The 55,493-nt window shown below is 61.6% G+C and carries 56 protein-coding genes and 1 pseudogene (1 of these 57 running past the window's edge); 28 read left to right on the forward strand and 29 right to left on the reverse strand.

Annotated features, from left to right (window positions below; all coding sequences use genetic code 11):
- Positions 1-334: 334 nt before the first annotated feature.
- The 3 genes from CAF74_RS25965 to CAF74_RS25975 form a co-directional block, all read right to left on the reverse strand.
- Positions 335-1,714: a VOC family protein gene (locus CAF74_RS25965; RefSeq protein WP_085748225.1), complete on the reverse strand. Its 1,380-nt coding sequence runs from the start codon at positions 1,712-1,714 to the stop codon at positions 335-337.
- A 111-nt stretch (positions 1,715-1,825) separates the two neighbouring features.
- Positions 1,826-2,764, reverse strand: coding sequence for an alpha/beta fold hydrolase (locus tag CAF74_RS25970; protein ID WP_085748226.1), 939 nt, complete (start codon positions 2,762-2,764; stop codon positions 1,826-1,828).
- Positions 2,765-2,780: 16 nt separating this feature from the next.
- A complete protein-coding gene (locus CAF74_RS25975) occupies positions 2,781-4,235 on the reverse strand; it encodes an NAD(P)/FAD-dependent oxidoreductase (RefSeq protein WP_085748227.1) in 1,455 nt (484 codons plus the stop codon).
- 190 nt (positions 4,236-4,425) lie between these two features.
- On the opposite strand from CAF74_RS25975, the gene CAF74_RS25980 reads away from it, so the two are divergent.
- The 3 genes from CAF74_RS25980 to CAF74_RS25990 all read left to right on the forward strand — a co-directional run bounded on the left by CAF74_RS25980 (position 4,426) and on the right by CAF74_RS25990 (position 7,692).
- Positions 4,426-5,499 carry a diguanylate cyclase gene (locus tag CAF74_RS25980; RefSeq protein ID WP_085748228.1) on the forward strand — a complete coding sequence of 358 codons (1,074 nt, stop codon included), beginning with the start codon at positions 4,426-4,428 and terminating at the stop codon, positions 5,497-5,499.
- An 84-nt stretch (positions 5,500-5,583) separates the two neighbouring features.
- Positions 5,584-6,822, forward strand: coding sequence for a M20/M25/M40 family metallo-hydrolase (locus tag CAF74_RS25985; RefSeq protein WP_085748229.1), 1,239 nt, complete (start codon positions 5,584-5,586; stop codon positions 6,820-6,822).
- Between the two features lie 567 nt (positions 6,823-7,389).
- Positions 7,390-7,692 (forward strand): hypothetical protein, encoded by a 303-nt coding sequence (locus tag CAF74_RS25990; protein WP_085748230.1) that lies wholly within the window; start codon positions 7,390-7,392, stop codon positions 7,690-7,692.
- Positions 7,693-7,770: 78 nt separating this feature from the next.
- Here CAF74_RS25990 and CAF74_RS25995 read toward each other — a convergent pair whose 3' ends face one another.
- The 8 genes from CAF74_RS25995 to CAF74_RS26030 form a co-directional block, all read right to left on the reverse strand.
- Positions 7,771-8,640 carry an oxaloacetate decarboxylase gene (locus tag CAF74_RS25995; RefSeq protein WP_007956238.1) on the reverse strand — a complete coding sequence of 290 codons (870 nt, stop codon included), beginning with the start codon at positions 8,638-8,640 and terminating at the stop codon, positions 7,771-7,773.
- Positions 8,641-8,800: 160 nt separating this feature from the next.
- On the reverse strand, positions 8,801-9,835 hold the full coding sequence (gene astA / locus CAF74_RS26000; RefSeq protein WP_007956239.1) for an arginine N-succinyltransferase: 1,035 nt from the start codon (positions 9,833-9,835) through the stop codon (positions 8,801-8,803).
- 55 nt (positions 9,836-9,890) lie between these two features.
- Positions 9,891-10,907, reverse strand: a complete 1,017-nt coding sequence (locus CAF74_RS26005; protein ID WP_085748231.1) for an arginine N-succinyltransferase — start codon at positions 10,905-10,907, stop codon at positions 9,891-9,893.
- A 118-nt stretch (positions 10,908-11,025) separates the two neighbouring features.
- Entirely contained in the window at positions 11,026-12,375 is a 1,350-nt protein-coding gene (locus CAF74_RS26010) for an APC family permease (protein WP_011333496.1), read from the reverse strand.
- 87 nt (positions 12,376-12,462) lie between these two features.
- Positions 12,463-13,215 carry an N-formylglutamate amidohydrolase gene (locus CAF74_RS26015; protein ID WP_085748232.1) on the reverse strand — a complete coding sequence of 251 codons (753 nt, stop codon included), beginning with the start codon at positions 13,213-13,215 and terminating at the stop codon, positions 12,463-12,465.
- Complete coding sequence (locus tag CAF74_RS26020; RefSeq protein WP_085748233.1) at positions 13,199-14,530, reverse strand: glutamine synthetase family protein; 1,332 nt, start codon at positions 14,528-14,530, stop codon at positions 13,199-13,201. Before CAF74_RS26020 ends, CAF74_RS26015 begins: the two co-directional genes overlap by 17 nt.
- On the reverse strand, positions 14,527-15,171 hold the full coding sequence (locus CAF74_RS26025) for an isochorismatase family cysteine hydrolase (protein WP_085748234.1): 645 nt from the start codon (positions 15,169-15,171) through the stop codon (positions 14,527-14,529). The genes CAF74_RS26020 and CAF74_RS26025 overlap by 4 nt, the downstream gene beginning before the upstream one ends.
- A 2-nt stretch (positions 15,172-15,173) precedes the next feature.
- On the reverse strand, positions 15,174-16,028 hold the full coding sequence (locus CAF74_RS26030; RefSeq protein ID WP_011333500.1) for a MurR/RpiR family transcriptional regulator: 855 nt from the start codon (positions 16,026-16,028) through the stop codon (positions 15,174-15,176).
- A 320-nt stretch (positions 16,029-16,348) separates the two neighbouring features.
- Between CAF74_RS26030 and CAF74_RS26035 the strand changes: the two genes are divergently transcribed.
- Both CAF74_RS26035 and cobF read left to right on the forward strand, forming a co-directional pair.
- Positions 16,349-16,921, forward strand: a complete 573-nt coding sequence (locus tag CAF74_RS26035; RefSeq protein WP_085748235.1) for a histidine phosphatase family protein — start codon at positions 16,349-16,351, stop codon at positions 16,919-16,921.
- Entirely contained in the window at positions 16,918-17,673 is a 756-nt protein-coding gene (gene cobF / locus CAF74_RS26040) for a precorrin-6A synthase (deacetylating) (protein WP_085748236.1), read from the forward strand. The genes CAF74_RS26035 and cobF overlap by 4 nt, the downstream gene beginning before the upstream one ends.
- On the opposite strand, the gene ftrA is transcribed toward cobF, so the two are convergent.
- The gene (gene ftrA, locus CAF74_RS26045) at positions 17,642-18,631 is read right to left on the reverse strand and encodes a transcriptional regulator FtrA (protein WP_085748237.1); all 990 of its coding nucleotides are present in this window, start codon (positions 18,629-18,631) and stop codon (positions 17,642-17,644) included. The genes cobF and ftrA overlap by 32 nt on opposite strands.
- Before the next feature lie 100 nt (positions 18,632-18,731).
- On the opposite strand from ftrA, the gene CAF74_RS26050 reads away from it, so the two are divergent.
- From CAF74_RS26050 to CAF74_RS26065, 4 genes are all read left to right on the forward strand, one after another.
- Entirely contained in the window at positions 18,732-19,166 is a 435-nt protein-coding gene (locus CAF74_RS26050; protein ID WP_085748238.1) for a rhodanese-like domain-containing protein, read from the forward strand.
- Positions 19,167-19,420: 254 nt separating this feature from the next.
- The gene (locus CAF74_RS26055; protein ID WP_007956251.1) at positions 19,421-20,200 is read left to right on the forward strand and encodes an ABC transporter substrate-binding protein; all 780 of its coding nucleotides are present in this window, start codon (positions 19,421-19,423) and stop codon (positions 20,198-20,200) included.
- A 128-nt stretch (positions 20,201-20,328) separates the two neighbouring features.
- On the forward strand, positions 20,329-21,441 hold the full coding sequence (locus CAF74_RS26060; protein WP_085748239.1) for a succinylglutamate desuccinylase/aspartoacylase family protein: 1,113 nt from the start codon (positions 20,329-20,331) through the stop codon (positions 21,439-21,441).
- A gap of 66 nt (positions 21,442-21,507) precedes the next feature.
- Positions 21,508-22,224 (forward strand): alpha/beta hydrolase, encoded by a 717-nt coding sequence (locus CAF74_RS26065; protein ID WP_085748240.1) that lies wholly within the window; start codon positions 21,508-21,510, stop codon positions 22,222-22,224.
- A gap of 3 nt (positions 22,225-22,227) precedes the next feature.
- On the opposite strand, the gene CAF74_RS26070 is transcribed toward CAF74_RS26065, so the two are convergent.
- Together CAF74_RS26070 and CAF74_RS26075 are read right to left on the reverse strand one after the other, a co-directional pair.
- Complete coding sequence (locus CAF74_RS26070) at positions 22,228-22,794, reverse strand: hypothetical protein (RefSeq protein ID WP_085748241.1); 567 nt, start codon at positions 22,792-22,794, stop codon at positions 22,228-22,230.
- Positions 22,795-22,880: 86 nt separating this feature from the next.
- Positions 22,881-23,654, reverse strand: coding sequence for a hypothetical protein (locus CAF74_RS26075; RefSeq protein ID WP_085748242.1), 774 nt, complete (start codon positions 23,652-23,654; stop codon positions 22,881-22,883).
- Positions 23,655-23,801: 147 nt separating this feature from the next.
- Here CAF74_RS26075 and CAF74_RS26080 point away from each other — a divergent pair, with 147 nt between their 5' ends.
- On the forward strand, positions 23,802-24,341 hold the full coding sequence (locus CAF74_RS26080; RefSeq protein ID WP_085748243.1) for a chalcone isomerase family protein: 540 nt from the start codon (positions 23,802-23,804) through the stop codon (positions 24,339-24,341).
- Between the two features lie 76 nt (positions 24,342-24,417).
- The gene (locus CAF74_RS26085) at positions 24,418-25,737 is read left to right on the forward strand and encodes an Nramp family divalent metal transporter (RefSeq protein ID WP_085748244.1); all 1,320 of its coding nucleotides are present in this window, start codon (positions 24,418-24,420) and stop codon (positions 25,735-25,737) included.
- Here CAF74_RS26085 and CAF74_RS26090 read toward each other — a convergent pair.
- Positions 25,734-26,627: a LysR family transcriptional regulator gene (locus CAF74_RS26090; RefSeq protein WP_085748314.1), complete on the reverse strand. Its 894-nt coding sequence runs from the start codon at positions 26,625-26,627 to the stop codon at positions 25,734-25,736. The two genes, CAF74_RS26085 and CAF74_RS26090, sit on opposite strands and share 4 nt — an antisense overlap.
- Positions 26,628-26,742: 115 nt before the next feature.
- On the opposite strand from CAF74_RS26090, the gene CAF74_RS26095 reads away from it, so the two are divergent.
- Positions 26,743-27,345: an NADPH-dependent F420 reductase gene (locus tag CAF74_RS26095; RefSeq protein WP_085613537.1), complete on the forward strand. Its 603-nt coding sequence runs from the start codon at positions 26,743-26,745 to the stop codon at positions 27,343-27,345.
- Between the two features lie 106 nt (positions 27,346-27,451).
- On the opposite strand, the gene CAF74_RS26100 is transcribed toward CAF74_RS26095, so the two are convergent.
- Genes CAF74_RS26100 through CAF74_RS26110 form a run of 3 tightly spaced genes read right to left on the reverse strand, consistent with a single transcriptional unit; the run spans position 27,452 to position 30,033 of the window.
- The gene (locus CAF74_RS26100; protein ID WP_085748245.1) at positions 27,452-28,633 is read right to left on the reverse strand and encodes an acetyl-CoA C-acetyltransferase; all 1,182 of its coding nucleotides are present in this window, start codon (positions 28,631-28,633) and stop codon (positions 27,452-27,454) included.
- Between the two features lie 11 nt (positions 28,634-28,644).
- Complete coding sequence (locus tag CAF74_RS26105; RefSeq protein ID WP_007956272.1) at positions 28,645-29,310, reverse strand: CoA transferase subunit B; 666 nt, start codon at positions 29,308-29,310, stop codon at positions 28,645-28,647.
- 24 nt (positions 29,311-29,334) lie between these two features.
- Complete coding sequence (locus CAF74_RS26110; protein ID WP_007956274.1) at positions 29,335-30,033, reverse strand: CoA transferase subunit A; 699 nt, start codon at positions 30,031-30,033, stop codon at positions 29,335-29,337.
- 284 nt (positions 30,034-30,317) lie between these two features.
- Between CAF74_RS26110 and CAF74_RS26115 the strand changes: the two genes are divergently transcribed.
- Positions 30,318-31,196 carry a LysR family transcriptional regulator gene (locus CAF74_RS26115; RefSeq protein ID WP_085748246.1) on the forward strand — a complete coding sequence of 293 codons (879 nt, stop codon included), beginning with the start codon at positions 30,318-30,320 and terminating at the stop codon, positions 31,194-31,196.
- Positions 31,197-31,206: 10 nt separating this feature from the next.
- On the opposite strand, the gene CAF74_RS26120 is transcribed toward CAF74_RS26115, so the two are convergent.
- Both CAF74_RS26120 and CAF74_RS26125 read right to left on the reverse strand, forming a co-directional pair.
- Positions 31,207-32,049: an NAD-dependent protein deacetylase gene (locus CAF74_RS26120; RefSeq protein WP_085748247.1), complete on the reverse strand. Its 843-nt coding sequence runs from the start codon at positions 32,047-32,049 to the stop codon at positions 31,207-31,209.
- 81 nt (positions 32,050-32,130) lie between these two features.
- Positions 32,131-33,177: a class I SAM-dependent methyltransferase gene (locus tag CAF74_RS26125; protein ID WP_085748248.1), complete on the reverse strand. Its 1,047-nt coding sequence runs from the start codon at positions 33,175-33,177 to the stop codon at positions 32,131-32,133.
- A gap of 343 nt (positions 33,178-33,520) precedes the next feature.
- On the opposite strand from CAF74_RS26125, the gene CAF74_RS26130 reads away from it, so the two are divergent.
- A complete protein-coding gene (locus CAF74_RS26130) occupies positions 33,521-34,360 on the forward strand; it encodes a DUF692 domain-containing protein (protein ID WP_085748249.1) in 840 nt (279 codons plus the stop codon).
- A complete protein-coding gene (locus CAF74_RS26135; protein WP_085748250.1) occupies positions 34,353-35,102 on the forward strand; it encodes a DUF2063 domain-containing protein in 750 nt (249 codons plus the stop codon). Before CAF74_RS26130 ends, CAF74_RS26135 begins: the two co-directional genes overlap by 8 nt.
- Positions 35,103-35,161: 59 nt before the next feature.
- Here the strand turns inward: CAF74_RS26135 and CAF74_RS26140 are convergent, their stop codons facing one another.
- Together CAF74_RS26140 and CAF74_RS26145 are read right to left on the reverse strand one after the other, a co-directional pair.
- Positions 35,162-36,469: an ATP-binding protein gene (locus CAF74_RS26140; protein WP_085748251.1), complete on the reverse strand. Its 1,308-nt coding sequence runs from the start codon at positions 36,467-36,469 to the stop codon at positions 35,162-35,164.
- Positions 36,466-37,206 (reverse strand): response regulator, encoded by a 741-nt coding sequence (locus CAF74_RS26145; protein ID WP_011333526.1) that lies wholly within the window; start codon positions 37,204-37,206, stop codon positions 36,466-36,468. The genes CAF74_RS26140 and CAF74_RS26145 overlap by 4 nt, the downstream gene beginning before the upstream one ends.
- Positions 37,207-37,511: 305 nt before the next feature.
- Here CAF74_RS26145 and CAF74_RS26150 point away from each other — a divergent pair, with 305 nt between their 5' ends.
- From CAF74_RS26150 to CAF74_RS26160, 3 genes are all read left to right on the forward strand, one after another.
- Entirely contained in the window at positions 37,512-37,781 is a 270-nt protein-coding gene (locus CAF74_RS26150; RefSeq protein WP_085748252.1) for a DUF2790 domain-containing protein, read from the forward strand.
- A gap of 29 nt (positions 37,782-37,810) precedes the next feature.
- On the forward strand, positions 37,811-38,107 hold the full coding sequence (locus tag CAF74_RS26155) for a hypothetical protein (protein ID WP_085748253.1): 297 nt from the start codon (positions 37,811-37,813) through the stop codon (positions 38,105-38,107).
- Between the two features lie 77 nt (positions 38,108-38,184).
- On the forward strand, positions 38,185-39,399 hold the full coding sequence (locus CAF74_RS26160; protein WP_085748254.1) for a cytochrome c biogenesis protein DipZ: 1,215 nt from the start codon (positions 38,185-38,187) through the stop codon (positions 39,397-39,399).
- Between the two features lie 18 nt (positions 39,400-39,417).
- Here the strand turns inward: CAF74_RS26160 and CAF74_RS26165 are convergent, their stop codons facing one another.
- Entirely contained in the window at positions 39,418-39,879 is a 462-nt protein-coding gene (locus CAF74_RS26165; protein WP_085748255.1) for a GNAT family N-acetyltransferase, read from the reverse strand.
- Positions 39,880-40,108: 229 nt separating this feature from the next.
- On the opposite strand from CAF74_RS26165, the gene CAF74_RS26170 reads away from it, so the two are divergent.
- Both CAF74_RS26170 and CAF74_RS26175 read left to right on the forward strand, forming a co-directional pair.
- Positions 40,109-40,381 carry a DUF4242 domain-containing protein gene (locus tag CAF74_RS26170; RefSeq protein ID WP_007957179.1) on the forward strand — a complete coding sequence of 91 codons (273 nt, stop codon included), beginning with the start codon at positions 40,109-40,111 and terminating at the stop codon, positions 40,379-40,381.
- Between the two features lie 25 nt (positions 40,382-40,406).
- Entirely contained in the window at positions 40,407-41,219 is an 813-nt protein-coding gene (locus tag CAF74_RS26175; RefSeq protein WP_085748256.1) for a class I SAM-dependent methyltransferase, read from the forward strand.
- A gap of 41 nt (positions 41,220-41,260) precedes the next feature.
- Here the strand turns inward: CAF74_RS26175 and pcsA are convergent, their stop codons facing one another.
- From pcsA to CAF74_RS26190, 3 genes are all read right to left on the reverse strand, one after another.
- Positions 41,261-41,983 (reverse strand): phosphatidylcholine synthase, encoded by a 723-nt coding sequence (gene pcsA / locus CAF74_RS26180; protein WP_039767868.1) that lies wholly within the window; start codon positions 41,981-41,983, stop codon positions 41,261-41,263.
- 190 nt (positions 41,984-42,173) lie between these two features.
- Positions 42,174-43,475, reverse strand: a complete 1,302-nt coding sequence (locus CAF74_RS26185) for a cation:dicarboxylate symporter family transporter (protein WP_085748257.1) — start codon at positions 43,473-43,475, stop codon at positions 42,174-42,176.
- Between the two features lie 70 nt (positions 43,476-43,545).
- Positions 43,546-44,901 carry an adenylosuccinate lyase family protein gene (locus CAF74_RS26190; RefSeq protein ID WP_085748258.1) on the reverse strand — a complete coding sequence of 452 codons (1,356 nt, stop codon included), beginning with the start codon at positions 44,899-44,901 and terminating at the stop codon, positions 43,546-43,548.
- A 117-nt stretch (positions 44,902-45,018) separates the two neighbouring features.
- Between CAF74_RS26190 and CAF74_RS26195 the strand changes: the two genes are divergently transcribed.
- From CAF74_RS26195 to ligD, 5 genes are all read left to right on the forward strand, one after another.
- On the forward strand, positions 45,019-45,753 hold the full coding sequence (locus tag CAF74_RS26195; RefSeq protein WP_007957169.1) for a GntR family transcriptional regulator: 735 nt from the start codon (positions 45,019-45,021) through the stop codon (positions 45,751-45,753).
- Positions 45,754-45,845: 92 nt separating this feature from the next.
- Positions 45,846-46,571 (forward strand): tellurite resistance TerB family protein, encoded by a 726-nt coding sequence (locus tag CAF74_RS26200; RefSeq protein WP_085748259.1) that lies wholly within the window; start codon positions 45,846-45,848, stop codon positions 46,569-46,571.
- A 168-nt stretch (positions 46,572-46,739) separates the two neighbouring features.
- The gene (locus tag CAF74_RS26205; protein WP_085748260.1) at positions 46,740-48,116 is read left to right on the forward strand and encodes an iron-containing redox enzyme family protein; all 1,377 of its coding nucleotides are present in this window, start codon (positions 46,740-46,742) and stop codon (positions 48,114-48,116) included.
- Between the two features lie 11 nt (positions 48,117-48,127).
- Positions 48,128-49,081: a methyltransferase gene (locus CAF74_RS26210; RefSeq protein WP_085748261.1), complete on the forward strand. Its 954-nt coding sequence runs from the start codon at positions 48,128-48,130 to the stop codon at positions 49,079-49,081.
- 17 nt (positions 49,082-49,098) lie between these two features.
- The gene (ligD, locus tag CAF74_RS26215; protein ID WP_085748262.1) at positions 49,099-51,645 is read left to right on the forward strand and encodes a DNA ligase D; all 2,547 of its coding nucleotides are present in this window, start codon (positions 49,099-49,101) and stop codon (positions 51,643-51,645) included.
- Here the strand turns inward: ligD and CAF74_RS26220 are convergent, their stop codons facing one another.
- Both CAF74_RS26220 and CAF74_RS26225 read right to left on the reverse strand, forming a co-directional pair.
- On the reverse strand, positions 51,646-52,050 hold the full coding sequence (locus tag CAF74_RS26220) for a hypothetical protein (RefSeq protein ID WP_176240513.1): 405 nt from the start codon (positions 52,048-52,050) through the stop codon (positions 51,646-51,648).
- A 117-nt stretch (positions 52,051-52,167) separates the two neighbouring features.
- Positions 52,168-52,482: a DUF2388 domain-containing protein gene (locus CAF74_RS26225; protein ID WP_039770957.1), complete on the reverse strand. Its 315-nt coding sequence runs from the start codon at positions 52,480-52,482 to the stop codon at positions 52,168-52,170.
- Positions 52,483-52,729: 247 nt separating this feature from the next.
- Between CAF74_RS26225 and CAF74_RS29695 the strand changes: the two are divergent.
- A pseudogene (locus CAF74_RS29695) lies at positions 52,730-53,488 on the forward strand (MCP four helix bundle domain-containing protein); the annotation flags it as partial.
- 129 nt (positions 53,489-53,617) lie between these two features.
- Entirely contained in the window at positions 53,618-54,343 is a 726-nt protein-coding gene (locus tag CAF74_RS29700; RefSeq protein ID WP_371857362.1) for a methyl-accepting chemotaxis protein, read from the forward strand.
- 40 nt (positions 54,344-54,383) lie between these two features.
- Here the strand turns inward: CAF74_RS29700 and CAF74_RS26235 are convergent, their stop codons facing one another.
- The gene (locus CAF74_RS26235) at positions 54,384-54,809 is read right to left on the reverse strand and encodes a nuclear transport factor 2 family protein (protein WP_085748265.1); all 426 of its coding nucleotides are present in this window, start codon (positions 54,807-54,809) and stop codon (positions 54,384-54,386) included.
- A gap of 433 nt (positions 54,810-55,242) precedes the next feature.
- Between CAF74_RS26235 and mqo the strand changes: the two genes are divergently transcribed.
- A protein-coding gene (gene mqo, locus CAF74_RS26240) for a malate dehydrogenase (quinone) (RefSeq protein WP_064595368.1) crosses the window boundary here: on the forward strand, positions 55,243-55,493 show its 5' portion. The gene runs 1,399 nt beyond the window's last position; 251 of the gene's 1,650 nt are visible here — the first part of the coding sequence; its start codon is at positions 55,243-55,245; the stop codon falls past the right edge of the window.

Here is a 55,493-nt window from a genome sequence, read left to right on the forward strand (position 1 = left end):
CGACATGTACGCTGGTGTTGCCATGGGAGGTGCTCCTTGCGGATAAAGTTAGGGTGCCCGGGAGGCGAAATCGCCCGGTGGGTGGCTGACTGTTATCAAAGAGCGTGCCAAGATTTTCGAAGCCTTATAAACCAATGAGTTGGCGCTGAGCGACCTTGGTTTTAGCGAAAAGGGGCGGGGATCCAGGCAAAAAGTGCGCAAGAAGTTGCGCAGTACTGCGCAACTTCTTGCGCACTTGGCTGAAGGGCACGTGGCACAAGGGTTTCAAAGGTTTTATAGGGGTTTTATTACGGGGAACTGCGCAACTTCTTGCGCAGTATGGCTAATCGCCGCGTTATCGATTCAACACCGCCAGGCAGTCTTCAATCGAGCGTTGTTGCGTCTCGGCATACAACCCCAATTCATCAATGGTCGAACGCCCGAGGGCGAGTTCGAAAGCCTGTCGGTTGGAATGCTCGCCATAGTGCGCCTGCGCCGCGTCCCCCAAGTTCGACTGAAAAATCCCCGCTGCACTCACCGGCAGGAAATCTTCGTACACCAGCGGTTCGGCTTTCACATAGCCGTCGTGCAACAATGCTTGCAGCGAAACGTCAGCGGGATGACCCGCCGCCAGTCCTTTGTCTGTCAGGAAATAACGGAAATACGCCAGTTCCTGCTCGCGCATGCCCTCGAGGCTGTCAGGGAATTCGCTGAAATGCTGGGTCATAAGGGCGTTGTAGCGTGAGGCATTGGCTTCGTTGGGGAAATCGCCGAGTTCATCGCGCGCCGCGTTCAGCAGTCGGTCGTACAACGCACGGCCCTTGGGGGTCAGCGCGGCGCCACGTTGTTCGATTTCGCCGAAGCGGGCGCTGTGGCTGCCGCGGGTTTGCGTCTGGTCGGTGAAGGCGATCGGCTCGTCCAGCGCCTTGAAACTGGTCTGACGCAACAGGATCGGATGCTGCCGACGCGGCGGGCCTTCGATCACCGCTTTGGGCGTGATGCCGTGCAGCGGCATCTGCGCCTGGACGATGTCGATGTCCAGCGTGCGCGGGGTCAGGTGGTTGATGTGCGGGCCCTTGAACGCGACGACATCGGCGATCAGGCGATGCTGGGCGCTGAGCGTCTGGTATTGCGCGGCGGTGACGGTGGCGCTGTGGTGCCAGCGAAAAGTCTCCAGCGCTTGCAGGACAAATTCCCCGGCCTCGGACTCATTCAGGCCGCCAGCAGATTCAGCCTGTTCGATCAGCCTTAGCGCCGATGGCGTAAAGATCGAACGCTTATCCAGCACCGATTGCGCAAAGGCCCGCTGCTCGGGGTCTTCAATCAATTCCAGTCGCAGCAACGAAGTGAACACCCGGAACGGACTGACCTGCAGCGCATCTTCATGCACCGCGCGAAACGCCGTGGAATGCACCGGCACCCCGGCAGGGGTCAGATCGTAATAGCCCACCGGTTGCATGCCCATCACTGCGAACAAGCGGGCGAGGGTGGCCAGTTCAGCGGCGGTGCCGACGCGGATTGCGCCGTGGCGCTCCATGTCCAGCCGTTCGATTTCGCCAGTGCTGTGCAGTTGACTGGCGATTTGCGGCTCGCGTGCCAGCACGTCGCGGTTGGTCTGTTCCACCAGTTCCATCAACGCGCCGTACAGCGGCACTTCTTCGCGGTACATGTCGGACATCGCTTTTGAGAAGCGTTGGCGGATCAGGTCGGGGCTGACGAAAGGCTGCACGGTCATGAAAAAAAATCCTGGCACGGTCACGTAAAAGGTGTTGGAAAAGATCGCAGCCTTCGCTGACGCGGGCAAACGAAGAATCCTACGGACTTCATTCTGCCAACGACTGACCGTTTACTTGTCCTGACGCGAATGCTCCCCCAGAAACTCGCGATACAGACGTGCCGTGTTCGACGGTTGCTCGACCATCGGCATATGGCCGACGCCGTCCCAGACATCGACCCGCAAATTGCTGATGCCTTTGCTCCACACCGGCACACTGCTGACGTCGATCAACCGGTCCTTGCGGCCCCAGAGCAACAGCGCCGGGCATTTGATGTCCGGCAGTTTCGGCTCCATCGGCGGGCTGGCGCGAAAGTCCCGGAAAATCTCTTCCAGTTCGTCGCGGCATTGTTCGTAGCGCTGGGCGATCGCATCCAGTACCAGACCGGGCACCCACGGTGGCGAGGCCATGGTCATCGCATAGAAACGTCGGAATTCTTCCCGGGAATTGATCAGGAACGGATTGTGCCCACGGGCCAGGTGGCGCTCCATGTCGCTGGCCTCGGGCGCAGTGACGCCGGCCGGGTCGATCAGCGCCACCGATGCGATGCGGTCGGGGTAGGTCGCCGCCAGCCACGCGGCGATGTAGCCGCCCATGGAGTTGCCGATCACATGGACTTTCTCGACGCCGCAGACGTCGAGCAACTGGATCATGCGCTTGGCCTGCACCGGAATGTCGTAGCCACCGCCGGCCTTGAAGCCGGTTTCGCCGTGGCCGGCCAGATCCGGGATGATCACCCGATACTGCCCGACAAAATGCCGGGCAAAGCGCAGCCACAGGTTCTTTTCGGCGCTGTAGCCGTGCAGCATCAAGATGCTGCTCGACGCTTCATAAGGCCCGCCTTGCCAGGTCGACACGGTCATTTCGGCAATCGGCACTTCGATCTTGTGCAGCCGGTACAGCTTGGCCTCCAGGGCCGCGCTCAGATCGTAGAGCCAGTGGCCGACCGCCGGGTAACTCAACCAGCTCCAGGCCACGAAAACCGCGAGGGCGACAAACAGCAAAAGCATCGTGGGTCTTCCTTGTTCAAGACAGAATGTGGTCGGCCGGTTTCAGCGCCCGGGTCAACCGGTGGTAGCTGAAACTGAAGCCGGGGAACATCGCGATCACGTGACCGCTCCTGCTTTGATACCAACTGTGGCAGCCGCCGGTTTTCCAGACCGTGCGTTCCATTTCCCGGTGAATCATCTGAGTGTAGGTACGTTCTGCTTCGGGGCGAACTTCGATGCTGCGCAGACCTTTGGCCTGCAAGGTGCGGATGCAGTCGAGGATGTAGTTCATCTGCGATTCGATGATGAACAGCGCCGAGGTGTGGCCGATGCCGGTGTTCGGCCCGGTGACGATAAACAGATTGGGAAAGTCTGGCAGGCTGGTGCCGAGGTAGGCGCGCGGGTATTGCGCCCACACATCGCGCAGTTGCACGGCGTTTTTTCCGCTGACCGGGTAGGAAATCACGCCGTCGGTGGCGTCGTAACCGGTCGACCAGACGATCAGATCGACGTTGATGTGCTGACCGTCCGTGGTGACGATGCCGGTTTCATCGAGGCTGGCGATGCCCTGTTCGCGGCTGTGCAACGTGACGTTGGGCCGGGTCAGCGCCGGGTAATAGGTGCTGGAGAGCAGCACCCGTTTGCAGCCGATGGTGAAGTCCGGTGTCAGTTTTTTCCGCAACTCGGGGTCAGTCACCTGGCGTTTGAGAAACTTCAGGGCTTGGCGCTGCACCATGTGAATCGCCGGTTTCGAGTATTTGAAGGCGATGACCCGGGTTTCGAATTGCCAGTAGATCATCCAGCGCAGCAGTTTGTAGGCGGGTTTCAGACCCAGCAGCCAGCGCTGGAACCGACCGAACGTACGGTCGGCCCGGGGCAGCACCCAGTGCGCGGTGCGCTGAAACACGTGCAATCGGGCGACCTTCGGCGCAATCGCCGGAATCACCTGAGCCGCACTGGCGCCGCTGCCGACAATCGCTACTCGTTTACCGTGATAGTCGTAGCTGTGATCCCAATTATTTGTATGAAAGGTCTTGCCCTGAAAGCGATCCTGACCGGGGAAGTGTGGGATAACCGGTTGGCTCAACGGCCCGGTGGCATTGATCAGGAACTGCGCATAAAAAATGCCTTTGGTGCCGGTGTGTACGGCCCAGCGCTTTTCGGTGTCGTCCCATTCGACGCGCTCGACGTTGGCCTGCAGTTCCACCCGGTCACGCAGGCCGAAGCGTTCGATTACATGGTCGGTGTAGCGATGCAGTTCAGCCTGTTCGGCGAACATCTGGGTCCAGCGGTAAGGCGCAAACGACAGCGAATACAGCGGCGACGGCACATCCACCGCTGCGCCGGGGTAGGTGTTCTGGCACCAGGTGCCGCCGAAAAAGTCCCGGCGTTCCAGCAAGCGAAAGTCGTCGATACCGGCCTTGAGCAGATTGACCGCCGCGCACTGGCCGCCAAAACCGCTGCCGATGATCAACACTTGATAGGTCTGCATGGGCCTCCTTCTTAGAGTCTTTTTTCCATTTTCTTCCTTTCATGTATAGCCAATCATTTGCCCGCCGTGTGGTGCTGATGACGAGGTATTCGGCCCGCTGGCCGGTGATGGCTATTTAACGTTGCCCTGATAGACTCCCAGCACATCGGGTCTGCGGTCTGCGCAGTACCGTCGAGTGGTCGAGGCCCTTATGGGAAGAACGGGAGGAAAGGGACTTTCACTGGCCAGGAGGCTCTACACATCGCGAACCCTCGGGCTGGTCCTGGGGCTTTTGTGCGTGAGCGTCGCGATGTACCCGCTCGACCCGCCGGCCTGGGTCTGGGCGCTGATGCTGTTCAACGGCCTGGTCTGGCCGCACCTTGCTTATCAATGGGCCCGCCGGGCGAAGGTTCCGTACCACGCCGAACACCGCAACCTGTTGATCGACGCCTTCCTCGGTGGCTTCTGGGTCGCCGCCATGCACTTCAATCCCTTGCCCAGTGCCACGACCATTTCGATGATGGCGATGAACAACGTCGCCATCGGCGGTGTGCGTTTTCTGCTGGCCGGGGCGGCGGCGCAGTTGCTTGGTGTCGGTGTCGGGCTGGTGGTATTTGCCCCGGCGTTCGTCCCGATAACCACACCGGCACAGCTTTATGCCTGTCTGCCGTTGTTGACGCTGTATCCGCTGGCGCTGGGCTGGATCTGCTTTCGCCAGGCCTACACCCTTGGCTTGCATAAACGTGAACTTCTGGCCCTGAGCCGCACCGACAGCCTCACCGGTCTGCTCAATCACGGCGCCTGGAAGGATCAACTGGAAATCGAATTCGAACGCTGCAAACGCCAGCAGACAGGCGCTGCGATTGCGCTGATCGACATCGATCACTTCAAGGCAATCAACGACACCTACGGGCATGTGGCGGGCGATATCGTCCTGCGTCAGCTGAGCAAGATGCTCAAGCAGAACCTGCGTATGGCCGATGTGGCGGGGCGCTACGGCGGCGACGAGTTTTGCGTGATCCTGCCGGACTTGCCGCTGTTCAATGCGGCGCAGGCGATGGAAGCGTTGCGTGAGCGTTTTTCCTTTCTGGTGTACGAACAGAACCCGGCGCTGAAAGTCAGCCTGAGCATTGGTCTGGCGGCGCTTGACCCGGCTCACGGCGACGCGACGCGTTGGCTGGATGACGCCGATCAGGCGCTGTACGAAGCCAAGGCCGGCGGGCGTAACCGGGTGATTTGCTGCAGCGATAACAAACCTCGACGCGAGGTATTCGATTCGGTTTGAACGGATCGAGTGTCGCATCCGGGATAGAGCCTTGGCGCGATGTCAGGTACGGTTCAGTACCCGACACGAAACAAGGATTGATTCATGACGTTCAAATTCCCTCGTTCCCTGCTGGCCGCCGGTCTCGGCCTGACCCTGTCTTTCGCCACCGCTGGCGCCTTCGCCGAACCGCACAAACAAGTGCTGGCCGATGCCGAGCAATACAAGCCCGAAGCCCTGAAATTGCTCGAACGGCTGGTCAATATCGATTCCGGTTCCGGCTATGAACCGGGGCTCAAGCAAGTCAGCGAAATCGCCATCGAAGAGCTGAAAAAGCTCGGCGCGACCATAGAACTGGTACCCAACACACCGGAAAAAACCAACCACGTGCTCGCCACGCTCAAAGGCACCGGCAAGGCGAAAATCCTGCTGATGGCGCACATGGACACGGTGTTCAAGGAAGGCTCCGCCGCCGAGCGACCGTTCCACATCAAGGACGGCCGCGCCTACGGGCCGGGGGTGATGGACGACAAGGGCGGGATTGTCGCCGGCATCTACGCGCTGAAGATCCTGAAGAACCTCGACTTCAAGGACTACGCGCAAATCACCTTCCTGCTCGATGCCAGCGAAGAAACCGGCTCGGACGTCGCCACCGACCTGATCAAGAAAACCGCCAAGCTTCACGACGTGACCCTCAATCTTGAACCGGGCCGTCCGGCGGATGGACTGGTGGTGTGGCGCAAGGGCAGCGCCACCGCACTGGTCGAGGTCAAGGGCAAGGCCGCCCACGCCGGCGTCGCGCCGGAATTGGGGCGCAACGCGGCGATGGAAGCGGCGCACCAGATCCTGCAACTGGGCAAGCTCGGCGACGAAGCCAAGAAAACCACCATCAACTTCACCGTGCTCAAGGCCGGCGACCGCACCAACGTGATCCCGGATCAGGCCACAGCCAAGGCTGATGTGCGGGCGGCGGTGCCGGAAGAATTCGACCGGATCGAGAAGGATCTGGCGCGGGTGTCGCAGGACAAATTGATTCCCGATACCGAAGTAAAGACTTCATTGCAGCGCGGCTTGCCACCGATGCCGCAGACGGCGGAGTCGGATCGATTGATGGCGATGGCCCAGGGGATTTACGGTGAGATTGGCCGCAAGTTGACCGAAGAAGGCAGCGGCGGGGCGGCGGATGCCAGTTTGTCGGCCGGGGTTGGGACGCCGACGCTGGACGGGTTCGGGATTGTCGGCGGCAACATTCATACGCCGGAGGAATACGCGGAGGTGGAGAGCGTGGCGCCGCGGATTTATCTGTTGTCGCGGATGATTATGGAGTTGGCGAAGGGGCGGTGAGCCGGTCGGTGGAGTAGCGGAGTTGGCGGGGTGTCAGGCAGATTTCTCCCTCACCCCAGCCCTCCCGAAACGTCGGACCGCCCGGAGGGAGAGGGAGCTGACCGAGGTGTCTTGCGCTATACATCGACCTGAAACACCGAGTCGATTATGGATTCGGTGAAGTGCATCCAGGTCGATGAATATCCTGAGCATCCCCCAATCGGTTCCCTCTCCCTCCGGGAGAGGGCTAGGGTGAGGGGGCTTTTGTGGGAAATGAGGAAAGTGTGAGCGGCGCACAACTTTCCAAGACCTTTCCTACAACGTACCCTGTTGCCGCGTTTCAGTATCGACCCCTATAGTTCGGGCTCGCGGAAAACTCCGCGAACGACCTTGGCCGGTCGATACAGGAACGTACAGTTGTCCAACATATTCAGCGATTTTTGCCTGAAGTTGTTGTGTTTTGGCGGCTGTGCGTGGGACACCTTCGGGTGTGCCGGTTCCTGTATCCGGTCGGCCAACCCGCGTACGGCTGCCACCCTCTTCGTTTGGCCGCGAATGGTGATAGCCCTAATTACAGGAGTTACACCAATGTCGGATCAAGTAATCCCCCGCTACCTCCCCATCGACACCTACGACGCCGAATCCCCGGTGCTCTTCATCAATACCCAAAAAGAACTCAGCGACATGGCCGCGTGTGCGATGCACCGTTTTGTGGTCGTGCGCGATCTGGCGGACACGTTTTCCAGTCTCGACCTGAAGGGCATTTCCGATTGTGATCTGACGCGGATTACCAGCGCGGTGCATCTGCTGATGCGAGAGGGCTGCGCCATTCTGAACGTGATTCAGACGCGGGCATTACAGCGGGAGGAGGGCTTCAAAACGGCGGTCTAGCGGTTTCGCGGCGGGCGCCATGCGAGTGGACTCGTGATGGCGTCGGGCCGCTCTGCCTCTTTGTAGCGTGGTGCGGGGTTACTCTTTGACGCTCATGTATTCCTTGGCCCAGAGGATGTATTCCTCAGGCTGGGTGTAGGTGTGGGTCAGTTCGGTGGCGCTCAGGTCGGAGGCCTGGGTGAAGATCTGGCGTTGTTCGCGCAGGCTGTCGTAGGTCGCCTTGATCGCCGCGAAGTAGGCACCGTGGCCGTCGATGGTTACGCGTACACCCAGTTCGGCCAGGCGTTTGTCGTCGCGCAGTGCCGGGTTGCCGTAGGTGACCAGCATCAGCGGGACGGTCAGGTGTTCGGCGATCTGCTCGAGCTGATCGAAGTCCTGGATCCCGACCATGCAGATACCGTCAGCGCCAGCAGCTTGATACTGCTTGGTGCGGCTGATGATTTCCTGGTTCGGCAGGATGCCGGCGTTGGTCCGGGCGATGATTGCCATCTCCGAATCGACCCGGGCTTCCAGTGCCGCGCGGATCTTGCCGACGCCTTCGGCGACGGTGATCAGGTCGGTGGATTTGCGGCCGAATTGTGCCGGCAGCAGGGTGTCTTCGATGGTCAGCGCGGCGACGCCGGCGCGTTCCAGTTCGACGATGGTGCGCATCACGTTGAGCGCGTTGCCGTAGCCGTGGTCGGCGTCGGCGATCACCGGCAATTGGGCGACTCGGCCGATACGGGTGGCCTGCTCAGCGAATTCGCTGAGGGTGATCAGGGCAAAGTCCGGGGCACCCAGCACCTGCAACGAGGCGACCGAGCCGCCGAGAATCCCTACTTCAAAACCCAGGTCAGCGGCGATGCGGGCGGACATCGGATCGAACACCGAGGCGGTGTGATAGCAGGTGTCGGAAGCCAGCAGCTGACGGAAGTTACGGCGCAAATCTTGATGAGAAAGCCTGGTCATACGAGTTCCACCAATACAAAGGAATGGAAAGGCTTGAGCAAAGGTGTCAACGCCGAAGGTGAAAAGGCTATCACGCCAATGGGTCAAGGATCATGACGAATTAACGAGGAAGTTAACCAGGAAAATCCTGTTCAGGCTCTTTCGCAGCAGGTATGGGCGCTCAGGCCGCCACCGCCTGCTGCTGTTGATTGGGCAGCGGCACCGCCCGCACTGAGTTGCCCGGCTGCAATTGCAGGCGTTTTGCGGTGAGGCGGTCGATCACCAGACTGCTGCCAACCCGGCGTCCCGGCGCGACGGTGATGCGGCAGTTTTCCAGGCGGCGGTTGTGGATCAACCACAGCGGCGCCTGATCGTCCGGCGTGCCGATGCTCAGGGTCAGTTCCAGGCTGTCGCGCACGGTGCGGATGCTACGGATCGGCGCCTCGATCACCGGGCCGCCGTCGAAGATGTCGATGTAGCCTTTGTGGGCGAAGCCCTCGGACTGAAGGATTTTCAATGCCGGTTCGGTGTTGGGGTGGGCCTGGCCGATAACGGCCTGAGCCTGTTCGGTGAGTAGGCAGGTATACAGTGGCTGACGCGGCATCAGTTCGGCGATGAAGGCTTTATTGCCGAGACCGGACAGGTGGTCGGCGTGGCTGAAGTCCATCTGGAAGAAGTGCCGGCCCAGACTGTCCCAGAACGGCGAGCAGCCTTGCTCGTCGGCACTGCCTCGCAGTTCGGCGATCATCTTTTCGCCGAACAGGTGCGGGAATTCGGCAACAAACAGCAAACGCCCCAGCGACAGCAAGCGTCCATTGCTGCCATGGCGCTGGTCGTGGCGCAGGAACAGCGAGCACAGCTCCGATTGGCCGGTCAGTTCGTTGTTGAGGAACAGCGTCGGGATCTGCCGCTGAATGCCCAGGTCCGGCGCCGAGCTGACGGTCAGCCCGACCCGATAGTTGTACCAAGGCTCACGCAGGCCGACGGCCCCGGCCAGAGCGCTGACGCCGACCACGCGCTGCTCGTCGTCTTCAAGCACGAACAGGTAATCGGCATCGGCCCGCTCGACCTGTTCGGCGAACGCCCGTTGCGCCCAGCGTACCCGGTGGGCCAGGCGATCTTCGTTGGCGGGCAGGGTGGTGAACCCCGGCCCGGCCTGTTGCACCAGCGTCATCAACGCTGGCAGGTCGCTGACTTGGACCGGACGGACAATCATGCTGCAACTCCTTTTGCGCGCCAGCTCGGGCACTGTCGTTGGGTAGGGGCGCGGTTCACAGGGCGATCAACCGGATCGTGCCGCCAGCGCGGACGTTGAGCGCCGCGCACAGGGCCGGATCGAGCGCCAGGGGCTGACCGGGCTGGAAATCCAGCTCGGCGACCACCGCCCGAAAGCCATGCAGAGCATCGTTGCTCACCAGATAGCGACCGCGAGCATCGATCAGGGGTTCCTCCTGAACCGTGACTGTCTGGCTCTGCGCGATCGAACGGATGTTGGCGGTGCGTGCATACAAGGTCGGGCCGGCATCGAACAGATCGATGTAGCTGTTGGTTTCAAAACCCTCGCGCTCGAGGATGTCGAAGGCTTCCTGACCGTCCGGGTGGATGCGGCCGATGCAGTCCTGCGCGGCTTGCGGCAGCATCGGCACGTAGATCGGGTATTGCGGCATCAGTTCGGCGAGAAACGTACGGCTCTGCAAGCCGCACAGGCGCTCGGCTTCGACGTAGGGCAGGTCGAAGAAATGTTTGCCCAGCGCATCCCAGAACGGTGAATGGCCTTGCTCGTCGCTGTAGCCGACGATTTCGGTGATCACCGCTTCGGCAAATCGCGGCGCGTGGGCGGCGATGAACAGCAGGCGTGCCCGCGACAGCAATTCGGAAAACGGCGTGCGCACCAGCGCTTCATCGATGTGAAAACCGCGCAGCAGCGTATGCCCGCTGAGGTCGTGACACAGCGACAGCGCCGGCACGCCGTGCTCGATGTTCAGCTCCCGCGAGGCGCTGGTGAAGTGGCGGTTGCGCAGGCTGTAAAACGGCTCGTTGAAACCTGCGGTGGCGAGGATTTCCGAGCAGCCGACCAGTCGATGGCTGTCGATGTCCTCCAGCACGAAGAAGTAATTCTCCGGGCCCTGAGCCGCCGCATCGCTGTCGAACGAGGCACAGGACGCGGCGATTTTTTCGCTAAGACGTTCGCTATCGTCCGGCAGGGACGTGACGCCCACCAGGCTGTCGCGCGCCAATTGTTGCAATTGAGGCAGGTCGTTTGGCTCGACTGGGCGTAAGACCAGCATGGATGCACTCCTGTATCAAAAGGTTCGGCCCATTCGCCGAACCTGACTATCACTGTCGGTTTCCACGCGTTAAAGCGGCGGTCGCCTGATTTGTTGTCAGACGCCGCTCTTTTTCTTGTCAGCCATTGCTCGGGTCAGGCAGCGCGGTACTGGCGCCGAGCTTGTTCAGGAAGAACAGGTACACCAGACCCAGTGCGATCCAGATCAGGCCGAGTTTCTGTGCATCGACGCCCATGTTGTACATGATGGCCGCGACGATGATGAAGCCGATCACCGGGCAGATCAGGTGACGGATCACCTGGCCGGATTTCTGCCGGCGCCAGTAGTAATTGATCACGGTCAGGTGCAGCAGCATGAAGCCGCTCAGGGCGCCGAAGTTGACCAGCGAAGTCAGGGTGTCCACCGAATTGATGAACAGGTAGCAGATCACCAGCGACAGCACGGCCACCAGATAAATGCTCAGGTACGGCGTGTTGTGTTTCGGGTGGACCTTGGCCAGCACTTTCGGCAGCTTGCCGTCGCGGGCCATGCCGAACAGCAGGCGCGAGACCGCCGCTTGCGAAGTGATCGCCACCGCCACGCCCCAGGCCAAAGCGGTAGCGACACCGGTCAGGGTCGCCAGCCAGCTGCCGGCAGCGATTTCGGCGATTTCATAGAACGCGGTGTCAGCGGACTTGAAGCCCATGCCGGCTGCCAGATCGGTAGCGATCCAGGTTTGTGCGACGAAAATCACCCCCATCACCACCAGCGTGATCAGCGCCGCTTTGCCGACACTGCGGCCCGGATCGCCCTTGATCTCTTCGGCAAGGGTGGAAATCGCATCGAAACCGAGGAACGACAGCACCGCAATCGACACCGCTTGCATCAGCAGGGCGAAGTTGAAGGTTTCCGGGTGATACAGCGGCGCGAGGGTCAACTGGCCGTTGCCGCCACCGTTGTGCAGGGCATTCCAGGCATAGAACAGGAAAATGCCCAGCACCACGAGTTGCGCCAGCAGGAACACAATGTTCATGCGAGCGGTAAAGGTGATGCCGCGCAGGTTGACGAAGGTCGCGCTGACCAGGAACGCCAGAATGAAGCCGACTTTCGGAATGTCCGGGTACAAATGGTTGAGCGCCATCGCCGCGTAGACGTAAAGCAGCGGCGGAATCAGCAGATAGTCGAGCAGCATCAGCCAGCCGGCGATGAAACCGACGTGTTGATTCAGGCCCCGTTGCGCGTAGGAATACACCGATCCGGCAATCGGAAAGGCCCGGGCCATGCTGCCGTAACTCAGCGCGGTGAAGACCATCGCCACCATGCCGATGATGTACGCCAGAGGCACCATCCCCGGTGCCTCGGCGTTGACGTAGCCATACACGCCGAACGGGGCGATGGGGATCATGAAGATCATCCCGTACACCACCAGATCGGTCAGTGTCAGGCTACGTTTCAACTCCTGTTTGTAGCCGAACTCTTCTATTTCCATGAAGCGCAACTCCTTGTCAGCCAATCGGTCGTTTTAGTTGTTATATCGGTCCGTCGTTTACAGCGTCAGCAGTGGTTACAACAATCCTTACAGCAATGGAGCCAGATAATTCGCCCAGCGAGTCACCGCTTCCGGGCTGCGCAGCAGATCGTTGCGCACTTCGATCAACACCGACTCCAGGCCCCGGGCATCGCCGTGTACCGGCACGGTCATGTCGCCCAGTGGGTCAATCCTGTACGGCTGGTTGCCGGCGACTTTCAGCGGGTGTCGTTCCAGACCGTCGAGCATCCGTTGGGCATAGGCCCGGGCCTGACCGAACAGCACGCCGACCTCCAGCTCGCGCGGCTGGCCGTAGTACACCGGGGTGAAACTGTGAATCCCTACCACCCGTACCGGCCGACCTTCGGCCAGACGTGCATCGATCAGTTGTTGCAACCGTGTGTGAAACGGTTTGAACAGGCACTGGCGACGGTATTCGCGGGTGGCCTCGTCAAGCTCGCGGTTGCCCGGCACCTGATAGATCTCGCTCTGCGCCGGGATGCTGTCGGGCGCATGCCGGGGGCGATTGAGGTCTATCAGCAGGCGCGAATAGTTGGCGCTCAACAGCGTGGCGCCCAGTTGCTCCGACAGTTGCTCGGCCAGCGCCAGGGCACCGATGTCCCAGGCGATGTGTTCGCGCGCGGCCGTGTCATCCAGGCCCAGATTATTCAGGGCCTCGGGTATGTAGCGGCTGGCGTGTTCGCACACCAGAATCAGCGGGTGCGTCGAATCTTCACGGCTCAGGTTGTAGACCGGTCGGGTGTACAACCCAAGCTCGGCGGATTCAGTACAGGCGTGCATAGTGCTCACAAAGATCAGCGGGCGAGAGCTGTTCCGTCAGCGCCAGTTCCTCGGTTTTAAGGGCGAAAAAAGTCTCGAGCAACGCGCTTGGCAGCGCTTCGACCAGCGCTTCACTGCGACGCAGGCAATCCAGTGCCTGGGCCAGGGAGGCGGGCAGGGCAACGATGCCCCGGGCCTTGCGTTGTTCGTCGTTGAGTGAATCGGGGATTTCATCGGTGATCGCGTTCAGCGCCAGACGTTGCTCGATCCCCAGGCGTCCGGCGATCAGCAGCGCGGCCATTGCCAGATGCGGCGAGGCGGTGGCGTCCATGGCGCGGAACTCAAGGTTGTATTGCTTCGCCACGGGTTTGTTCCCCAGGCTCACGGTCGGGCAGATCCGCAGCGCCGCTTCGCGATTCTGCTGGCCGAGGCAAGCGTAGGAAGCGCTCCAGTGGTGCGGCTGCAAGCGTTCATACGACACCGGCGTCGGTGCAGTGAATGCGCACAGCGCCGGTAAGTAATGCAGCACACCCGCCGCCCAGTGCTGGCCGAGGGTCGACAGGCCATTGCTGGTGCCTGCGTCGTAGAACATCGGCTGACCGGCCAGATCGAGCAGGCTGACGTGCAGGTGTACGCCGTTGCACACCGCGTCGGCGGCGGTCTTCGGCGCGAAGCTCAGATCCAGACCCATCTGCCGGGCGATTTCGCGGGTAATCTCGCGCACGTTGACCGCGCGATCCGCCGCCGCCACGCCAAGGGTAGGGCGGCAGGTGATTTCGTATTGGTGCTTGCCGTATTCGGGCAGGAACATTTCCGGCTCAACGCCCCCGGCGCGCAACGCGCTGAGCAGCCAGCCACCGAATTCGGCGCCCTGGCGCTGGGCTTCGAGCGAGAACGCCAGATGTTCGGCAAACCCGGCGTGCAGATTGAATTCGTGTTCGAACGCGGCGTTGACCTGCAAGCCGAGCTCATCGCGGTAGCGCTCGACCTCGTTGCGCAACAGGGTGCGCGGGCAGGTGGCCCACGGCCGGCCATCGGTTTCGCGGATATCGCCGTGAATGAAATCCAGCGCAGGTGCTGTGGCGTCCGGGCCGTTGCCGACGGTGACGCGGCTGGCCAGATCGGGAATCAGCCGCAGATCACCATAAGCGCCCCACGGGCTGGTCGAGGCGATGATGTCCTGCGGCGTCAGCGCACTGTTGGCTGGTACCCAGCCGCAACCGGCGGCCTGATAATGCTCCAGCTCATCGGTGGGAAACGAACGGCCACGGGTGACGCCGATCAGGTCGGTGGTGACGATGGTGGTCATCGGCAACGGCGACAGGCGTTCGCTCATGACTGCATCTCCTGCAACCGGCCGAGCACGGTGTCGGTGTCGGTGATCCAGCAGTAACCCTTGATTGCGTTCAGACAGGCGTCGTGGCGTGCTTCGGTGTAGGTCGCGCAGGCGTCCGCCACCAGAGTGACGAGGTAGCCACGGTCGGCGGCATCGCGCACGGCCATGTCGACGCACTGGTCGGTGACGATGCCGGCGATGATCAGGTGGCGGGTTTCCAGATTGCGCAGCACGTAGTCGATATTGGTCGAGTTGAAGACCCCGGACGAGGTTTTCGGCAGCACGATCTCGTTTTCCGCCGGGGTCAGTTCGGCGATGACCTGTGCCTGCGGGCTGCCCTTGGGCAGGTGCATGTCCGACAGTTTGTGATCCAGCGAGCGGTCACGGCCATCGGCGGTCAGGCTTTCGATCAGGGTGTGCAGCACGTTCTGCCGTGCTTCGCGGAAGGCGTTGAGCAGGCGAACCTGATTGGGTACCACTTGCGAGCGCGTGCGGTTGAGGAAATACGCGGCGTCCGGGCCTTCGAGGTGCGGGTCGAACTGCGGCTCGAGCCAGGCGCGCTGCATGTCCACCAGCAACAGGGCGGTGTGATCGGTGACAAACGGCAGGTCCCGTGGCGAGCGATGGGGAAGGCTGAACATCCTTATTTATCCTCCAGCAAATGGGTGTCGAAGTCGTTGCGCAGGGCATCGATGCCTTCCAGGCGATCGGCCAGGTCCGGGCTACGCAGGGTCAGGCAAGCAATCAATGCTTCAACCTGGGCCAGCGCCGGGACCATGGTGTCGAACGGCGAGGCCGACTCCACCGGGGCGCTGATGATCATGTCGGCCAGCTCGCGCAGCGGTGAGGCGTAGATGTCGGTGAACAGCACAACGCGGGCGTTGCTGTTCTTCGCCGCGCTCGCCACGCGCAGGGCCTGGGTCTGGTAGCGGCGATAGTCGAACACCAGCACCACGTCCTGACGTTGCAGGTCGAACAGACGATCCGGCAGTTGCGCGTTGTCTTCCAGCGCAAAGCAACCGGGGCGCAGCAGACGCAAATGATTGAGCAGGTAAGTCGCCATCAAACTGCTGAAGCGTCCGCCGAAGCAGTAGACCTGATGGCGGGTGTCGAGCAGCCAGTCGGCCAGAATTCGCACATCTTCCGGCTGGGTCAGGGCCTGGGTTTCGGCCAGCAGGTTGTGGCTATGAGCCAGATAATGACTCCAGGCATCGTCCTTGTTCTGATGCGAGCGCGGCTGCAACAGAGTGCGCGGCGAGCGCAGGCGATGGTCCATGTCACTGAGCAGGGCGTCCTGGAATTCGGCGTAACCACCGAAGCCGAGCTTTTTCACCAGCCTCACGATGGTCGGATCGCTGACGCCGGCATGTTCGGCCAGGCGCGCCATCGGGCCAAGCCCGTTGCGTGGATACTGATCGAGCAAGGCGCGAACGACTTTGCGCTCCGACGGCGTCAGGTCAAGGCCGGGGTCGGTGATCAGGTCTCTTAAAGGGGGCATCCGGGCTCCTGCTGGATGGGGTGTTGAATTCGCTTCACAATCCGTTAAAACAGTATTTATGTAACTGACGCTACATGTCTAGCGAATTTTTCCGCGTTTAAATCAGGCCCCAAAATGAGGCGGGATGCCCGTAACGCAAGAGTTACACGTATGTCGACCAGTTTTGTAGTCCATTGCCCATAATGGTGTCAGACATTGCCGCTTTCACACGCTCGGATCATCCAATCGACTCGCCCGGAGCATCCCGGTTTACGGCACAATTGCCGCTTCATCAGCGATTATGTCGATGACCGTCCTGTCTTTCAGCCGAGTAGCCTCCCGTGCAGACCACCCGTTTGACCTTGATCTGCCATGCCAGAACAGTCGCACAAAAATTGGCGTGTTTTCCTACGAACGAGCCTGTTGAAGACGTGGCGCTGGCGTCCGACTCGCTGGCTTCGCGTCTGGACACTGCGTCACGGTTGATTTGCGGCCCGGAACTGCGCACTCGCCAGACGGCGGCGTGGTTTGGCCACGACATACATATTGATCAGGCCCTGCGTGATTGCGACTGGGGACGCTGGCAAGGTCAGTCGATAAAGGATTTGCAGCGGAACGAACCCGAGGCATTGCAAGCCTGGCTCGACGATCCGCACGCCGCACCCCATGGCGGTGAGTCGGTGGCGCAACTGCGTGAACGAGTGGCCGCGTGGCTGGTTTCACTGCAAGCCACGCCGGGACACGTGTTGGCGGTCACCCATCCGTTCGTGATTCGTGCTGCATTGATGCAGGTCGCGCAGGGCGAGGCGTTTCACAGCATTGATGTCGAGCCGCTGGCGGCGGTCGATCTGCGGTTTACCGGGCGCTGGCGGCTACGCTTGTCCGGCATGAGTGTGGAAGGAGCAGAGCCATGAAGCGATTGCTGGTGATCGGCATCGGTGCCGGCAACCCGGACTACATCACGATGCAGGCGGTGAAGGCGCTGAACCGGGTGGACGTGTTTTTCCTGATGGACAAGGGCCAGAGCAAGGACAAGCTGATCGACCTGCGGCGAGAAATCTGCGAGCGTTACATCACTGATCGTACGTACCGTTTCGCCGAGGCCCACAGCCCGGAGCGCGAGCGCGGCGATGTAGACTACAGCGCCAGCGTCGATGATCTGAACCGCGCCAAGCAGCAAACCTTCGAACGCCTGATCAATGACGAATTGTCTGACGGGCAGTGCGGTGGTTTTCTGGTGTGGGGCGATCCAGCGCTGTACGACAGCACCATTCGTATCCTGCAGGCGATTCTGGATTCGGGGCGATGCGCGTTTGAATTTGAAGTCATTCCCGGCATCACCAGCGTTCAGGCCCTGGCGGCACAACACAAGGTGCCGTTGAACACCATCGGCCGCTCGATTGAAATCACCACCGGCCGACGCCTGGCGGCAGGGCAGGTGAGTGACACGGACAGTCTGGTGGTGATGCTCGACGCCGAAGATTCCTACCATCAGGTGACGGATCAGGAGACAGAGATCTACTGGGGCGCCTACCTCGGCACGCCGGACGAAATCCTCATCCATGGCAAGCTCGGCGACGTTGCCGATGAGATAGAACGGGTACGCAAGGCTGCGCGGGCCGAGCATGGCTGGATCATGGACACCTATCTTCTGCGCAAGCCTTGATCTCGCGACCAAAGCGTTCGCGATACACCGACGGCGGCACCCCGACCACGCTGCGAAACGCCACACGAAAGCTCTCCACCGACCGATAGCCACAGCGCAGGGCAATCTGTTCGGTGTTCTGCGGCGTGCTTTCCAGCAATTCCCGGGCCCGGGCCAGGCGTTCGTGTTGCAGCCAGGCCTTGGGTGACTGGCCGCTGGCTTCGCTGAATTTTCGCAGGAAGGTGCGTTCGCTCATCGCCGCTTCGCTGGCCAGATCGCGCACTTCCAGCGGTTCGTGCAGGCGCTCGCGGGCCCACTGCATCACGCGCGACAGGTCGCTGCGCGGCGTCGGGCTGACCGGCGTCGGAATGAATTGCGCCTGACCGCCGGTGCGCTGCGGCGACATCACCAGCCGCCGCGCCACCGAGTTGGCGATCTGGGTGCCGAAGTCCCGCGCCACCAGGTGCAGGCAGGCGTCGATCCCCGCTGCACTGCCGGCGGAGGTGATCAATTGGCCGGAATCGACGTAAAGCACATCAGGATCGACATCGATGGCCGGGAAGCGCTCGGCAAGCTCCGAGGTGTAGCGCCAATGAGTGGTGGCGCCATGCCCGTCGAGCAGGCCGCTTGCTGCCAACACAAACACACCGGAGCAGATCGACAGCAACCGAGCGCCGCGTGAATGCGCGTCACGCAATGTTTCGAGCAAGACTTCCGGCACCGGTGCACTGCGGTCGCGCCATCCAGGAATGATGATGGTGCGCGCATCCGCCAACAATTCCAGACCGCCATCGGCCAGCACCTGGATCCCGCCCATGGCGCGCATCGGGCCTTGATCGACCGCCGCAATGCAGTGCTCGTACCACGGAAAGTCGAACTCCGGCCGGGCCAGGCCGAAGATCTCCACGGCGATGCCGAATTCAAATGTGCAGAGGCCGTCGTAGGCCAGAATCGCGACCAATCCAGGTGAATCAGGCATTTGGCGGAAAATTCCCGGTGAGTGTCTTGTGCGCCACTGTAGCGGCAAGCGACGGCCCGATAAAGTCTGTTCATCCCCACCGACAAAGGAGTGATTCAACATGCCCAGCCTGGTTCGCGAAATCCCTGCAGCGCCTTCGGCCATTGCCCTGATGCATTTCAGCAACCGTCTGACCTTTGAAACCGATTGTTCCGACGTCTTCAGCAGCCAGGAAGCCGGTGATGTCGACTTTGTGCTGGTGGACGTGCGCGGGCCGTTGGCCTACGAACGTGGACATGTGCCGGGAGCGATCAATATTCCGGGGCGTTTGCTGACGGCGGAAGGGTTGGTGGACTACTCGAAAAACACGCTTTTCGTGGTTTATTGCGCCGGTCCCCACTGCAATGGTGCCAACAAAGCTGCGGTGAAGCTGGCGGCGTTGGGTTATCCGGTCAAGGAGATGATCGGCGGGGTGACCGGGTGGCTGGATGAAGGCTTCCAGTTGAGTGTTGCGACAGCGCGCGTCGCCACTGCGCCGATCGCTTGCGACTGCTGATAGCCAGAAGGTTGCCGCTTCGGCGGCACCTTTTGTCGGCTTTGTCCTACAACCCTTGCACCGCTCTGGCGCACACTTTTCCCACGTGATGGCACTCGCCGATTTTCTGTAAGTATTTGTCGCTTAAACACAATTTGCCCCGTGCGCGCCGCCATAGACTGCCGGCCACTTCGGTTTCTTTGCGCTACACAGCCCAAGGCCGAACCTGACAATCGAAAGCTGCCAATAAAAGCCTCCGCACACGGGAGTAATAAATGAAAAAGCTGGTTATGTTCGGTGCCCTGGCACTGTCGATGTTGTCCCTGACCGCCGTGGCCGAAGACGCCAAACCGATCCGTATCGGTATCGAAGCCGGTTACCCGCCATTCTCGATGAAAACCCCTGACGGCAAACTGGCCGGTTTCGACGTGGACATCGGCGACGCGCTGTGTGAGCAGATGAAAGTCAAATGCACCTGGGTCGAGCAAGAGTTCGACGGCCTGATCCCGGCGCTGAAAGTGAAGAAGATCGATGCGATCCTGTCCTCGATGACCATCACTGACGACCGCAAGAAAAACGTCGATTTCACCATCAAGTATTACCACACCCCGGCGCGCTTCGTGATGAAGGCAGGCTCGGGCGTGAAAGACCCGCTGGTTGAGCTCAAAGGCAAGAAAGTCGGCGTGCTGCGCGCCAGTACCCACGACCGTTACGCCACCGAAGTGCTGGTGCCGGCCGGGATCGAACTGGTGCGTTACGGCTCGCAGCAGGAAGCCAACCTGGACATGGTGTCCGGTCGTATCGACGCGATGCTGGCCGACTCGGTCAACCTGAGCGACGGCTTCCTGAAAACCGACGCCGGCAAAGGCTTTGAATTCGTCGGCCCGACCTACGAAGACGCCAAGTACTTCGGCGGCGGCGCCGGTATTGCAGTGCGTAAAGGCGATACCGAGCTGGCTGAGAAATTCAACACCGCCATCAACGAAATCCGCGCCAACGGCAAGTACAAGCAAGTGCAGGACAAGTACTTCGACTTTGACGTGTACGGCCATTAATACGCCGTAGAAAAAAGTGGCCCCGTTCATTCGGTGGCCACTTTTTTTTCGCCCGTGATTTATCCTGTCAGCACATTTTCAATGCAGTCATTGCCTCGGCAACGACTACAGAATTTCCGGAGTTCCCCATGCAACGCATCGACCACCTTCTGCCCTGGAGCCACCTGGGCAGCGAACGTTCCCTGAGCGTGTTCCGTTATGGCGCCGGCCCGCGCAAGGTCTACATCCAGGCCAGCCTGCACGCCGATGAACTGCCGGGCATGCGCACCGCGTGGGAACTGAAAAAGCGCCTGGCCGAGCTGGAAAGCAACGATCAGTTGCAAGGCGTGATCGAACTGGTGCCGGTGGCCAACCCGATCGGCCTCGATCAGCATCTGCAAGGCAGTCACATGGGCCGTTTCGAACTGGGCAGCGGCAAGAACTTCAACCGCTCCTTCGTCGAACTCAGTGCGCCGGTGGCCGAGCGCATCGGGAGTCAGTTGGGTGGTGATGCCCAAGCCAACATTGCGTTGATCCGCCAGACCATGGGCCAGGTGCTTGATGCGTTGCCAGCGCCGGCGTCGCAACTGGAAGCGCTGCACCGCCTGTTGCTGCGCCACGCCTGTGAGGCCGACATCACCCTCGATCTGCATTGCGATTTCGACGCCGCGATTCATATCTACGCCTTGCCGCAGCACTGGCCGCAGTGGCGATCCCTCGCCGCACGCCTGAAGGCTGGCGTGGCGCTGTTGTGTGAAGATTCCGGTGGCAGTTCGTTCGATGAATCCTGCTCCTCGCCGTGGTTGCGCCTGGCGCGGATGTTCCCGGAGGCTGCGATTCCACCGGCCAACCTCGCTACCACACTGGAACTGGGCAGCATGGGCGACACCCGCGTCGATCAGGCTCAGGCCAATTGCGAGGCGATTCTGGGCTTTTTGGCCGAGCAGGGCTTCATCAGCGGCGAATGGCCGAAGGCGCCGCAGGAATGCTGCGAAGGCATGCCGTTCGAAGGCACCGAATACCTGTTCGCCCCGCACCACGGCGTGGTGAGTTTCCTGCGCGATGCCGGTGAGTGGGTCGAGCGCGGCGATGCGCTGTTCGAAGTGGTCGATCCGTTGAACGACCGCGTGACCACCGTGCGCGCGGGCACCAGTGGCGTGTTGTTCGCCATCGATCGCGGACGCTACACCCAGCCGGGCATCTGGCAGGCGAAAGTGGCGGGGCGCGAGCCGATTCGAGTCGGCAAGCTGATCAACGACTGACACCCCATCCTCCGGATCACAGTGTTAGGCTCTGCGCCGAACCCTGCACTGTGTGAAGGAAGGCTTATGTTGAAGGTGTTTGCGCTGTTGACGCTGCTCGCGTCCACTGCCGTTCAGGCTCAGACCTCGCTGCAAAACGATCTGCCGCTCAACTACCTGGCCCAGGTTCACCCGGACGCCGAACAGCGTCCGCTGGTGATTTTCCTGCATGGCTATGGCAGCAACGAAGCAGACTTGATCGGTATGAAATTTCAGCTGCCCAAGCAGTACAACTACCTGTCGGTGCAGGCACCGATGGCGTTGGGTGAAGGGCGTTTCCAGTGGTTTCGCAAGAAAGGCGAAGGTGCCTACAACGGCGAGACGGATGATCTGAAGGCCAGCAGCCAGAAACTGCGGGCCTTTATCGCCGCAGCGGCGCAGAAATATCACGCGCAACCGGAGAAGGTGTACCTGATCGGTTTCAGCCAGGGCGCGATGATGACCTACGAGGTAGGGCTGCGGCAGCCGGCGGTAGTGGGTGGCATCGCGGCATTGAGTGGGCGGATATTGCCGGTGCTCAAGAGCGAGCTGAAATCAGAGCAGCAGCATCCGCCGCTGGAAATCTTCATCGGCCACGGCACGGCGGATGACCGTGTACCTTACAGCGGTGGCACCGAGGCCGATGCGTTGTTGCAGAAGCTGTCGTACAAACCGCAATTTCATGCCTATCCCGGCGTCGGCCACAGCATCAGTGCGGCCGAGCTTCGGGATTTGAACGACTGGTTGCAGCAACTCAACCCGTGAAGATCACTTTTCCTTGAGGATGGTTTTCACCAGTGCCTCGTGACCGCTCTTGTCGCTGGCTCGGGAAATCACCTGGACCAGCGCCATGCGCGTGCCGGAACCGGCCAGCAACGTGGTGTTGAGAGTCTGGCCGCCGCCCTGGGTGGCGGTGCTGTCGACCTGACGCAAGCCCAGGCCGTTACCTTTCTGGGTCAGGCTCTTTTCGCTGAGCTTGTTGAAGTCCGGCAGGGCCTTGCGTTGGGCGTCGATGAAATCGGAGACGGTGCCGTCGAGGAATGCACTGTCGTTGTCCTTGACGTTGTTGCCTTCGGGAATCTGGTTTTCGGCGACGATGACCACAGTCTTGGTGGCGTCGTTGCTGTACATGGTGCCCTTCGCACCGGTCGGCCCGGCTGGCAGCGGGTCGCCGACAAAGCCCTTGGGCAGGACAAAACTGAATTTGCCGTCGAGCATCGAGACTTTCTCGGTGACAGCCTTCTCTTTGGCTTTGGCTGCCTGAGCATTGATGGCACCGAAACCGGCCACCGCCGCCAACAACAGGACGACGGCTTTCTTGCTAAGCAATGACATTCGAATCTCCGAGGGATGGTCGCGCTTGGGCGGCGATCATCCCACGGAGCACACCCGGCACTCCAGAGCGGTTTGTCCGGGCGGGTTCAGTTCGGCGACGGTGCCGGCGCGGGTTTGGCCAGCAACTGCCGGGTGACGCCCAGCATCGCCACCGAAACGGCCACAGCCACCACGAAACCGCCGAAACCCAGATTGGGAACCGTCAGCGCCAGCACCAGACAAAACGCCGAAAACGAATACATCCCCGTCGCTGTCGCCCGCAACAACGCGGCGGTAAACGCCGGGCCACGGGTCTGCTGGGAGAACACCGCCATCACGCTGCCGAGCACCGGGAACACCGCGAGCAGACCGCTCCAGCGCTCGCCGACGGTGCTGGCCAGCATCGTCACCACCAGCGTGAGCGCGGCCCCGGCGATCATCCGCCAGACCAGTTTGTCCGACTTTGGCGCGGGGCCGCTGACCACCGGTTGCACCTTGGGAAACAGGTATGGCGCGGCAAGCAGGGCAGTTGCAGCGGCGGCAATCGAGAAGGGCAGAGAGGCCGGTATCAGCGACAGGATCAACGCCAGCACGGCCCAGACCGATAAAGAAACCACCAACGCCAGCGGCCAGCTCGTCCGCTGCGCCACCTGCGCGTAAGTGATGCAAAACGCGATCATCGCAAACATGGCCGACAGCGCCGCCACCGCCGATTGCGCGGCAAACGCCGGGCCTTGCTCGATGGCGAGGAAAAACAGAATCGGCCCGACCACCACTGGCAACCCCGACAGCCACCCGGCGACGCTGGGGCCCCAACGCTTGCCCGCGAGGGAAATCAGCAGCAGGAAACCGGGAATCAGCAGCAGTTTGAGGATCAGCACGCAGGTGTCTCCGTCGGGTCAATAAGGGCCACGTTAGCATTGTGGTTCACGGATTGCTGCATATGCATGCAAAACATGTATACAAAATGACGAGCGCAATAGCCGACTATGCTCTGAGTATCAGGGTTTACCGGAGTCGATACCGCGATGAGCAATACACCGAAGTTGTTGCGTGGATGCTGCGGGATCGGCTTGTGGGCGTTGTTGCTGACACCCACTTGGGCCAGTTGGCAAGACGCGGTGCCCGGCGCGCAGATCATCGGCACCGGCGATTTCAGCGTGTTCGGTTTCGACGTTTACAACGCCCGGTTGTGGAGCGCCGCGCGTCCATTGGCCGATGGTCAGCCCTTCGCCCTGGAGCTGATCTATCGGCGCAGCGTGTCCCGCGAAGATTTGGTCAAGGCCAGCGTCGACGAGATCAAACGCCTGGCAGGCGCCTCCATCAGTCCTGCGCAACTGGCGGTGTGGCAGGCCCAGATGCAGCAATCGTTCGTCGACGTGCAGGCCGGCACGCGGATCACCGGGGTGTATCTGCCAGGGCAGGGCGCGCGGTTTTTTGTTGGCCAACAGTTGCAGCACGAGATCAATGACCCTCTGTTCGCCCAGGCTTTTTTCAATATCTGGCTGGATCCACGCACGCGCAATCCCGAACTGCGCCAGCAACTGCTGGGTACTGCCAAACCCTGATCGCAGCACATCTGCGCTTGGGCGCGCCGACTGAAACGTCTAAGCTGCGTCTTTCGACTTGTTTCTGGATGTGTGCGTGAAATTCAGCTTGCCCAAAATCGCTACGGCGCCGTTCTGCCCGCCGGAAGTGGCCGGCAGTGTTCCGGTCGATCCCAACGCCTCGTTCTTCAAACGCGTGCTGCGCTTTGCCGGCCCCGGTTTGCTGGTGTCGATCGGCTACATGGATCCGGGCAACTGGGCCACCGCCATCGAGGCCGGTTCGCGCTTCGGTTACAGCCTGTTGTTCGTGGTATTGCTGGCGAGTCTGGCGGGCATGGTTGTGCAATGTCTGTGCTCGCGATTGGGCATCGCCACCGGGCGCGATCTGGCGCAGCTGTCCCGCGAACGCTACAGCACTCCGACGGCGCGGCTGCAATGGGTGCTGGCGGAAATCTCGATCATCGCCACCGACCTGGCAGAAGTGCTCGGCTGTGCGCTGGCGTTTCACCTGTTGCTCGGGTGTTCGCTGACGTTCGGCATCGCCCTGACAGCATTCGATACTTTGCTGGTGCTGGCCCTGCAGAACCGTGGTTTCCGCCGGCTGGAAGCGATCATGCTGGTGCTGGTGGGCACCATCGGCGCGTGTTTCTTCGTCGAGCTGTTGCTGATCAAACCGTACTGGCCGGACGTCGCTCTGGGCTTCAAACCGTCGCTGTCGGCGATCAGCGACGCCGCGCCGTTGTACCTGGCCATCGGCATCCTCGGCGCCACTGTCATGCCGCACAACCTGTATCTGCACACGTCGATCGTACAGACACGGCTGATCGGCAAGGATCTGGCCAGCAAGCAGGACGCGGTAAAACTGGCGCGCATCGACACCATCGGTTCGCTGGCGCTGGCGTTGCTGGTCAACGCGGCGATCCTGATTCTCGCGGCGGCAGCCTTTCATCAGTCCGGACACACCGACGTGGTCGACATCCAGGACGCCTATCACTTGCTCGACCCATTGGTGGGCGGCGCGCTGGCCAGTGTGCTGTTCGGCGTGGCGTTGCTGGCCTCGGGGCAGAGTTCGACCTTCACCGGCACCATCGCCGGGCAAGTGATCATGGAAGGCTATCTGAACCTGCGGATCCCTTGCTGGCAGCGGCGCCTGATCACCCGTGGGCTGGCGCTGATTCCGGCATTCATCGGCGTGTGGCTGATGGGCGACGGCGCGGTGGGCAAGTTGCTGGTGTTGAGCCAGGTGGTGTTGAGCCTGCAACTGCCGTTTGCGCTGTATCCGCTGATTCGCATGACCAACGACAAGCAACTGATGGGGCCGTTTGTGAACCGGTTGCCGACCAAGGTGCTCGCGTGGGGATTGTTTGTGGTGATCAGCGGGGCGAATGCCTGGTTGATTCTGCAGCTGGCGGCCTAACGGCCAAACGCTTCCACCACAAAATCAATGAACACCCGGGTCTTGGCCGGCAGTAAAGTGCGGCTGGGGTAGTACAGCGAAATCGCGCCGGCATCGCATTGCCAGTCGGGCAACAGTCGCACCAGTTCACCGCGTTCGATCTGCGCACTGACATCGGGCAGCACCAGCATCGTCACGCCCAGACCCAACAACGCCGCGGTGCGCATGGCCATCGGGTCATTCAGGACGATGTTCGGGTTGAGCAGGGCGCTGGCCTGTTCGCCGGCTTCGTTGTGCATCTGCCATTGGCGCAGGCGCCCGGTGCGCAGGCCGCGCATGACGATGCCGTGGTGATCGGCGAGATCAGCCGGATGTCGCGGCAGTGTGCGGCCGGCCAGATACGTCGGCGACGCCACCGCCAGCACTTCGGCGGACGACAATGGCCGGGCGACCACGCCGGGCGTCAGTTCGAAGCCGCCACCAATCGCCACGTCGTAGCCCTCGGCGATCAGATCCACCTGACGATTCTCGAAGTGCCATTCCGGGCGAATCAGCGGATAGCGCGCCAGAAACTCCGGCAGCAGCGGCAGCATGTGATCGATGCCGAACGTCGGCGGCAGGCTGATCTTGAGCACGCCTGCCGGCTCGCCGCGCTCGGTCGCCACCGTCGCAATCGCTGCCTGCAAGGCGTCGAGGTTGCCGCCGATGCTCGCCAGAAAACCTTCACCTGCCTCGGTCAACGACAGCTTGCGGGTCGAGCGTTGAAACAGCCGCACGCCGAGGTTGCGTTCAAGAATGGCCACGTTGCGACTGACCGCCGCCGGGGTCAGCGCCAGCAACCGTGCGGCGGCGGAGAAGCTGCCGGTCTCGGCGCTGCGGACGAAAGATTCCAGATTGGCAAGGGTTTCCATAGGTTCGACCTGATAGCGATGCTTGAAGATCATTCAAGACATTACCGGCTAATCAAGTGGGAATGGCAAGCGCAAGATTCGTTTCGAGTCTTACCCCCACTTTGAGGAGAACACCATGAGCACTATCGGAATCATCGGCGCTGGCGCCATCGGTTCAGCGTTTGCCAAAGCCTTGTCGCGTCAGGGCATCCCGTTGGTCATCGCCAACAGTCGCGGGCCGGAGACCCTGGCCGAGCTGGTCGCGGAACTCGGCCCGACTGCCCGTGCCGTTACCCGTGAAGAAGCAGCGGCTCAGGACATCGTGCTGGTCGCGGTGAACTGGTCGAAACTGCCGACCGCACTGGCCGGGCTCCCGGACTTCGGTGGACGGATCGTTATCGACGCCAACAATTCGATTGAAGCGCCATCGTTCAAACCGGTGGATTTGCAGGGGCGGCCGTCCAGCGAAGTGTTCGCCGAATGGGTGCCGGGCGCGCGGGTGGTCAAGGCGTTCAACCACTTGCTGGCGCGTTTGCTGGAAGCGGATCCGGCGTCGGAGGGGGGCAAGCGTGTTCTGTTCCTGTCCGGGGATGATGCGCAGGCCAAGGCTGAAGTGGGAGCGCTGATCGATCAGCTCGGCTTCTTCGGTATCGATCTGGGCGAGTTGAGCGTGGGTGCGCGACTGGTGCAGTTCCCGGGCGGGCCGTTGCCGGTGCTGAATCTGGTGAAATTTGGCTGACGACCGGGCAAAAAAATACCCGGTGCGACGTGAGTCGTACCGGGTTTGTTGCCAACGGGCAGTGGATGTCGTGGATCCGCCGCCCGCTGTTGAACCTCTTTTGCGCTTAAGCGCGTTCCAGCGCCAGGGCCACGCCCTGACCGCCGCCGATGCACAGGGTCGCCAGACCCTTTTTCGCATCACGCTTGATCATTTCGTGGAGCAGGGTCACCAGCACGCGGCAGCCCGATGCACCGATCGGGTGACCGAGGGCGATGGCGCCGCCGTTGACGTTGACCTTGTCCAGATCCCATTGCAGATCCTTGGCCACCGCCAGCGATTGCGCGGCGAAGGCTTCGTTGGCTTCGATCAGGTCGAGTTGGCCGATGCTCCAGCCAGCTTTGTCCAGGCAGCGGCGAGTGGCGGACACCGGGCCGATACCCATGATCGCCGGGTCGACGCCCGCGTTGGCGTAGGCAGCGATTTTCGCCAGGACCGGCAGGCCCAGGGCCTTGGCTTTTTCGGCGCTCATCAGAATCATGGCAGCCGCGCCGTCGTTCAGCGACGAAGCGTTGCCGGCGGTGACGCTGCCGTCCTTCTTGAAGGCCGGACGCAGTTTGGCCAGGGATTCGGCGGTGGTGTCGCCGCGTGGCTGCTCGTCGACCTTGAACGCCACCGGATCGCCTTTGCGCTGCGGAATCAGGATCGGGGTGATCTCATCGACAAAACGACCGGCCTCGATGGCCGCGGCGGCTTTCTGTTGCGACGCAGCGGCGAAGGCGTCCTGCTGCTCGCGGCTGATCTCGTACTTCTCGACCAGGTTCTCGGCGGTGATGCCCATGTGGTAATCGTTGAACGCATCCCACAGGCCATCGCTGATCATGGTGTCGACGATTTGCGCGTGACCCATGCGCAGACCGGTGCGCGCGCCCGGCATCACATAATTGGCCAGGCTCATGTTTTCCTGGCCGCCGGCGATGATCACGTCAGCATCGCCGCAACGGATCGCCTGGGCGCCGAGGTGCAGGGCCTTGAGGCCCGAACCGCAAACCTTGTTGAGGGTCATGGCCGGTACGGCGTGGGGCAGACCGGCCTTGATCGCCGACTGGCGCGCCGGGTTCTGGCCGGCGCCGGCGGTCAGTACCTGGCCCATGATCACTTCATCGACCTGAGCACCGTCCAGACCGGTCTGCTCAAGCAACTGGCGGATGACCGCTGCGCCCAGATCCACGGCGGAGACGGTGGCCAGCGATCCCTGGAAACTGCCGATCGCGGTACGCGTGGCGGCAACAATGACGACGTCTTGCATTTTCGAATTCCTCACTCGGCAGCGAACTGCATTTCCGGTACGTGATCCGGGACGATCAGTTTACCAGCGGTTTTGGCGACGATTTCCTCGACGCTGACGCCAGGTGCGCGTTCCTTGAGGACAAAAGCGCCATTTTCGATTTCCAGGTACGCAAGGTCAGTCAGGACGCGCTTGATGCAACCGGCGCCGGTCAGCGGCAGGCTGCACTGGCTCAGCAACTTGGACTCACCGTCCTTGGACGCGTGGGTCATGATGACGATGATGTTGTCGGCGCCGGCCACCAGGTCCATCGCGCCGCCCATGCCCTTGACCAGTTTGCCGGGGATCATCCACGAGGCGATGTTGCCTTGCACGTCCACTTCGAAGGCGCCGAGCACGGTCAGGTCGACGTGACCGCCGCGGATCATTGCGAAGGATTCGGCGGAGCTGAAGATCGACGCGCCAATGCGCGCGGTCACGGTTTGCTTGCCGGCGTTGATCATGTCGGCGTCGATGGTGTCTTCAGTCGGGAAAGGGCCCATGCCGAGCAGGCCGTTTTCCGATTGCAGCATGACTTCCATGCCTTCGGGGATGTAGTTGGCGACCAGGGTCGGGATGCCGATGCCGAGGTTCACGTAGTAGCCGTCCTGCATTTCGCGGGCGACGCGTTGAGCCATTTGTTCGCGGGTAAGTGCCATGTTCTTGTTCTCCGTCAGCCTGGATTATTTGCGGATGGTGCGTTGTTCGATGCGTTTTTCGAACGTGCCGCAAATGACCCGGTCGACGTAGATGCCGGGCGTGTGGATGTGTGCCGGATCCAGCTCGCCGGGTTCGACGATTTCTTCGACTTCGACCACGGTGATCTTGCCGGCGGTGGCGGCCAGCGGGTTGAAGTTCTGGGCGGTGTGGCGATAGATGACGTTGCCGAAGTGGTCGGCTTTCCAGCCTTTGACGATGGCGAAGTCGCCGGTGATGGACTCTTCCATCAGGTACTTGCGACCGTGGAATTCACGCACTTCCTTGCCTTCGGCAACCGGAGTGCCAACGCCGGTGGCGGTGAAAAAGGCCGGAATGCCGGCACCGCCTGCGCGCATTTTTTCGGCGAGGGTGCCTTGCGGGGTCAGGACGACTTCGATGTCGCCTTTAAGCAGTTGCTCTTCGAACAGTTTGTTTTCGCCGACGTAGGAGGCGACCACCTTGCTGATCTGGCGATCGGTCAGCAGCACGCCGAGGCCAAAGCCATCCACGCCGCAGTTGTTGGAGACGACGGTGAGGTCGCGGGTGCCCTTGCGCTTGATCTCGGCGATCAGGTTTTCCGGGATGCCGCACAGGCCGAAGCCGCCGGCGATTACGGTCATGCCGTCTTCAAGACCTGCCATGGCTTCCTCGTAGGAATACACGCGCTTGTCGAAACCTGCCATATGCACCTCTTTTATTGTTTGTCGGGCGGCTGGCTAGCCGAATGACTGGAGTGTCGCGCTGAAGGATATATTTGTTAAGTTGATTTTTAAGGTTGATTGATTGATAAAGCTCAATAATTGACCTCGTTGATCGTTCCCACGCTCTGCGTGGGAATGCCTCTAGGGACGCTCCGCGTCCCAGTGACGCGGAGCGTCACGGGCTGCGTTACCACGCGGACGGTTCGACGCCTCGACGTGGGAACGATCAATGAGGTGTTCAGCTTAGTCCCTTGAGTGAATCGTTCATGACCATCAAGCAGATACGCGCTTTTCTCGCCGTGGCCCAGAGCCTGAGCTTTGCCGTGGCCTGCGAGCGCCTGCACCTGTCGCAATCGGCGCTGAGCCTGACCATCAAAGCGCTGGAAGAGGGCCTGGGCGGGCGCCTGTTCAGCCGCAACACGCGCAACGTGGCGCTGACCCCGGAGGGCGAATCGCTGCTGCCGCTGGCCCGGCGCCTGATCGCCGACTGGGACAACGCCGAAGACGAAATGCGCCAGCGCTTCAGCCTGCAGCGTGGGCGGGTGACGCTGGCGGCGATGCCATCGTTTGCCGGCAACCTGCTGCCGCCGATCCTCAAGACCTTCCGTGCGCGTTATCCGAACGTCAACGTGACGGTCAACGACGTGATCAATGAGCAAGTGCTGGAAATGGTGCGCGATCGTCAGGTGGAACTTGGCGTGGCGTTCGAGCCGATGCAGAACACCTCGCTGACCTTCACGCCTCTTTATAAGGATCGCTTCGTTGCGGTGGTGCCGCAGGATTCGTCGCTGGCCGACTGTAGCGACATTGATTGGCAGACCTTGCTGCAGGAACCGTTCATCACCCTGCAACGACCGTCCACGGTTCGGGTGATGCTGGAGGAACACTTGCAGGCCCGGGGCATGAAACTGCCGGTGGAATTTGAAAGCCATCAACTGGCGACAGTCGGGCGCATGGTGGCGAGTGGGCTAGGCGTCAGTGCGGTGCCGGCGTTGTGTGCCGGGCAGATGCGCGAGTTGGGCGCGCATTGCCTGACCTTGCACGAGCCCGTGGTTGAGCGGGCGATTGGCGTGCTGACGGATCCGGGGAATGAACTTTCGGCGGCGGCTCAGGCGCTTTTTGACATTCTCAAGGCTGAACACTGACCTCGGCAGGTCATGCAGTCAGGCGTTGTGCCAGTAGCGGCAGCAGCTGTTCGCACGATCCCTCAATCTTCAAATCCAGCAACTCATCCGCCCGCGTCTTCCCCAGATTGATCGCAATCAGCGGCTTGCCCCGATCCGCAATCACCCGGCACAAGCGAAACGCCGAATACGCCATCAACGACGAACCCACCACCAGCATCCCGGCGGCATTTTCCGCCAGCGCCATGGCCCGCGCTGCTGTCGGCTGCGCCACGTTCTCACCAAAAAACACCACGTCCGGTTTCATCCGTTCGCCTGCGCAATGCGGGCAGTGCGGCACCTGGAAGCGCGCCTCGAAGGCTGGATCGAGCAGAGTGTCGCCGTCCGGCGCCTGCACGGCATCGACGCCGGCCAGATACGGGTTCTGCGTTTCCATCAATTGCTGAATCGAATCCCGCTCGCTGCGCTGACCGCAATCCAGACACAGAACCCGGTGCAGGCTGCCGTGCAGTTCGATGACGTCGTGACTGCCGGCCTGATCGTGCAGGGTGTCGACATTCTGGGTAATCAGGCCGCCAATCCGCCCTTGGCTTTGCAGACTGGCCAACGCCTCATGGGCAGCGTTCGGCCGTGCCTGGCGCACGCGCGGCCAGCCGAGCATGGCCCGGGCCCAGTAGCGCCGACGCGATTCCGGGGCGGCGAGGAATTCCTGGTACATCATCGGCTGCCGGCCACGGCGCACACCGTCGGTGTCGCGGTAGTCCGGGATGCCCGACGGCGTGCTGATGCCGGCGCCGGTCAGCACAATGAAGTCGCCGTCGGCCATGACCTCTTGCAGATAGTCGAGCGGGTCGGGGAGGGGACGGTCGAGCATGATCAGCGCTCCGCAGGCTGTAAGTGCCTTGCAGGTTAGCACCGACGGACACCTCTTTTCAGAGGCATCCGCTGCCCGAGGTTATTTGCGAGCCTCCAGAATCAGGTTGAACGGCGTCTGCGTCGCACGCCGGAAGTGTTTGAAACCTGCTTCGGTAAACACTTTGCGCAAGCGCGATTCTCCCGCCTGCGCACCGAGGCCGAGCCCCACTTCCTGGGACAGCGAGTTTGGCGTGCAGATGAACGTCGACGCGGCATAGAACAAGCGCCCGACCGGCGTGATGTTTTCGTCCAGGGTGTCGTTGGCAAACGGCTCGACCAGCAGCACCGTGCCGTCGTCTTTCAAGGATTTAAACGCATGCTTTGCCGCACCGACCGGATCGCCCATGTCGTGCAGGCAGTCGAAATAGCAGATCAGGTCATAGTCATCGCCGGGATAGCTTTTCGCCGTGCCCTGGAAGAACCGCGCACGACTGCTGACGCCGCCTTCTTCGGCCCGTTGGGTGGCAACGGTGATCGAAGGCGCGTGATAGTCGAAGCCGACGAACCGCGAGTTGGGATACGCCTGGGCCATGATCACCGTGGACGCACCGTGACCGCAGCCGATGTCGGCGACCTTGGCGCCTGCTTCGAGTTTGGCCACCACGCCGTCCAGCGCCGGCAGCCACTCGGCGATCAAATGCCCCTTGTAGCCGGGACGAAAGAAGCGCTCGGTGCCGGTGAACATGCACGGATGGTGATCGCCCCAAGGCAGGGCGCCGTTGCCGCGCATGGCCTTGACCAGTTTGTCCTTGTCATGGAAAAACGACGCCACCACCCCGAGGCCGCCGGCCACGTACACCGGCGAATCCTCCTTGGCCAGGGCCAGCGCCTGTTCTTCCGGCAAACGAAACTTGCCGTCGTGGTGTTCCATGTAGCCGGACGCCGCGTGGGCGCTCAGCCATTCGCGCACCAGTCGCGGGTTGCAGGTGGTTTTTGCAGCGAGGGATTCGGGGCTGACCGGCTGGCTGTCGGCCATTGCCCGATACAGGCCGAGTTCTTCGCCGACAATGACATTGGCCAGCATCGCCGCGCCGCCCATGTCGTTGACCAGTTTGCCCATGAATTCGTTGAGTCTGGCCTCGTCCATTTCATGTGCTCCTTTGACAGGATCACAGTCCGGTGGCGTTGGGGGTCGAGGCATTCACCACCGGGCGGTGGTCGTGGAAACGGGCAGGGCGACACTGCTGTCCTGCATCCCCCTCGACTGGGTACTGATTGAGTCTAGCCGCTGTTGGCGCCGGCGGGAGCGGGCTGTGTGGATTTCGGGGTTGTGTATCGCGACGGTGTCTGTATCCCACTGTGTACAGGCCCGCCGCCGATACAAATCCCGCCACTTCCCCCGCATTACCCACACAGCCGCGATACACCCGCCGGTTTAACTGAGCCTGTCAGTCGCCGCCCCCGGCGGCTCCTCAGCAGAGACCTTGCCCATGCAGATTCCCCACCCCACCTTGCAGGCCAGTGTCGGGCTCGGCCTGCGTCGCGGCCTGATGAAAGACCTGCAAGCCGCTCGCACCGGCGATTTCGACTTTCTGGAAGTCGCCCCGGAAAACTGGATCGGCGTCGGCGGCGCTCATGGCGCCGCGTTGCGTGAGCTGGCCGAGCGATATCCGTTGTCCTGTCACGGACTGTCGTTGTCGCTCGGTGGTTCGGCGCCGCTGGACGTCGGTTTTCTCCGGGAAGTGCGGACCTTCCTCGATCATCACAAAGTACCGCTGTACAGCGAACACCTGAGCTATTGCAGCGACGACGGTCACCTCTACGACCTGCTGCCGTTGCCGTTCACCGAAGAAGCGGTGCGCCACGTCGCCGCACGGATCCGCCAGGCCCAGGACATTCTTGGCCGGCGACTGGCGGTGGAAAACGTTTCCTATTACGCGGCGCCCCGGCAGGACATGGACGAAGTGACCTTCACCAACGCCGTGCTGCGCGAGGCCGATTGCGATCTGCTACTGGACGTCAATAACGTCTACGTCAATTCGATCAACCACGGTTTCGATCCGCAGACGTTCCTGGCCGCCATCGAGCCGGGCCGGGTGGTCGGGATGCACGTGGCCGGGCATTTCGACGAGTCCGACACACTGAAGATCGACACCCACGGCGCCTCGGTCAAACCGGTGGTCTGGTCGTTGTTGGCAGACGCTTATGGCCGATTCGGTGCGCAGCCAACCTTGCTGGAACGTGATTTCAATTTCCCGGCGTTTTCTGAACTGGTGGCCGAACTGCAAACCGTCCGCCGCCTGCAAGCCGAAGGAGGCCCGCGTGGATAATCTTCTGCTGCAACAACAGGCCCTGACCCGCTATTTGCGCGATCCAGAACATGAAGCGCCACCCGCCGCCATGAACGCGGCGCGGGTCAATGTCTATCGCGATCTGGTGTTCAACAATGTCTCGCAACTGCTGGGCAGCACATTTCCGGTGCTGATCCGGATCATCGGTCAGGAACGCTGGCGCATGTTGATCCGCGGCTTCCTGCGGGACTACCGCGCGCAGACGCCGAAATTCGGTGAGATCGCCGAGGAGTTTGTCGGCTACCTCGCCTCGGAACCTGCCGTGTTGAGCAAGGGCGACTGGCCGGCGTTTCTGGTCGAGCTGGCGCATTACGAATGGGTGGAAATGGTTTTGCAGCAGTCCGACGCGGAAGCCTTGCCTGTGAGTGATCCGGTGCAGTTGCTGGAGCAGCCGTTGCAGGTTTCGGCACTGGCCTGGCCGTTGGCGTACACCTGGCCGGTGCAAATCCTCAGCCCTGACCATCAACCGTCTACACCACCGGCCCAGCCAACGTTGTTGCTGGTACGGCGTGCGGTAGATTTCAGTGTGAAGTTTTCCGAGCTGAGCCCGCTGGCGTGGCGGTTGTTGCAGCGGATCGAGGAGTTCCCGTTGCTCAATGGTCGTGAGCAACTGCAAGGGTTGGCGTTGGAGGCGGGGTTGCCGGAAACAGTGTCATTCATGGACAGCGGTCTGGCGTTGTTGCAGCAACTGCATGAGGACGGAGTGATCGGCATCAACTGATCTCACCGACAACAAAAAGCCCTGTGAGAGCATTGGCTCCCACAGGGCTTTTTGTTGGTTCAGGCCTGTAGCGGCAATTTCAGCTCCGCACACAACCCGCCACCTTCGCGATTGCTCAGCGTCAGCGAACCGCCCAGCGCCATCGCCAGTTGCTGGGCAATCGCCAGCCCCAGCCCGGTGCCGCCGGTGCTGCGGTTGCGCGAGTTTTCGACGCGGTAGAAAGGCTCCATCACCTGGGCCAGCTCTTCTTCGGCGATGCCCGGGCCGCGATCCATGACCTTGATCGACAGTTCGTTCCTGTCGCGTTGAATCAGCAGCTCGGCAGCGCCGGCGAACTTCAGCGCGTTGTCGGTCAGGTTGACCAGCACCCGGCGCAACGCGTGGGGACGGGTGTCGATGACCGCCTCACTCTTGCCGCTCAACTGCACCTCTTTGCCCATGTCCTGATAGTCGAACACCAGGCTGTCGAGGAACGAGTCCAGATTGGTGCGTCGGCTTTCCTCGGTCGAGCCGTGGATGCTGCGGGCATAGGCCACACCTTCGCGCACCAGATGTTCCATCTCGCCGAGGTCGTTCCACAGTTTGTCTTTCTCGGCCGAATCGTCCATGAACTCTGCCCGCAGCTTCATGCGGGTGATCGGGGTTTGCAGGTCGTGGGAGATCGCCGCCAGCAGTTGCATGCGTTCTTTCAGGTACGCGGCGATGCGCGCCTGCATCGAGTTGAAGGCGCGGGCGGCGTAGGCCACTTCGTTCGGGCCTTTTTCGTCGAGGTTGATCGGGTGGGCGTTCGGGTCGAGGGTTTCCACGGCGTTGGCGAGGCGGGTAAGGGGGCGGATGGCGATGCGCACCGCCAGCCAGGTGCAGGCGAGCATCAGCGCCAGTTGCCCGAGCAATACCACCGGCAGCCATGGCGACAGCGGCACCATCGACGGGCGCACATCGATGGTCACCGGGCTGCCGTCGCTCAGGCGCAGGTGGCCCTGAAAGTGTTTTTTCGGGCCGGGAATATCGGTGAACGTCAGCGGATAGGCCTCGCCAATTGCGTCGGTGATCGAGGTGACGGCAATCGGCACGTCCTGCGGATCCAGCGGTGTACCCGGTTCGCCTTCGCTCAGCAGATAGCCGTAATTCTTGCGAGCCAGGCGTTTGAGCCACATTGGGCGTTCTTCGGCGGGCAGTCGGTCGAGGATGGCAATCGAGGTCGAAACGTCGGTTTCGAGGTTGCCGAGCATGGTGTTTTTCGCGCTTTCGTAGCGCTCGTAATACTGCGCGCCGAACGACAGCGCCTGAGCGAGGATCAACCCGATCAGGAAAATCAGCGACAAGCGGGAGGCGAGGGTACGCGGCCAGTGCAGGGCGAGATTCATGCGGGGGCTCCGAGGACTTCGACCGGCAGCGAAAACACATAGCCTTCGCTGCGCACGGTCTTGATGTAGGCCGGTTCGCGGGCGTCATCCAGCAGGCGCTGGCGCAGGCGGCTGACCAGCAGATCGATGGATCGGTCGAACAGATCGGCGTCGCGGCCCTGGGTCAGATTCAGCAACTGGTCGCGGCTCAGCACCCGTTGCGGATGGTCGAGGAACACCCGCAGCAAACGGTATTCCGCACCACTGAGCGCGACCATGGTGCCGTCCTTGTCCAGCAGATGCCGGGCGGAGGTGTCGAGCTGCCAGCGACCGAACGCCAGCAGCCGGCCGCTTTCGGTGACCACCAGATTCGGCGGCAGCATCCGGGTGCGGCGCAGCACAGCATTGATCCGCGCCAACAGTTCGCGGGCGGCGAAGGGTTTGGTCAGGTAGTCGTCGGCGCCCATTTCCAGGCCGAGGATGCGGTCGGTTTCATCATTGCGCGCGGTCAGCATCAGGATCGGTGTGGCCTTGTGTTTGCCCGAGCGCAATTCGCGGCACAGCAGCAGACCATCGTCGCCGGGCATCATGATGTCGAGCACGATCAGGTCGACGGTATTGGCTTCTAGAAAACTGCGCATCTGCCGGCCATCGGCAACCACCGTGGTGCGCAGGCCGTTCTTCTTCAGGTAATTGCCGACCAGTTCGCGAATCTCGCGGTCGTCGTCGACGATCAGGATGTGATCGACATGTTCCATGGGGCCAAACCTCAATCAAAGGGGATTGCCGAGCAGTCTATCGAGCCTGCGCGAGGCCGCCTGCCTGCCTTTGTATTGCAGTGTATCCAGCGCTGTGACGGATACACGCCGACGCAAAAAGCGGATTTTTACAGGGTTTTGTATCGCTGTGTATCCCGGGCGCGTGCGGATACGTAGCGATTTATACACGGCATTTGCCGACACATGCGCGATACCTCGCGAGCTTTAAATGAGCTCCATCGAGGCACACACAGAACGCCTCGGCCCACTCAACGATTCAACCATTGAAGCCCGAGGAAAACGCCATGAACGCCAAGACCAAATCGATCGCTGCCGCATGCCTGTTTGCCGCTTTGAACATCTGCACCCTGTCGGCCCGCGCCGAAGCCGATGTCACTCCGCAAACCTACTCCTACGGCAGCCACCTGGACATCCAGAAAGTCGTGTCGCTGAAACAGGACAACTCGATGACCTGTGGCATCGTCGACGCCCGCCTGACCTACCTCGACTCGGCCGGCAAGACCCAGGTGCTCGACTACCGCAAATTCGCCGACCGCTGCAACGAAGACAACTGATTACCCACCTCTATAAAAGGAACATCGCCATGAACAACGTATCGCGCTATCTGACCGCTGTTGCCTTCTCCCTCGCCGGCGTCGCGGCCCACGCCAACGCTGCCGTCGAACAGAACAGCTGTGGCAGCAGCACCTGCTTCCAATTGGCTCCGGTGGCCAAGCCGGGCATCGACGGCCTGATCGCCGCCGACGGCGCCAGCCGCACACCGCAGGGGCAAATGGTCGCCGCCGACGGTTCCAGCCATACGCCGCAAGGCCAGACGCTGGCCGAGAACGGTGCCAGCCGCACGCCGCAAAGCCAGTGGCTGGACAACCAGACGGCTTGAGGATTGAAGGGGGCTGCCCGTAACGGGCGGCCCCCGACCCAGTCAACAGACCATCCCTCATTCAAAAGGTGAACCTCATGTTTCTCATCGCTTTCCTGGGCGGTCTGTTGACTGTCCTCAGTCCGTGCATCCTGCCGGTGGTGCCGTTTCTGTTCGCCGGTGCCGACCGCACTCGTTCTTCGATCCTGCTGACCCTCGGCGGCATGGCCCTGACCTTTGCCCTGATCTCCAGCCTGGCGGTGGTCAGCAGCGAGTGGGTGATCGAGGCCAGCAACACCGGTCGCCACATTGCGCTGGCGGTAATGGTGCTGTTTGCGCTGTCGCTGATTTCCGCGCGCATCGGTGACTGGCTGGCGCAGCCCTTTGTGCTGCTGGGCAATCGCCTCGACCCCGACGCCCGGAAAAAGACCGGGCCCATGGCGTCGATCATGATCGGTGTCGCCACCGGTCTGCTGTGGGCGCCGTGCGCCGGTCCGATCCTCGGCGTGATCCTCACCAGTGCCATGCTGCAAGGCGCCAACGCCCAGACCAGCCTGTTGCTGCTGGCCTACGGCGCGGGCAGCGCGCTGTCGCTGGGAACGCTGATCTTCGCCGGTCGCGGTCTGGTCAACCGACTGAAACCGTCGATTCCTTTCACTGGCTGGTTCCGCCGCGGCGCGGGTGTTGCGGTGCTGGCGACGGCGGCGGTGATCGCCACCGGTACCGACAACGTGCTGCTGGCCAATACCTCGTCCCAAGGCGTGGCATCGGTCGAGAAAAGCGTGCTGGAGAACGTGCCGAAAGTGGTGGACTACTTCGTCAGCAAAGTCCGTGCAGACTCGACTGAAGACGAGGCGGGCAAAGGCGCGATGCCGTCGCTGTCCGGTGCGGTGCAATGGCTGAACTCGCCGGAACTGACAGCCGAGTCCCTGCGCGGCAAAGTGGTGCTGGTGGACTTCTGGACGTATGACTGCATCAACTGCCAGCACACCCTGCCGTACGTCAAAGAGTGGGAGAAGAAGTACGGCAAGGACGGCCTGGTGGTGATCGGTGTGCACACCCCGGAATACGGCTATGAGCGGATCATCGACAACGTCAAGGATCAGGTGAAGAAGCTCGGCATCACCTACCCGGTAGCCATCGACAACAACTACGCGATCTGGCGCAACTTCGATAACCAGTACTGGCCGGCGCATTATCTGGTCGACGCCAAGGGGCAGGTGCGTTACACCCACTTTGGCGAAGGCAGTTACCAGGCGCAGGAGCAGATGATTCAGCAACTGCTCAAAGAGGCCAAGGCGCCTGCTGCGTAAACCGTGAAACTCAATGGCTCACAGGTCGCGCACCATGAGCCATTGTTCGTTGCCCCAGGCGTGAAAACGCTCCAGCATCGTCCAGCCGCGTTTGGCGTAATAGTCCCGTTTGCTTTGGGTGTGCAGGTAGAAACGCGGCAGGCCCCGGTGTTTCGCTTCTTCAGCGATTCCCTCGATCAGTCTTTCTGCCAGCCCCTGGCCGCGTGATTCGGGGCTCACCAGCACACAGGCCAGCCACGGCCCCAGATCCGGTCGAAGGGCCAGGTCCGCCCGGGCCAGTGCCGCACCACCCAGCAGTCGTTCTCCGTCCAGCGCAATCAGGCAGCGCCAGTCGCCATTGGTCTGGCCCTCGGCAAATTCACGCTGCCATTCGGCCAGGGGCTGCTCGGCATATTCGTAGTGAAACTGGCGGTGGATCCACGCCGCGTAAGTGTCGCTGTGCTGCAGGTGATCGGCGAGCCATTCGAAGCGCAAGGACATGATCGAACTCCGTTCCGGTGAGGGCCTGCATGAGAGCCGATCAGCCGGCGCGTTGGCAACCCCCCGACAGTGTTTCGGGGCCTTTACAAAATCCCGCCACTCATCGGCCAAAGCCCGGTTTTACGGGCTCTCCGGACGATTGGCAGGGACGCCGGACAGCGCCCGCGCGATAGTGGGCGAGCAGGGCCGCCAACGGCTCTGACATCCATAAAAAGAAAGCGAGGTTGCCATGCCGAAGTTCGTGATTGAACGCGAGATTCCAGGAGCCGGAAAGCTATCGGAGCAAGAACTCAAGGCCGTATCGCAAACGTCCTGCAACGTGCTGCGTGAACTCGGGCCAGAGGTGCAGTGGCTGCAGAGTTATGTGACTGCCGACAAGATCTATTGCGTGTACATCGCACCCAACGAAGAGCTGGTGCGCGAACACGCCAAGCGTGGGGGATTTCCGGCCAACAGCGTGTCCCGGGTAACGAGCATCATCGACCCGACCACCGCCGATTGACCCCTCTGCCGCGGAGCACCCATTCATGAGTACCCCCATTGATCTCACTGCCCTGAAGGAACGCCAGAAAGTCGCCTGGGCCAGTGGCGACTACGCCGTGATCGGCACCACCTTGCAGATCGTCGGCGAAACCCTCGCCGAGGCCTGCGACCTGCGCTGCGATGAAGAAGTGCTGGACGTTGCCGCCGGCAACGGCAATGCGACGCTGGCGGCGGCACGCCGGGGTTGTCTGGTGACGTCCACCGATTATGTCGCGGCGTTGCTGGAACGCGGCCAGGACCGGGCGCGCGCCGAGCATCTGGAGGTGACCTTTCAGGTCGCCGATGCCGAAGCGCTGCCGTTTGCCGATTCCAGTTTCGACGCAGTGCTGTCGACGTTCGGCGTGATGTTCGCCCCGGATCAGGCGAAAGCGGCCAAGGAACTGGGTCGGGTCTGTCGCCGTGGCGGACGGATCGGCCTGGCCAACTGGACACCGGAAGGCTTCGTCGGCCAGATGTTCAAGACCCTCGGTCGATACTTGCCACCGCCACCCGTTGCGCAACCGCCCTCGAACTGGGGCGCGGAAGCCTGGCTGCATTCGCATTTCGACGATCGCCAGTTTCAGTTGCAGGTGACTCGGCGCCACTTCAACTTCCGCTATCGCTCGGCGGCGCATTTCATTGATGTGTTTCGCCACTGGTACGGCCCGGTACACAAGGCGTTCGCGGCGTTGCCGCCGGAGAGCGGTCAGGCGCTGGAAACAGACCTGACGCTACTGATCGACGGGCTGAACCGGGCGGGGTCGGAATCGATGGTGGTGCCGAGTGAGTACCTGGAGGTAGTCATCACCAAACGCTGAAGCCATTGTGGGAGCGAGCCGGCTCGCTCCCACAGGAGTTTCTATTTCAGATGCGCACTGTCGAACCACTCCAGCGCCGTGCGCCAGATGCAGATGCCGAGAAAGTACGCCGACGCCAGCAGCCACAGGCCCATCACCAGCGGGTTGATCACCGGGTGGTTCAGCACCAGCGACAGGCTGCACAGCAACCAGATCGCCGTCACCGCAATGTTGATCGGCATGAACCGGCGCACCCGGAACGGGTGCAGGAATTTCATCCGGGTCACGGTCAGCAGCGCCAGGCCAATCACCGTCAGGAAGGTGAGCCACGGCCCCGGATCAATGATGTACAGGCACAACGCAACCACGTTCCACGCGGCGGGAAAGCCGACGAAGTAGTTGTCCTTGCTCTTCATGTTGACGTTGCAGAAGCAGAACAGCGACGACACCAGAATCAGCGACACGGTCAGCAGCAGGGTGTAGTCAGGCAGGGGAATGTAGCGATAGATGAACAGCGCCGGGATGAACACGTACGTCAGGTAGTCGATCACCAGATCGAGGATCGATCCGTCGAAGCTCGGCAGCACCGACTGCACGTTGACCTTGCGCGCCAGCGCCCCGTCGAGGCCGTCGACGATCAGCGCCACGCCCAGCCACATCAGGCAGTGGATCGGCTGGTTTTCCAGCAGGGCAAGGGTGGCCAGGAAGGCGGTGACCACGCCGGTCGCGGTGAAACCATGGGCGCCCCAGGCCTTGAGCCTGGCGATGTGGACGGTCGATATCACGAAGGCGTTCTCCAGAAAGTGCAGCAAGCCGCGTAAACCCTTGGGCAGCAAGGGTGGCGACCAACCGGGTCGGGGTTGCAGTTATCGACCGGTCGGGCCGGGTCAAGGTTCACCCATTCTTGAAGATTAGCTGGCCCTGAAAAAAATACCCCGGCAGGGCCGGGGCATTTTTATGTGACATCGGTAACCGTCAGAGCGCGGCTTCCGGACTGCGGCCGAACACCCGGCTGTATTCAGCCTTGGCGGTCTGCTCGGTGAACTCCCCCGACCACTTCGACACCACCACGGTTGCCACGCTATTGCCGATGGTGTTGCAGGTGGCAATGGCCATCGACATGAAGCGGTAGACGCCGAACAGCAGCGCCAGACCTTCCACCGGCAGGACGCCAATCGCCGTGACGGTTGCTGCGAACACCACGAAGCTGCCACCGGACACCGCCGCCGCGCCTTTGGAGGTGACCAGCATGATCGCGATGGTGCCCAGTTGTTGCTCCCAGCTCATCGGCACACCGTAGGCATTGGCGATGAACAGCACGCACAGCGACATGTAAATGGACGTGCCGTCGAGATTGAAGGCATAACCGGTGGGCAGCACCAGACCGACGCTCTGTTTCGAGCAACCGAACTTCTCGAGTTTTTGCAGCAGGCGCGGCAGGGCGCTTTCCGATGAAGCGGTGCCGAGCACGATGAAAATCTCATCCTTGATGTACTTGAGGAACCGCCACAGGCTGAATCCGGAAATACGGCAGACCGCACCCAGTACGACAAAGATGAAAAACGCCACGCCGACGTAGAACATCAGCACCAGATTGGCCAGCGACATCAGCACCGCCGAGCCGTTGCTGCCAACCGCGTACGCCACCGAACCGAACGCGCCGAGCGGAGCGAACTTCATGATCAGGTTGATGAACTCGAAGAAGCACTCCGAGACCCGACTCAGACTATCCTCGATCACGCTGCGGCGTTCCGGTTTCAACGCCAGCAGGGCGAAGCCGAACAGCACCGAAATCACCAGCACTTGCAGCAATTGGCCGCCGGCGAAGGCGCCGACGAAGTTGTCCGGGAAAATCCCGTAGATGAAGTCCAGGGTCGACGCCGGGGCATGGCCCTTGGCGACGGCGGCACTGGCGGCTGCGGCAGTGGCGCTGCTCGGGTGAGCGTCGTGCATGCCGGAGCCGATGTTCAGCAGGTTGCCCCAGAGCAGGCCGATGGCCAGGGCGATGGTCGATACCACTTCAAAGTAGATCAACGCACGCAGGCCGACTTTGCCCACGCGTTTGATGTCGCCCGCCGAGGCGATGCCGTGGACCACGGTGAAAAACACCAGCGGGGCGACGGCGGTCTTGATCAGCTTGAGGAAGATGTCGCCGAGAATCTTGAAGCTGGCCGCCAGTTCCGGCGCGAGGAAGCCGAAGGCAATCCCCAGCAGCATGGCGGCGACTACCTGAAAGGTCAGGTCCTTGTACAGCGGTTTTTTGTCGGGGGTGGTCATGTCTGCGGTCTCGTTGTTGTTATTGGCGAGCGATGGGCAGAGGGCTCGCGCGCGGCGAGCCCAGTGAGGATCAGCGTTTGACCGAACCCTCACGTGCCAGGGCGATGTCGACCATCTGCGGCGCAAGGCCCAGGTAGTTGGCCGGATCGGTCAGGCGCTTGAGTTCCTCGACATCCAGTTGCGCGGTGGCCTCACCCTGGGCCAGCAGCGCGTCGAGCAGGCTGGTGCCCTGATCGTTGGCCATGCGGCAGGCGGCATAGACCACGTCATGCGCAACCTGACGACCGAGTGCTGGCGCCAGCCCCATCATTACGGCTTCGGCGACGATCAGGCCCTGGGTCATGTCGAGGTTTTTGCGCATGCGCTCGGTGCGCACTTCAAGGCCGGCGAGCATGAACTTCGCCTGACCCAGCGAGGCAGCGCTGAGGGCAAAGGCTTCCGGGATGGCGATCCATTCGGCTTGCCATGGACCGGTGGAGCGCTCGAAGTCCTGAATCATTGCGTCAAGCATCAGACCCGCCTGCTGGCGCACGCCTTTGGCAGCGGCATACATCAGCTCGCAGGAAATCGGATTGCGCTTTTGCGGCATGGTGCTGCTAGCGCCACGGCCCTTGACGAACGGTTCGTAAACTTCACCCAGTTCGCTGGTCATCATCATCATGACGTCGAGGGCAATCTTGCCCAGCGAGCCGGTGACCAGACCGAGGAAGTTCAGGGTTTCCGCCAGACCATCGCGGGCGACGTGCCAGGTGGCTTGCGGCACGCCCAGACCCAGTTCAGCCATCAGCGCTTCCTGCACTTCCAGACCTTTGTCGCCAAGGGAGGCGAGGGTGCCCGCCGCGCCGGCAAACTGACCGATTTCCACCCGTGGACGCAGCTCCACCAGACGTTCGGCGTGGCGGTCGAACATGCTCAGCCACACCGCGCACTTATAGCCGAAAGTGATTGGCAGCGCGTGCTGCAAATGCGTGCGGCCGGCCATTGGCGTGTCGCGATAGTGCTTGGCAAGGTCGGCGAGCAAACCGCGCACCGCTTGAATGTCGCGCTCGACGATGGCCAGCGCAGCGCGGACTTGCAGGACGACGGCAGTGTCCATGATGTCCTGGGTGGTCGCGCCCCAGTGCACGTAACGGCCGGCTTCACCGCAGGTTTTCGACAGCTGCTCCACCAGCGGCAGGATCGGGTAACCGACGATTTCGGTCTCGTGCTGCATCAGCGCCAGATCGAGCGAGGCATAGGTTGCCAGCTCGGCAATCTGTTCGGCGGCAGCCGCCGGGATCACGCCGCAGCGCGCTTCGGCCCGGGCCAGGGCGACTTCCACTTCAATGTAGCGTTCGATCAGGGCTTGGTCGGAAAACACGCTGCGCATCTCGGCGGTGCCGAACATGTCGCGGAACAGGGCGGAGTCGAAGACAGTGCTGGACATGAGGGAATCCTGAATATGTTTGTTATTGATCGGACATATTTATTATGTCCGTACATAATTCTTGCGCCCTCGCTGATACACTGTCAACTCGCTTAACCATCGGGACTGATGAAAGGTATGAACACGCGCTATGCGGTCGTTGCAAAAGACTTGATGGAGGGCATCTCCAGCGGTCGCTATCCGCTCGGATCGCTGCTGCCGACCGAGTTCGAACTGTGCGAGCTGTACGACGTGAGCCGGCACACCGTGCGGGCGGCCATTACGCAGTTGCAGAATCAGGGGCTGGTCTCGCGGCGCAAGCGGGTCGGAACCCGCGTCGAGTCTGTCTCGCCGAAGGGCGGGTACTCGCAGTCGCTGGCCTCGGTGTCCGACCTGGTGCACCTGGCGGAAACCCAGATGCGCAGCATTCAGAACGTCTCCCGTTTTGTCGCCGACATCGCCCAGGCCCGACGCCTGGGCATGGAGCCGGGGGAGCATTATTTTTGCGTGTCGAGCATTCGCGTCGACGAACAGAACCGGCGGGCGCCGCTGTGCTGGACCGATGTCTACGCGCAGGAAACCTACGCCGAAGTCATCGAGCTGGCCGAACAGCATCCGGACGAACTGATCGCCGCGCTGATCGAGCGCCATTTCGGCCGGCACATCGACGTGGTCGACCAACAGGTGCGCGCGGTGTTGCTGAGTCCGGAGATCGCCAAAAGCCTCAACGCCGAAGCCGGGTCGCCGGGGCTGAACATCATTCGCCAGTACCGTGACGAGGACGGCGCGCTGATGGTGGTATCGGAAACCACGCACCCCGAAGACCGCTTCACACTGGTGACACAGATGCGCCGGGAAAAGAGTCCGGGTTGATGCCCGGCGTCAGCCCAACGGTGCTGGCACATCGCATCAAGAGGACTATCGTTGCCTGACGCAGTCATACCCCTTTGCCTGAGGACAACGTCATGAACACCAGTGATCTGCTCGAACAACTGCTGCGAGGCCAGGCCTCGGCGGGACAACAAGCTGGCGCGTCGGCCGGCGGGGGAGCGGGTGGGCTTGGCGGGTTGCTCGGCGGTCTGCTGGGCAGCGGCAGTGGCGGCGGTTCTCCTGCCGGAGGGCTGGGTGGCCTGGGCGGGCTGCTTGGCGGATTGCTCGGCGGTGGCGGGGCGCTGGGTGGCGGTACGCAGCGTCGGTCCGGCGGCACCAACTACGCGGCGCTGGCCTCGCTGGGCATGATGGCTTTCCAGGCGTATCAGGCCTGGCAACGCAGCCAGGCGTCCGCCGCGCCGCAGCAAACCCCGCAAACTGCGGACCTGTTGTCCGGCCCGCAAGTCGAAGAACACAGCCACGCCGTTCTGCGTGCATTGATCGCGGCGGCCAAGGCTGACGGGCGGATCGATGAGTCGGAAAAACACCTGATCAGCAGCGAAATCGGCAAGCACACCGATGACCCGAACCTGCAGCAATGGCTCGACGATGAAGTCGCCAAGCCGCTGGACCCCACCGAAGTGGCTCAGGCGGCGCAGAACGATCCGGCCATGGCCGCCGAAATGTATCTGGCCAGCGTGATGCTGGTGGACGATCAGCAGGACGCCGAGCGCAATTATCTGGATGAACTGGCGGCGGCGTTGCAGATCGACCCCGAGTTGCAGGTTCACCTGGAGCAGCAGGCCAAGGGTACGGCCTGACAGCAAAACCTCGCAGCCTTCGACCGCGTCTGTTCAAACCAGGAACGTGTCGGGGGCTCCGTCCGTCCGGGCAAATTTAACGTCGATTGAATTTTCGGCAGGCGCCGCCTCTCTGCTGCATTAGAGGCGAGTGACTGAGCGTCCTGCCAATTGATCGAGAATATTGCCATGACTGTCCTGACTCACCTGCAAGCTGCCCCCGCCCAATCGCGACCGCTCGACTCTTCGGGTGAGTTGCGGCGTATCCATGAAGCGCTTTTATCCGACGAACATCCGCAGCCGCTCGCGCGCGCCTTTCTGGAAGATCAACTGCTGCAGGCCGCGCAGTTGAAGGATGAGCTGCCATCGGACCCAGCGCAGTGGTATGCCTGGGTGGCAGAGCACTGTGCCGATGTCGCCCGGCAATATGCCGACTACCTGCAACAACGCAGGGCTGGGGGCGCACGGCAGTTCTTCAGTTGCAAGGCGCATGCGCTGTATTTCCTGCAAGCGGTAGCACCGACCAAGCTGGTTGATGGCGCCTGGCTCTATGGTCTGCTGGGACAGTGGCGCGATCCGCGCTTCAGCAGCCTGCTCAGCACCTATCTGGAAGAGCTGGGCGATGGCAATCCGGCGCAGAATCACGTCGTGATCTACCGTCAACTGCTCGCCGAACAAGGCCTCGAGCCCAGCAGTCCTCTGCCCGACGAACGCTACCTGCAAGGCGCGCTGCAATTGGCCCTGGGTGCCGGCGGCATGGATTTTCTCCCGGAGGTGATCGGTTACAACCTTGGTTACGAACAGCTGCCCTTGCACCTGTTGATCAGCAGTTACGAGCTCAGTGAGTTGGGGATCGATCCCTACTATTTCACCCTGCACGTGACCATCGACAACGCCAGCACCGGCCATGCGCAAAAAGCCGTTCAGGCCGTTCTTGATCTGTTGCCTCTGGAAGCCGATCGCAGCGATTTCCTGCGCCGGGTCTCGCTGGGCTATCGGCTTAATGACCTGGGACAGGGCAGTCGCGCAATCATCGAGGAGTTCGATCTGGAGCGCGAACTGTTGGCGATGCTTGAACGCAAGTGTCCGTTCGCCCAACACATGCACTCCGACTATTGCCGCTTTGAAGGCAAGACCGTTAATCAGTGGCTGGCCGATCCGCAGCAGCTGTCCGGATTCTTGCAGGCCATGCAGGACAAAGGCTGGATCAAGCGCCACGAAGATCCGCAGGGCAGCCGCTTCTGGCAATTGATCGATGGCGATGGTGCGGCGATGTTCGGCGTGTTCAGCGCCTATGAAAAACAACTGGTGCACGACTGGATTGCCGGAAACTGGACTTCTGCGGACAAACCCGTCGCGTTCCGCCGCCGCCCCTCGGTCCCTGCGCCGATCGAGGTGCCCGAACAGGACCCTGATGTGCAGCGCCTCAGTGCGGCGCTGCAAGGGCAGGACGCTCACAGCCAAATCGCAACGTTGATCCCTTGGCTTGCGCCGGCACGCCATGCACATCCGGCCGGGCTGCTCGCCACTCGCCGTTTCATCCAACTCAAATCCGGCCTGCGTTAAGGAAGTCATCAATGAATCAGGAAGAACAACTGTCCGCCAACGACCTCGTGCTGCTGCAACTGGGGCGGCGCTTGCAGGCCGACGGCTATCGTTTCATCACCCCGACGCCGCTGACCCATCAACGGGTCAACCAGCGTGACGAAGGACAACCAGCCGATTGCCTGCGGGATGTGTTCGGATGGTCGCGCCCGTTCGAACCGGGCCTTCTGTCCGCCGATGAACAACGGCAATTGCAGGACGCCAAGGTGATCGATGAGTTCGACGGGCGCTTAAAGAGCCGGGTGCGCTGGTCGAGCCTGGATGACTTGCTTTTCGTGCATTCCGGATTCCCCACCGATGCCGCCGACTCAGTGTTCTTCGGCCCGGACACCTATCGCTTTGCTCAACTGATCCACAGCCATTTGCAGCAGAACTTTGCGCCGATCCACCGGGCGGTGGACATCGGTTGTGGCGCCGGAGTCGGCGCAATCCTGATCGGCCGTGCCCGGCGAGAAGCGCAAGTGCTGGCGGTGGATATCAACCCCGCCGCATTGCGCCTGACCACGATCAACGCGGCGTTGGCCGAAGTAGCCAATGTCGAAGTGCGCGCCAGTGATGTATTGCAGGGCGTCGACGGCGAATTCGACCTGATCGTCGCCAACCCGCCGTACATGGCCGATCCGGCCGGGCGAGCTTACCGCCACGGTGGCGGGACGCTGGGGGCTGGCCTGTCGCTGCGGATCGTCGAACAGGCGCTCAATCGCCTGACTCTCGGCGGCTCGCTGGTGCTTTATACCGGTGTGGCGATGGTTGATGGCCGCGATCCCTTCCTCGATACCGTAGTGCCACGGCTGGATGAAAAGCGCTTCGGCTGGACCTACCGCGAACTCGATCCCGATGTGTTCGGCGAAGAGTTGTTGAACCCCGGCTATCAGCGCGTCGACCGGATCGCCGTGGTCGCGCTGACGGTGACTCGAACAGGCTGAAACAAGGCAGGTGCAGGATGAGCAGGAATCTTGACGACTACAACCGGATGCGCGACTTTTCGGCGACCTCTGAACCGGCAGCTGAACGACGTCGGGGCAAGAAATCCGCCGGCGACCACGCCCTGCAATTCTGCATTCAAAAGCACGACGCCTCGCACCTGCACTATGACTTTCGCCTGGAACTCGACGGCGCGCTCAAGAGCTGGGCGGTGCCCAAGGGCCCGTCGCTGGATCCCAAGGTCAAGCGCCTGGCGGTGCACGTCGAGGATCACCCGCTGGATTACGCGACGTTCGAGGGCAGCATTCCCGAAGGGCATTACGGTGCCGGCGATGTGATCGTCTGGGATCGCGGCGTGTGGATTCCGCTGGAAGACCCGGAGAAAGCCTACGCCAAGGGCAAGCTCAAATTCGAACTGCAAGGCGAGAAGCTCGCCGGGGTGTGGAATCTGGTGCGCACCCACATGCCAGGCAAAAAAGAGCAGTGGTTTCTGATCAAGCATCAGGACAGCGCCGCGCGCCCGCAAAGCGATTACGACGTGCTGGTCGCCGAGCCCGACAGCGTGCTCAGCGAGCGCACGATCGTCGACAAACCCAGCCTCAGTGCGAAGCAGGTCAAGCCGCTGAAGGCTTCGTCGAAAGCGCCGCGCAAGCCGGCTTCGGGCAAACTTGCCGGGGCGCACAAGGCCAGGATTCCCGCGCAACTCAAACCGCAACTGGCCACCCTGGTGGAGAGTGCGCCGGAAGGGGATTGGCAATACGAGATCAAGTTCGACGGCTATCGGATCATGGCGCGTATCGATCAGGACGAGGTGCAGTTGTTCACCCGCAATGGCCATGACTGGACGCACAAATTGCCGAAACAGGCGCAAGCCCTGGCGACGCTGGGCCTGGAGTCGGCGTGGCTGGATGGTGAGATGGTCGTCGCCGACGCAGACGGAGTGCCGGACTTTCAAGCCCTGCAAAACGCGTTCGATTCGGGACGCAGCGAAAACATCGTCTATTACTTGTTTGATCTGCCGTATCTGAACGGTGTCGACCTGCGCGAGGTGCCGGTGGAGGAACGGCGCGCAGCGCTGGCCACTGTTCTGAAAACCCATCAAGACCCGCTGCTGCGTTTCTCCGAAGCGTTCGACGAAACCCCGCAGGCGTTGCTCAACAGCGCCTGCCAGATGCGCATGGAAGGCTTGATCGGTAAACGCCTCGGCTCGCCTTACGTGTCGCGCCGCAGCAGCGACTGGATCAAGCTCAAGTGCAAGCATCGCCAGGAATTCGTGATCGTCGGCTACACCGATCCGAAAGGCGCGCGCAGTTCGTTCGGCGCGTTGCTGCTGGGTCTGCATGATCGTGACAGCGGCGAGTTGCGGTACGCCGGCAAGGTCGGCACGGGATTCAATGAAACCACCCTCAAGAGCATCCTCGCGCAGCTCAAACCGTTGCGGGTGAAGAAACCGGCGGTGGCCAGCCCGCCCACGGGGTTCGAGGCCAAGGGTGTGCACTGGCTCAAGCCTAGTCTGCTGGCGGAAGTGGCGTTTGCCGAAATGACCCAGGACGGCTCGGTGCGCCACGCCGTGTTCCATGGCCTGCGCGAGGACAAACCGGCCAAGGACATCACCGAGGAGCGCGCCAAACCGATGAAGACTTCAAAGGCTCAATCTACCGCGCCGTCCCAAACCGATCTGGCCGACGGCAAGGTGCGGATCACTCACCCCGACCGGGTGATCGACGCCAGCAGTGGCACCACCAAAATGCAGCTGGCCGAGTATTACGCCAGCGTCGCCGAATGGATTCTGCCGCAGCTCAAGGACCGCCCCGTGGCGCTGGTACGTGCGCCGGACGGCATCGCCGGTGAGCTGTTCTTCCAGAAGAACGCCGAGAACCTGGCGATCCCCGGCATCCGCACGCTCGACAAGGAGCTGACCGGCCAGCCGGTGATGCTGATCAACAACGCCGAAGCCTTGATCGGCGCGGTGCAGATGAGCACGGTCGAACTGCACACCTGGAACGCTACCACCACCGATCTGGACAAGCCCGACCGCTTTGTCCTCGACCTCGACCCGGATCCGGCGCTGCCCTGGAAAAGCATGGTCGAAGCCACGGCGCTGACCCTGACCGTGCTGGACGAGTTGGGCCTCAAGGCGTTTCTCAAGACCAGCGGCGGCAAGGGCATTCATCTGGTGGTGCCGCTGACCCGCAAGCATGGCTGGGACGAGATCAAGGATTTCAGCCACGCCATCGTCACGCACATGGCGAAATTGTTGCCGGAGCGCTTTTCTGCGGTGTCCGGGCCGAAAAATCGCGTAGGGCGGATTTTCATCGATTACCTGCGCAACGGCCTGGGCGCCACCACCATTTGCGCCTACGCAGCGCGTACCCGCGAAGGGTTGCCGGTGTCTGTGCCGCTGTTTCGGGAAGAGGTCGGGGAGATCAAGGGTGCCGATCAATGGAACGTACGCAACGTTCACGAACGACTGGCGGAAGTGGGCGATGAACCTTGGGCTGACATGAAGAAAACCCGGCAGAGCATTACGGCCGAGATGCGTAAGCGGGTGGGCATGAAAAAATGATCAGGTGCCGCGCAGCAAGTCGTGGGCGTTGAGCAGATCGAAGGCGACTTGCGGATTGTTTTCCAGGCCACGGCGGATGGCGGCGGGGATGGTTTTGCGGGTTTTGCGGCAGAGTCCAGGAAGCTCTTCGACCTCGATTTCGATGCCGCCTCGCACGGTACGCACTTCACCGAACTTCGGTGCGATCAGCACGCGAATCCCGAGCTGATCGAACATCTTGCCTTGCAGCCGCTCGAGGTCGGCGAGGTCTTTGAGGTTTTCCAGACGCTCGAGCAGACGCTTTTCTTCCTCGCGAGTCAGCAAAAGGATGCGCACATCCGCGCCGGGCGTATCCAGCAGCGGATCACGCCCGCAGATGCACAGACCCGGCGGGCAAGGGGAGCGGAGTGAGGCGGAAATCGTCATGGCCTCCATCATAGAGGCCGTTCGACGGTTTTGCCCATGGTCGTTCGCCAGCCGTCCATCGGCAGGGCGTAACGGTGGCAAGTCCGTCAGCCACCATCATCATCGAACGTGCCGTGGTTACTGCGACAGACCTTCGTAGTGAACCAGGATGGCGTTGGCCAGCTCTTCATCGCTGGCGTTCAGGCCAGGATTGTCCTGACGCACCTGCTGCAGTACCGATTCCAGGTACACGCCACGGATCGTTCCGCCGCTGGCGACGAATGCCGACAAGTCGTCACGGGCCGGAATCACCATTTTGTGATCCTTGAACGTGGAATACAGCGAGGCGGAAACGCCGGCCGAAGTGGCGACATCCCCCGCATCCACGCGGGCGAAAGCCGAACCGAAAGGCAGGCACAGCATAAGAGACGAAACCAGTAGTAAACGACGCATGACGGTGTTCCTCCAGCAGCGTAAAGCGAAAAGGAAGTACCACATAATGTGAGAGGTGTCGGCGGGCACGGGAGTTCCGTAAGTCGGCTCAGCCGGTTGGGGGCGGCATGAGAACCGTCGCACAGTGCGGCATTTTTACTGGATGTAACGAAACACGCTGAGACGCTCTAACGCAGCGTGTTCATGGAAATAGGCTTAACTGAAGCGTTGAACGGCGCCGCGTGGCGCGACCTGGGAGGAAATCACGGTGTCGATCAAACTGCGTTTGGTGTTGCTGATTGCGACCAGCCTGCTGACGGCGCTGATCGTGAGCCTGGTCAGTTATGTCGGCAATCAGCGGATGGCTTCGGCGGTCAGTGACAACGCGGTCAGCATGAGCGCGCTGCGCAACCACATGGAAGCCGACATGATGCACGACGCCCTGCGCGCGGACGTGTATTCGGCGATGCTGGTGGGGCTGGGCAAAAGCACCAGTTCGGCGGACGAGGTGCGCAGTTCGGTCGAAGAGCATGCGGCGCATTTTCGCGAAGTGCTGGGTGAAAACCTCAAGCTTCCGGTGAACCCGACGATCAAGTCCGCGCTCGAGCAGATCAAGCCAAGCCTCGACACCTACATCAGCGCCGGCGAGCAGATCGTCGGTCTTGCGCTGGAAAATCCGGACAGCGCCCAGCAACAACTGGGGACCTTCAATACCGCGTTCAGCCAGCTCGAAGAACAGATGGCCGCTCTCAGCGAGCTGATCGAAACCAATACCCGGCAGACCAGCGAAGGCACCGAGGCGGCGATCCACAACGCCAATGTCGCGCTCGGCATCGTTCTGATCGCCAGTCTGTTGCTGCTGTTGGCCCAGGGTCGCTGGGTGATGCTGAGCATCATGGGTCCGCTGAAATCCGCCAGCCGCATCGCCGAAAGCATCGCCCACGGCAACCTCAGCGAACCGATCGCCGAACCGTCAGGCAAGGACGAAGCCAGTGCGCTGATCCGCACGTTGGCCACCATGCAGCGCGACCTGCGAGACATGATCGACGTGGTGCGACGCAACGCCCATGGCGTCAGCGGCATGAGCGAACAACTGAGCCACGGCTGCCATCAGGTGGCCGACAGCAGCCAGCAGCAAAGCACCGCCGCCGGCACCATGGCTGCCGCCGCGAGCCAGATGACCGCCAGCATCGAGGAAATCACCCGTCACGCCGAGCGTGCTTTGAACATGGCCAGCCAGGCCGAGTCACTGGCGAAAAACGGCGGGCAGGTGATCCATCAGGTGGTCAGCGACATGGACGACATCGCCCGTTCCGCCCAGCAATCGGCGCAGGTGATCCGCACCCTCGATCAGGAATCCGAGGGCATCTTCAACATCATTCAGGTGATCAAGAGCATCGCCGACCAGACCAACCTGCTGGCGCTCAACGCGGCCATCGAGGCAGCCCGTGCGGGCGAGCAGGGCAGGGGCTTTGCGGTGGTGGCCGATGAGGTGCGCAGTCTGGCGGCGCGCACCAGCGCCTCGACCCAGGAAATCGCCGCGATGGTCGCGCGCATCCAGAACAGCACCCGCGAGGCCGTCAGCAGCATGGAGGCCGGCGTCGCCCAGGTCGACAAAGGCATGGCGGTCACCGCCGACGTCGAGCGCGCCATCCGCGAAATCCTCGACGCCACCCTCAGCACCACGCAACTGGTCAACGACATCACCCGCACCATCGGCGAACAGAGCCAGGCGAGCAACGAGATTGCCCATCAGGTGGAGATGATCGCGGGGATGTCGGAGGGCAACAGCAAGGTGATCGGTCAGACGGCCAATACCACGGATGAGCTGTCGAGTCTGGCGGGGCGGCTGGCGCAGTCGGTGGATCGGTTTCGGTTGTGAGAGCAGGCTCTGCCGCCTTGTCAGCGGCAGAGCTCATGCTTCAGAACTTGTACGCCTGACGCCCCACCAGCAACCACTTGCCAGCCTGCTTCTGCCAGATCTGGAAATTCTCGATTTCCGTCGGCACGACCTCCGTGCCTTTCAGTGCCTGCGCCGAGAAGTGATGGCGCACCAGCGCGGTGTCCCCGGACATTGTGATGGTCTGGTTTTGCATCTCCAGGGTCTTGAACGCGCTCTTGCCGGTTTCGATATCGGCAATGAAAGCTTTCTTGTCCTGGATTTTGCCGCTGGAGTGGCCGTAGGTGAGGTTGTCGGCGGTCAGGGCGTTCAGTTCGGCGATGTCCTTGTGCAGCATCGCCTGGGTCAGGTGATCGACGGCCTGGGCGACGTCCTGTTCCGCCGGGGCGGCGGCGACGTAGCCGCTGAAAACACAGAAAAGACCGAGCAGCACTTTGCTTTTGTTCATGAGAATTCCTTGTTTTTGTAGGTTTCGGAACGACTGGTTTATTTGTCAGTCGTCGTACAACTTAGCAGGAATATGAATGAGGTAGAAAGAGCTTCAGGAACCAATCGAAAACTATCCGGTCGCGAACAGACGCGCGGGTTTGCCATGACGTGATATTCTTCGCCCCACTTGGTTTGACCTAATTCAGTCTGGCGCGCTTTTCGGCGGGCCAGACAGAACCCCTGTCGCTCAAGTAGCTGAAGCCAATAATGATAAGAAGTCAGTTCAGAAGGGACATATAACTGAGGTCGACGCAGCCTGTCGGCCTTGTGTGCCCACCCGTCAAAATTGAAGTGTGCCGGAACCCGCGACGCTGGCCTGAGTGTCGCGAAAAGAGGGGACCTCATACGTACAACAGCGGCGGGCGGAAGGCGTTTTATCATAGGTGCAACAGATGTTTAAGAAAGTGAACACAGCCTTGCTGGGGCTGGCTTTGGCGATGGGGATGTCTTCCGCCAATGCCGAAGAAGCAAAGAAAGTCGACGTCCTGCTGATCGGCGGCGGCATCATGAGCACCACCCTCGGTGTGTGGATCAATGAGCTGGAACCTACCTGGTCGATGGAAATGGTCGAGCGCCTCGACGGCGTCGCCCTGGAAAGCTCCAACGGCTGGAACAACGCCGGCACCGGTCACTCGGCACTTGC

The sequence above is a fragment of the Pseudomonas sp. R45(2017) genome (assembly GCF_002112305.1).
In the GTDB taxonomy this organism is placed as follows: Bacteria; Pseudomonadota; Gammaproteobacteria; order Pseudomonadales; family Pseudomonadaceae; genus Aquipseudomonas; species Aquipseudomonas paraglycinae.

Bases quoted from the DNA above. Each gene is read 5' to 3' on its own strand.
- CAF74_RS25965 (WP_085748225.1), bottom strand. From the start codon at position 1,714: ATGACCGTGCAGCCTTTCGTCAGCCCCGACCTGATCCGCCAACGCTTC.
- CAF74_RS25970 (WP_085748226.1), bottom strand. From the start codon at position 2,764: ATGCTTTTGCTGTTTGTCGCCCTCGCGGTTTTCGTGGCCTGGAGCTGG.
- CAF74_RS25975 (WP_085748227.1), bottom strand. From the start codon at position 4,235: ATGCAGACCTATCAAGTGTTGATCATCGGCAGCGGTTTTGGCGGCCAG.
- CAF74_RS25980 (WP_085748228.1), top strand. From the start codon at position 4,426: ATGGGAAGAACGGGAGGAAAGGGACTTTCACTGGCCAGGAGGCTCTAC.
- CAF74_RS25985 (WP_085748229.1), top strand. From the start codon at position 5,584: ATGACGTTCAAATTCCCTCGTTCCCTGCTGGCCGCCGGTCTCGGCCTG.
- CAF74_RS25990 (WP_085748230.1), top strand. From the start codon at position 7,390: ATGTCGGATCAAGTAATCCCCCGCTACCTCCCCATCGACACCTACGAC.
- CAF74_RS25995 (WP_007956238.1), bottom strand. From the start codon at position 8,640: ATGACCAGGCTTTCTCATCAAGATTTGCGCCGTAACTTCCGTCAGCTG.
- astA (WP_007956239.1), bottom strand. From the start codon at position 9,835: ATGATTGTCCGTCCGGTCCAAGTCAGCGACCTGCCAGCGTTGATGACG.
- CAF74_RS26005 (WP_085748231.1), bottom strand. From the start codon at position 10,907: ATGCTGGTCTTACGCCCAGTCGAGCCAAACGACCTGCCTCAATTGCAA.
- CAF74_RS26010 (WP_011333496.1), bottom strand. From the start codon at position 12,375: ATGGAAATAGAAGAGTTCGGCTACAAACAGGAGTTGAAACGTAGCCTG.
- CAF74_RS26015 (WP_085748232.1), bottom strand. From the start codon at position 13,215: ATGCACGCCTGTACTGAATCCGCCGAGCTTGGGTTGTACACCCGACCG.
- CAF74_RS26020 (WP_085748233.1), bottom strand. From the start codon at position 14,530: ATGAGCGAACGCCTGTCGCCGTTGCCGATGACCACCATCGTCACCACC.
- CAF74_RS26025 (WP_085748234.1), bottom strand. From the start codon at position 15,171: ATGTTCAGCCTTCCCCATCGCTCGCCACGGGACCTGCCGTTTGTCACC.
- CAF74_RS26030 (WP_011333500.1), bottom strand. From the start codon at position 16,028: ATGCCCCCTTTAAGAGACCTGATCACCGACCCCGGCCTTGACCTGACG.
- cobF (WP_085748236.1), top strand. From the start codon at position 16,918: ATGAAGCGATTGCTGGTGATCGGCATCGGTGCCGGCAACCCGGACTAC.
- ftrA (WP_085748237.1), bottom strand. From the start codon at position 18,631: ATGCCTGATTCACCTGGATTGGTCGCGATTCTGGCCTACGACGGCCTC.
- CAF74_RS26050 (WP_085748238.1), top strand. From the start codon at position 18,732: ATGCCCAGCCTGGTTCGCGAAATCCCTGCAGCGCCTTCGGCCATTGCC.
- CAF74_RS26055 (WP_007956251.1), top strand. From the start codon at position 19,421: ATGAAAAAGCTGGTTATGTTCGGTGCCCTGGCACTGTCGATGTTGTCC.
- CAF74_RS26060 (WP_085748239.1), top strand. From the start codon at position 20,329: ATGCAACGCATCGACCACCTTCTGCCCTGGAGCCACCTGGGCAGCGAA.
- CAF74_RS26065 (WP_085748240.1), top strand. From the start codon at position 21,508: ATGTTGAAGGTGTTTGCGCTGTTGACGCTGCTCGCGTCCACTGCCGTT.
- CAF74_RS26070 (WP_085748241.1), bottom strand. From the start codon at position 22,794: ATGTCATTGCTTAGCAAGAAAGCCGTCGTCCTGTTGTTGGCGGCGGTG.
- CAF74_RS26080 (WP_085748243.1), top strand. From the start codon at position 23,802: ATGAGCAATACACCGAAGTTGTTGCGTGGATGCTGCGGGATCGGCTTG.
- CAF74_RS26090 (WP_085748314.1), bottom strand. From the start codon at position 26,627: ATGGAAACCCTTGCCAATCTGGAATCTTTCGTCCGCAGCGCCGAGACC.
- CAF74_RS26095 (WP_085613537.1), top strand. From the start codon at position 26,743: ATGAGCACTATCGGAATCATCGGCGCTGGCGCCATCGGTTCAGCGTTT.
- CAF74_RS26100 (WP_085748245.1), bottom strand. From the start codon at position 28,633: ATGCAAGACGTCGTCATTGTTGCCGCCACGCGTACCGCGATCGGCAGT.
- CAF74_RS26105 (WP_007956272.1), bottom strand. From the start codon at position 29,310: ATGGCACTTACCCGCGAACAAATGGCTCAACGCGTCGCCCGCGAAATG.
- CAF74_RS26110 (WP_007956274.1), bottom strand. From the start codon at position 30,033: ATGGCAGGTTTCGACAAGCGCGTGTATTCCTACGAGGAAGCCATGGCA.
- CAF74_RS26115 (WP_085748246.1), top strand. From the start codon at position 30,318: ATGACCATCAAGCAGATACGCGCTTTTCTCGCCGTGGCCCAGAGCCTG.
- CAF74_RS26120 (WP_085748247.1), bottom strand. From the start codon at position 32,049: ATGCTCGACCGTCCCCTCCCCGACCCGCTCGACTATCTGCAAGAGGTC.
- CAF74_RS26125 (WP_085748248.1), bottom strand. From the start codon at position 33,177: ATGGACGAGGCCAGACTCAACGAATTCATGGGCAAACTGGTCAACGAC.
- CAF74_RS26130 (WP_085748249.1), top strand. From the start codon at position 33,521: ATGCAGATTCCCCACCCCACCTTGCAGGCCAGTGTCGGGCTCGGCCTG.
- CAF74_RS26140 (WP_085748251.1), bottom strand. From the start codon at position 36,469: ATGAATCTCGCCCTGCACTGGCCGCGTACCCTCGCCTCCCGCTTGTCG.
- CAF74_RS26145 (WP_011333526.1), bottom strand. From the start codon at position 37,206: ATGGAACATGTCGATCACATCCTGATCGTCGACGACGACCGCGAGATT.
- CAF74_RS26150 (WP_085748252.1), top strand. From the start codon at position 37,512: ATGAACGCCAAGACCAAATCGATCGCTGCCGCATGCCTGTTTGCCGCT.
- CAF74_RS26155 (WP_085748253.1), top strand. From the start codon at position 37,811: ATGAACAACGTATCGCGCTATCTGACCGCTGTTGCCTTCTCCCTCGCC.
- CAF74_RS26160 (WP_085748254.1), top strand. From the start codon at position 38,185: ATGTTTCTCATCGCTTTCCTGGGCGGTCTGTTGACTGTCCTCAGTCCG.
- CAF74_RS26165 (WP_085748255.1), bottom strand. From the start codon at position 39,879: ATGTCCTTGCGCTTCGAATGGCTCGCCGATCACCTGCAGCACAGCGAC.
- CAF74_RS26170 (WP_007957179.1), top strand. From the start codon at position 40,109: ATGCCGAAGTTCGTGATTGAACGCGAGATTCCAGGAGCCGGAAAGCTA.
- CAF74_RS26175 (WP_085748256.1), top strand. From the start codon at position 40,407: ATGAGTACCCCCATTGATCTCACTGCCCTGAAGGAACGCCAGAAAGTC.
- CAF74_RS26185 (WP_085748257.1), bottom strand. From the start codon at position 43,475: ATGACCACCCCCGACAAAAAACCGCTGTACAAGGACCTGACCTTTCAG.
- CAF74_RS26190 (WP_085748258.1), bottom strand. From the start codon at position 44,901: ATGTCCAGCACTGTCTTCGACTCCGCCCTGTTCCGCGACATGTTCGGC.
- CAF74_RS26195 (WP_007957169.1), top strand. From the start codon at position 45,019: ATGAACACGCGCTATGCGGTCGTTGCAAAAGACTTGATGGAGGGCATC.
- CAF74_RS26200 (WP_085748259.1), top strand. From the start codon at position 45,846: ATGAACACCAGTGATCTGCTCGAACAACTGCTGCGAGGCCAGGCCTCG.
- CAF74_RS26205 (WP_085748260.1), top strand. From the start codon at position 46,740: ATGACTGTCCTGACTCACCTGCAAGCTGCCCCCGCCCAATCGCGACCG.
- CAF74_RS26210 (WP_085748261.1), top strand. From the start codon at position 48,128: ATGAATCAGGAAGAACAACTGTCCGCCAACGACCTCGTGCTGCTGCAA.
- ligD (WP_085748262.1), top strand. From the start codon at position 49,099: ATGAGCAGGAATCTTGACGACTACAACCGGATGCGCGACTTTTCGGCG.
- CAF74_RS26220 (WP_176240513.1), bottom strand. From the start codon at position 52,050: ATGACGATTTCCGCCTCACTCCGCTCCCCTTGCCCGCCGGGTCTGTGC.
- CAF74_RS26225 (WP_039770957.1), bottom strand. From the start codon at position 52,482: ATGCGTCGTTTACTACTGGTTTCGTCTCTTATGCTGTGCCTGCCTTTC.
- CAF74_RS29700 (WP_371857362.1), top strand. From the start codon at position 53,618: ATGGCTGCCGCCGCGAGCCAGATGACCGCCAGCATCGAGGAAATCACC.
- CAF74_RS26235 (WP_085748265.1), bottom strand. From the start codon at position 54,809: ATGAACAAAAGCAAAGTGCTGCTCGGTCTTTTCTGTGTTTTCAGCGGC.